General features: G+C 70.9%; 53 protein-coding genes, 1 pseudogene and 1 riboswitch (2 of these 55 running past the window's edge). Of the genes and pseudogenes, 14 read left to right on the top strand and 40 right to left on the bottom strand.

What is annotated here, in order from left to right:
- Positions 1 to 369: the 3' end of a phosphatase PAP2 family protein gene (locus CFW40_RS26120; protein WP_256331287.1), read on the top strand. It extends 399 nt beyond the left edge of the window; only the last 369 of its 768 coding nucleotides appear in the window; the start codon falls outside the window, past its left edge; its stop codon occupies positions 367 to 369.
- Between the two features lie 182 nt (positions 370 to 551).
- Here CFW40_RS26120 and CFW40_RS26115 read toward each other — a convergent pair whose 3' ends face one another.
- The 6 genes from CFW40_RS26115 to CFW40_RS26090 all read right to left on the bottom strand — a co-directional run bounded on the left by CFW40_RS26115 (position 552) and on the right by CFW40_RS26090 (position 7,854).
- A complete protein-coding gene (locus tag CFW40_RS26115; protein WP_371127259.1) occupies positions 552 to 1,970 on the bottom strand; it encodes an FAD-binding oxidoreductase in 1,419 nt (472 codons plus the stop codon).
- Between the two features lie 5 nt (positions 1,971 to 1,975).
- Positions 1,976 to 2,824, bottom strand: coding sequence for an ABC transporter permease (locus CFW40_RS26110; RefSeq protein ID WP_088800315.1), 849 nt, complete (start codon positions 2,822 to 2,824; stop codon positions 1,976 to 1,978).
- On the bottom strand, positions 2,824 to 3,762 hold the full coding sequence (locus CFW40_RS26105) for an ABC transporter permease (protein WP_088800314.1): 939 nt from the start codon (positions 3,760 to 3,762) through the stop codon (positions 2,824 to 2,826). Before CFW40_RS26105 ends, CFW40_RS26110 begins: the two co-directional genes overlap by 1 nt.
- Positions 3,759 to 4,922: an ABC transporter ATP-binding protein gene (locus CFW40_RS26100; RefSeq protein ID WP_088800313.1), complete on the bottom strand. Its 1,164-nt coding sequence runs from the start codon at positions 4,920 to 4,922 to the stop codon at positions 3,759 to 3,761. Before CFW40_RS26100 ends, CFW40_RS26105 begins: the two co-directional genes overlap by 4 nt.
- Before the next feature lie 60 nt (positions 4,923 to 4,982).
- Entirely contained in the window at positions 4,983 to 6,230 is a 1,248-nt protein-coding gene (locus tag CFW40_RS26095) for a spermidine/putrescine ABC transporter substrate-binding protein (protein ID WP_088800312.1), read from the bottom strand.
- 106 nt (positions 6,231 to 6,336) lie between these two features.
- Complete coding sequence (locus tag CFW40_RS26090) at positions 6,337 to 7,854, bottom strand: gamma-aminobutyraldehyde dehydrogenase (RefSeq protein WP_088800311.1); 1,518 nt, start codon at positions 7,852 to 7,854, stop codon at positions 6,337 to 6,339.
- Between the two features lie 201 nt (positions 7,855 to 8,055).
- Between CFW40_RS26090 and CFW40_RS26085 the strand changes: the two genes are divergently transcribed.
- Both CFW40_RS26085 and CFW40_RS26080 read left to right on the top strand, forming a co-directional pair.
- A complete protein-coding gene (locus CFW40_RS26085) occupies positions 8,056 to 8,679 on the top strand; it encodes an NADAR family protein (protein ID WP_088800310.1) in 624 nt (207 codons plus the stop codon).
- A gap of 163 nt (positions 8,680 to 8,842) precedes the next feature.
- Complete coding sequence (locus CFW40_RS26080) at positions 8,843 to 9,916, top strand: adenosine deaminase (protein ID WP_088800309.1); 1,074 nt, start codon at positions 8,843 to 8,845, stop codon at positions 9,914 to 9,916.
- Positions 9,917 to 10,009: 93 nt separating this feature from the next.
- Here the strand turns inward: CFW40_RS26080 and CFW40_RS26075 are convergent, their stop codons facing one another.
- Positions 10,010 to 11,191 (bottom strand): PotD/PotF family extracellular solute-binding protein, encoded by a 1,182-nt coding sequence (locus CFW40_RS26075; RefSeq protein ID WP_088800308.1) that lies wholly within the window; start codon positions 11,189 to 11,191, stop codon positions 10,010 to 10,012.
- 158 nt (positions 11,192 to 11,349) lie between these two features.
- On the bottom strand, positions 11,350 to 12,804 hold the full coding sequence (locus CFW40_RS26070; protein WP_088800307.1) for a gamma-aminobutyraldehyde dehydrogenase: 1,455 nt from the start codon (positions 12,802 to 12,804) through the stop codon (positions 11,350 to 11,352).
- Between the two features lie 168 nt (positions 12,805 to 12,972).
- Between CFW40_RS26070 and CFW40_RS26065 the strand changes: the two genes are divergently transcribed.
- From CFW40_RS26065 to CFW40_RS26050, 4 genes are all read left to right on the top strand, one after another.
- The gene (locus CFW40_RS26065) at positions 12,973 to 13,467 is read left to right on the top strand and encodes an Lrp/AsnC family transcriptional regulator (RefSeq protein ID WP_088800306.1); all 495 of its coding nucleotides are present in this window, start codon (positions 12,973 to 12,975) and stop codon (positions 13,465 to 13,467) included.
- A gap of 2 nt (positions 13,468 to 13,469) precedes the next feature.
- Positions 13,470 to 14,831: an aspartate aminotransferase family protein gene (locus CFW40_RS26060; protein ID WP_088800305.1), complete on the top strand. Its 1,362-nt coding sequence runs from the start codon at positions 13,470 to 13,472 to the stop codon at positions 14,829 to 14,831.
- A 214-nt stretch (positions 14,832 to 15,045) separates the two neighbouring features.
- A complete protein-coding gene (locus tag CFW40_RS26055) occupies positions 15,046 to 15,786 on the top strand; it encodes an ABC transporter ATP-binding protein (protein ID WP_088800304.1) in 741 nt (246 codons plus the stop codon).
- Entirely contained in the window at positions 15,768 to 16,934 is a 1,167-nt protein-coding gene (locus CFW40_RS26050) for a hypothetical protein (protein WP_088800303.1), read from the top strand. The genes CFW40_RS26055 and CFW40_RS26050 overlap by 19 nt, the downstream gene beginning before the upstream one ends.
- Positions 16,935 to 17,068: 134 nt before the next feature.
- Here the strand turns inward: CFW40_RS26050 and CFW40_RS26045 are convergent, their stop codons facing one another.
- Positions 17,069 to 17,509 (bottom strand): RidA family protein, encoded by a 441-nt coding sequence (locus CFW40_RS26045; RefSeq protein ID WP_256331288.1) that lies wholly within the window; start codon positions 17,507 to 17,509, stop codon positions 17,069 to 17,071.
- A 118-nt stretch (positions 17,510 to 17,627) separates the two neighbouring features.
- Between CFW40_RS26045 and CFW40_RS26040 the strand changes: the two genes are divergently transcribed.
- The 3 genes from CFW40_RS26040 (at position 17,628) to CFW40_RS26030 (ending at position 20,320) form a co-directional block, all read left to right on the top strand.
- Positions 17,628 to 18,035, top strand: a complete 408-nt coding sequence (locus CFW40_RS26040; RefSeq protein WP_088800302.1) for a MarR family winged helix-turn-helix transcriptional regulator — start codon at positions 17,628 to 17,630, stop codon at positions 18,033 to 18,035.
- Position 18,036: 1 nt separating this feature from the next.
- Complete coding sequence (locus CFW40_RS26035; RefSeq protein WP_088800301.1) at positions 18,037 to 19,200, top strand: LOG family protein; 1,164 nt, start codon at positions 18,037 to 18,039, stop codon at positions 19,198 to 19,200.
- Positions 19,201 to 19,390: 190 nt separating this feature from the next.
- A complete protein-coding gene (locus CFW40_RS26030) occupies positions 19,391 to 20,320 on the top strand; it encodes a hypothetical protein (RefSeq protein WP_088800300.1) in 930 nt (309 codons plus the stop codon).
- Between the two features lie 166 nt (positions 20,321 to 20,486).
- Here the strand turns inward: CFW40_RS26030 and CFW40_RS26025 are convergent, their stop codons facing one another.
- The 5 genes from CFW40_RS26025 to CFW40_RS26005 form a co-directional block, all read right to left on the bottom strand.
- On the bottom strand, positions 20,487 to 21,560 hold the full coding sequence (locus tag CFW40_RS26025; RefSeq protein ID WP_088800299.1) for an ABC transporter ATP-binding protein: 1,074 nt from the start codon (positions 21,558 to 21,560) through the stop codon (positions 20,487 to 20,489).
- Complete coding sequence (locus CFW40_RS26020; protein WP_176956383.1) at positions 21,561 to 23,291, bottom strand: iron ABC transporter permease; 1,731 nt, start codon at positions 23,289 to 23,291, stop codon at positions 21,561 to 21,563.
- Positions 23,267 to 24,340 carry a thiamine ABC transporter substrate binding subunit gene (locus tag CFW40_RS26015; protein ID WP_176956384.1) on the bottom strand — a complete coding sequence of 358 codons (1,074 nt, stop codon included), beginning with the start codon at positions 24,338 to 24,340 and terminating at the stop codon, positions 23,267 to 23,269. The genes CFW40_RS26020 and CFW40_RS26015 overlap by 25 nt, the downstream gene beginning before the upstream one ends.
- Positions 24,341 to 24,443: 103 nt before the next feature.
- Positions 24,444 to 24,566, bottom strand: a riboswitch (TPP riboswitch).
- 35 nt (positions 24,567 to 24,601) lie between these two features.
- Positions 24,602 to 25,708 (bottom strand): 23S rRNA (adenine(2503)-C(2))-methyltransferase RlmN, encoded by a 1,107-nt coding sequence (gene rlmN, locus CFW40_RS26010; protein ID WP_088800297.1) that lies wholly within the window; start codon positions 25,706 to 25,708, stop codon positions 24,602 to 24,604.
- 79 nt (positions 25,709 to 25,787) lie between these two features.
- Positions 25,788 to 26,066 carry a hypothetical protein gene (locus CFW40_RS26005; RefSeq protein ID WP_176956385.1) on the bottom strand — a complete coding sequence of 93 codons (279 nt, stop codon included), beginning with the start codon at positions 26,064 to 26,066 and terminating at the stop codon, positions 25,788 to 25,790.
- A 248-nt stretch (positions 26,067 to 26,314) separates the two neighbouring features.
- Between CFW40_RS26005 and CFW40_RS26000 the strand changes: the two genes are divergently transcribed.
- Positions 26,315 to 27,223, top strand: coding sequence for a DUF4231 domain-containing protein (locus CFW40_RS26000; RefSeq protein WP_088800296.1), 909 nt, complete (start codon positions 26,315 to 26,317; stop codon positions 27,221 to 27,223).
- A gap of 432 nt (positions 27,224 to 27,655) precedes the next feature.
- On the opposite strand, the gene CFW40_RS25995 is transcribed toward CFW40_RS26000, so the two are convergent.
- From CFW40_RS25995 to rpsB, 5 genes are all read right to left on the bottom strand, one after another.
- Positions 27,656 to 28,825 carry a phosphatidate cytidylyltransferase gene (locus CFW40_RS25995; protein WP_176956386.1) on the bottom strand — a complete coding sequence of 390 codons (1,170 nt, stop codon included), beginning with the start codon at positions 28,823 to 28,825 and terminating at the stop codon, positions 27,656 to 27,658.
- A complete protein-coding gene (gene frr / locus CFW40_RS25990) occupies positions 28,825 to 29,382 on the bottom strand; it encodes a ribosome recycling factor (protein WP_030087489.1) in 558 nt (185 codons plus the stop codon). Before frr ends, CFW40_RS25995 begins: the two co-directional genes overlap by 1 nt.
- Before the next feature lie 175 nt (positions 29,383 to 29,557).
- A complete protein-coding gene (gene pyrH / locus CFW40_RS25985) occupies positions 29,558 to 30,328 on the bottom strand; it encodes a UMP kinase (protein WP_088800294.1) in 771 nt (256 codons plus the stop codon).
- Positions 30,329 to 30,490: 162 nt separating this feature from the next.
- Complete coding sequence (tsf, locus tag CFW40_RS25980) at positions 30,491 to 31,327, bottom strand: translation elongation factor Ts (RefSeq protein ID WP_088800293.1); 837 nt, start codon at positions 31,325 to 31,327, stop codon at positions 30,491 to 30,493.
- Between the two features lie 108 nt (positions 31,328 to 31,435).
- Entirely contained in the window at positions 31,436 to 32,329 is an 894-nt protein-coding gene (gene rpsB / locus CFW40_RS25975) for a 30S ribosomal protein S2 (RefSeq protein WP_088800292.1), read from the bottom strand.
- 340 nt (positions 32,330 to 32,669) lie between these two features.
- Between rpsB and CFW40_RS38745 the strand changes: the two genes are divergently transcribed.
- Positions 32,670 to 34,229, top strand: coding sequence for a murein hydrolase activator EnvC (locus CFW40_RS38745; RefSeq protein WP_088800291.1), 1,560 nt, complete (start codon positions 32,670 to 32,672; stop codon positions 34,227 to 34,229).
- A 275-nt stretch (positions 34,230 to 34,504) separates the two neighbouring features.
- On the opposite strand, the gene CFW40_RS25965 is transcribed toward CFW40_RS38745, so the two are convergent.
- The 17 genes and pseudogenes from CFW40_RS25965 to CFW40_RS25885 all read right to left on the bottom strand — a co-directional run bounded on the left by CFW40_RS25965 (position 34,505) and on the right by CFW40_RS25885 (position 48,237).
- The gene (locus tag CFW40_RS25965) at positions 34,505 to 35,044 is read right to left on the bottom strand and encodes a TetR/AcrR family transcriptional regulator (RefSeq protein ID WP_088802370.1); all 540 of its coding nucleotides are present in this window, start codon (positions 35,042 to 35,044) and stop codon (positions 34,505 to 34,507) included.
- 127 nt (positions 35,045 to 35,171) lie between these two features.
- Entirely contained in the window at positions 35,172 to 36,008 is an 837-nt protein-coding gene (whiG, locus tag CFW40_RS25960; protein WP_088800290.1) for an RNA polymerase sigma factor WhiG, read from the bottom strand.
- 361 nt (positions 36,009 to 36,369) lie between these two features.
- Positions 36,370 to 37,713 (bottom strand): DNA-processing protein DprA, encoded by a 1,344-nt coding sequence (gene dprA, locus CFW40_RS25955; RefSeq protein ID WP_256331290.1) that lies wholly within the window; start codon positions 37,711 to 37,713, stop codon positions 36,370 to 36,372.
- Positions 37,710 to 39,377, bottom strand: a complete 1,668-nt coding sequence (locus tag CFW40_RS25950; RefSeq protein ID WP_088800289.1) for a YifB family Mg chelatase-like AAA ATPase — start codon at positions 39,375 to 39,377, stop codon at positions 37,710 to 37,712. The genes dprA and CFW40_RS25950 overlap by 4 nt, the downstream gene beginning before the upstream one ends.
- Positions 39,377 to 39,727: pseudogene (locus CFW40_RS25945) on the bottom strand (YraN family protein); the annotation flags it as partial. The pseudogene CFW40_RS25945 and the gene CFW40_RS25950, both read right to left, overlap by 1 nt.
- A gap of 469 nt (positions 39,728 to 40,196) precedes the next feature.
- Complete coding sequence (locus CFW40_RS25940; RefSeq protein ID WP_003980220.1) at positions 40,197 to 40,505, bottom strand: DUF2469 domain-containing protein; 309 nt, start codon at positions 40,503 to 40,505, stop codon at positions 40,197 to 40,199.
- Positions 40,506 to 40,543: 38 nt separating this feature from the next.
- A complete protein-coding gene (locus tag CFW40_RS25935; protein ID WP_088800288.1) occupies positions 40,544 to 41,080 on the bottom strand; it encodes an NUDIX hydrolase in 537 nt (178 codons plus the stop codon).
- 16 nt (positions 41,081 to 41,096) lie between these two features.
- The gene (gene lepB, locus CFW40_RS25930) at positions 41,097 to 41,825 is read right to left on the bottom strand and encodes a signal peptidase I (protein ID WP_088800287.1); all 729 of its coding nucleotides are present in this window, start codon (positions 41,823 to 41,825) and stop codon (positions 41,097 to 41,099) included.
- A gap of 54 nt (positions 41,826 to 41,879) precedes the next feature.
- Positions 41,880 to 42,860, bottom strand: coding sequence for a signal peptidase I (lepB, locus tag CFW40_RS25925; RefSeq protein ID WP_371127260.1), 981 nt, complete (start codon positions 42,858 to 42,860; stop codon positions 41,880 to 41,882).
- Entirely contained in the window at positions 42,793 to 43,935 is a 1,143-nt protein-coding gene (lepB, locus tag CFW40_RS25920) for a signal peptidase I (RefSeq protein ID WP_220457246.1), read from the bottom strand. Before lepB (CFW40_RS25920) ends, lepB (CFW40_RS25925) begins: the two co-directional genes overlap by 68 nt.
- Positions 43,928 to 44,692: a signal peptidase I gene (lepB, locus tag CFW40_RS25915; RefSeq protein WP_088800286.1), complete on the bottom strand. Its 765-nt coding sequence runs from the start codon at positions 44,690 to 44,692 to the stop codon at positions 43,928 to 43,930. Before lepB (CFW40_RS25915) ends, lepB (CFW40_RS25920) begins: the two co-directional genes overlap by 8 nt.
- A 96-nt stretch (positions 44,693 to 44,788) precedes the next feature.
- Positions 44,789 to 45,136 (bottom strand): 50S ribosomal protein L19, encoded by a 348-nt coding sequence (rplS, locus tag CFW40_RS25910; protein ID WP_018087148.1) that lies wholly within the window; start codon positions 45,134 to 45,136, stop codon positions 44,789 to 44,791.
- Positions 45,137 to 45,269: 133 nt separating this feature from the next.
- A complete protein-coding gene (gene trmD, locus CFW40_RS25905; RefSeq protein WP_088800285.1) occupies positions 45,270 to 46,079 on the bottom strand; it encodes a tRNA (guanosine(37)-N1)-methyltransferase TrmD in 810 nt (269 codons plus the stop codon).
- Positions 46,079 to 46,636, bottom strand: a complete 558-nt coding sequence (gene rimM, locus CFW40_RS25900; protein WP_088800284.1) for a ribosome maturation factor RimM — start codon at positions 46,634 to 46,636, stop codon at positions 46,079 to 46,081. The genes trmD and rimM overlap by 1 nt, the downstream gene beginning before the upstream one ends.
- A 171-nt stretch (positions 46,637 to 46,807) precedes the next feature.
- Complete coding sequence (locus CFW40_RS25895; RefSeq protein ID WP_003980229.1) at positions 46,808 to 47,047, bottom strand: RNA-binding protein; 240 nt, start codon at positions 47,045 to 47,047, stop codon at positions 46,808 to 46,810.
- A 2-nt stretch (positions 47,048 to 47,049) separates the two neighbouring features.
- Entirely contained in the window at positions 47,050 to 47,490 is a 441-nt protein-coding gene (rpsP, locus tag CFW40_RS25890) for a 30S ribosomal protein S16 (protein ID WP_030080385.1), read from the bottom strand.
- A gap of 156 nt (positions 47,491 to 47,646) precedes the next feature.
- The gene (locus tag CFW40_RS25885) at positions 47,647 to 48,237 is read right to left on the bottom strand and encodes a hypothetical protein (protein WP_088800283.1); all 591 of its coding nucleotides are present in this window, start codon (positions 48,235 to 48,237) and stop codon (positions 47,647 to 47,649) included.
- A gap of 546 nt (positions 48,238 to 48,783) precedes the next feature.
- On the opposite strand from CFW40_RS25885, the gene CFW40_RS25880 reads away from it, so the two are divergent.
- Positions 48,784 to 49,650 (top strand): methyltransferase domain-containing protein, encoded by an 867-nt coding sequence (locus CFW40_RS25880; RefSeq protein WP_088800282.1) that lies wholly within the window; start codon positions 48,784 to 48,786, stop codon positions 49,648 to 49,650.
- Between the two features lie 177 nt (positions 49,651 to 49,827).
- Positions 49,828 to 50,802, top strand: a complete 975-nt coding sequence (locus CFW40_RS25875; RefSeq protein WP_088800281.1) for a phosphotriesterase — start codon at positions 49,828 to 49,830, stop codon at positions 50,800 to 50,802.
- A 132-nt stretch (positions 50,803 to 50,934) separates the two neighbouring features.
- Here the strand turns inward: CFW40_RS25875 and ffh are convergent, their stop codons facing one another.
- The 4 genes from ffh to CFW40_RS25855 all read right to left on the bottom strand — a co-directional run.
- Complete coding sequence (gene ffh / locus CFW40_RS25870) at positions 50,935 to 52,491, bottom strand: signal recognition particle protein (protein WP_088800280.1); 1,557 nt, start codon at positions 52,489 to 52,491, stop codon at positions 50,935 to 50,937.
- Positions 52,492 to 52,587: 96 nt separating this feature from the next.
- A complete protein-coding gene (locus CFW40_RS25865; RefSeq protein WP_088800279.1) occupies positions 52,588 to 55,134 on the bottom strand; it encodes a [protein-PII] uridylyltransferase in 2,547 nt (848 codons plus the stop codon).
- A 175-nt stretch (positions 55,135 to 55,309) separates the two neighbouring features.
- On the bottom strand, positions 55,310 to 55,648 hold the full coding sequence (locus tag CFW40_RS25860; RefSeq protein WP_088800278.1) for a P-II family nitrogen regulator: 339 nt from the start codon (positions 55,646 to 55,648) through the stop codon (positions 55,310 to 55,312).
- Positions 55,645 to 56,711: the 3' portion of an ammonium transporter gene (locus CFW40_RS25855; protein WP_088800277.1), read on the bottom strand. 274 nt of this gene lie beyond the right edge of the window; only the last 1,067 of its 1,341 coding nucleotides appear in the window; the start codon falls outside the window, past its right edge; the stop codon is at positions 55,645 to 55,647. The genes CFW40_RS25860 and CFW40_RS25855 overlap by 4 nt, the downstream gene beginning before the upstream one ends.

Raw genomic sequence — 56,711 nt, 5'->3', positions numbered from 1 at the left:
TCGGGCCATGGCGCCACGGCGGCCGTGGCGTACGGCGTGGCCGGGCTGTTGCTGCTCCGCGGCCGGCGGGGGACACGGGCCGTCGAGGGCGTGGCCGCCGCCCGTCCGCGCCCTCCGGCGGCCACGTCCACGGCCACGCCCTCGGTCACGGCCACCGTCGTCACCGTGCTCGTCCCCCTGCTCAACGCGGGCGTCGGCATCGGCCTGGTGCGCCGGGGCTATCACTGGCCGCTGGACGTCCTCGGCAGCTGGTGTCTGGCCGGCGTGCTGCTCGCCGGCTGGTGTGCGGTGTGTGACCGGTGGGACGGTGGCGGGGGCCGGGCGGTGCGCCGGGAGGCGTCCGACGGGGCGGGGCCGGACGGCCCCTGACCCCGGCCGTGGCGTGCCGTCCGGCCGTCCGGCCGTCCGCACAAAGGGCGCACAACGGCCGTACAAGGGCCGTACCAAGGGCATGCGGGGGACGCGCAAGGGGCGGGCAACGCATCGTCACCCGCCCCTCGTGGGGCGTCAGCCCGGGTCCCGTCGTCGCCCGCCCGCCGCCCCGTTACCCGTCAGCTGTCGAAGCCCAGCCCCATCTTGTCCATGGCCTTCAGCCACAGGTTGCGGCGTCCGCCATGGGTGTCGGCCCGGGTCATCGACCACTGGGTGATCCCGATGCCGGCCCAGCGCAGCGGCTCGGGCGGGAACGGCAGCGGCTTGCTGCGGACCATCTCCAGCTCCGTACGCTCGGTGCGCTCGCCGGAGAGCAGGTCGAGCATCACCTCGGCACCGAAGCGGGTGGCACCCACGCCCAGGCCGGTGTAGCCGGCGGCGTAGGCGACCCGGCCGGCGTGTGCGGTGCCGAAGAAGGCCGAGAAGCGGGAGCAGGTGTCGATGGCGCCGCCCCAGCTGTGGGTGAAGCGCAGCCCCTCCAGCTGCGGGAAGCAGCGGAAGAAGTGCCGGGCGAGCTTCTCGTACGTGGCCGGGTGGTGGTCGAATTCGGCACGGACGCCGCCGCCGTAGCGGTAGACGATGTCGTAACCGCCCCACAGGATGCGGTGGTCCTCGGTGATACGGAAGTAGTGGAAGTGGTTGTTGGAGTCCGAGAGGCCCTGGCGGTTCTTCCAGCCGATGGCGGCGAGCTGTTCGTCGGTCAGCGGCTCGGTCATCAGAGCGTGGTCGTAGACCGGGACGACGTACGGGCGGACCCGCTTGACCAGCGACGGGAAGGCGTTGGTGCCCAGCGCCACATGGCGGGCGAAGACCCGGCCGTAGGGCGTACGGACGGCCATGCCCAGGCCTTCGGAGGCGAGGTCGGTGGCCCGGGTGCGCTCGTAGATGCGGACGCCGAGCCCCAGGCAGGCCTGCTTCAGGCCCCAGGCGAGGCGGGCCGGGTTGAGCATGGCGACGCCGTCGCGGTCCCACAGGCCGGCGAGGAAGGTCGGCGAGTCGACCTGGGCGCGCAGGGCGTCCTGGTCGAGGAAGGTGTGCCGGCCCGGCCCGAGCCTCGCGGCGTCCTCGGCGAACTCCTCGAGTTCGGCGATCTGGTGGGGCTCGGTGGCGATGTCGATCTCGCCGGTGCGCTCGAAGGCGCAGTCGATGTCATAGCGGGCGACGGCCTCCCCGATGGCGTCGAGGTTGCGGATGCCGAGCTCTTCGAGGGTGGCCAGTTCGTCCGGCCAGCGGGCCAGGCCGTTGCCGAGGCCGTGGGTGAGGGAGGCGGCGCAGAAGCCGCCGTTGCGCCCGGAGGCCGCCCAGCCGATCTCGGCGCCTTCGATGAGGACGACGTCGCGCTCGGGGTCGCGCTCCTTGGCGATCAGTGCGGTCCACAGCCCCGAGTAGCCGCCGCCGACGACGAGCAGATCGCAGGTCTCGTCGCCGACGAGGGCGGGCCGGGCGGCCGGGCGGTCCTTGTCGGCCAGCCAGAAGGGGGTGGGTTCGGCGTCCGCGAGCGCATGCGCGGCGGACGGGGTCATGGCAGCTCGTGCCATGGTTCTCAGCTCCTTTTGCTCCTCTTGCGGCGGGCCCCGGCCAGCTGGCCCATGACTACGCACAACACGGCGACCAGGAACATCGCGGTGCCGATGACATTGATCTGAACGGGAGTGCCCCGCTGTGCCGATCCCCAGACGAACATGGGGAAGGTCACGGTGGAGCCGGCGTTGAAGTTGGTGATGATGAAGTCGTCGAAGGACAGGGCGAAGGACAGCAGGGCACCGGCCGCGATGCCGGGTGCGGCGATCGGCAGCGTCACCCGCAGGAAGGTCTGGACGGGTGAGGCGTAGAGGTCCTGGGCGGCCTGCTCCAGGCGCGGGTCCATGCTCATCACCCGGGCCTTGACGGCGGTGACCACGAAGCTCAGGCAGAACATGATGTGCGCGATGAGGATCGTCCAGAAGCCGAACTGGATGCCCATGTTGAGGAAGAGGGTCGCCAGCGAGGCGGCCATGACGACCTCGGGCATCGCCATCGGCAGGAAGATCAGGGTGTTGACGCCGGAGCGGGCGCGGAAGCGGTAGCGGGCCAGCGCGAACGCGATCATGGTGCCGAGGACGGTCGCGCCGACGGTGGCCCAGAGCGCGATCTGCAGGCTCAGGCCGAGCGAACCGCACAGGTCGGCGACGCCGCACGGATCGCTCCAGGCGTCCGTGGAGAAGCGCTGCCACCGGTAGTTGAAGCGGCCATTGGGCTTGTTGAAGGAGAAGACCATCACCACGATGTTGGGCAGGATCAGATAGCCCAGCGTGCACAGGCCCGCGATGACGATGATGTTGCGGCGCAGCCAGCGCAGGCCCCGGTTCGGGGTGCGGGCCGCGGCGGCTCGGGGGGTCTCGTGGACGGCCATCAGACCAGGTCCTCCGTCCCGGACTTGCGGATGTAGAGGGTGACCATGGCGAGGATGGCCGCCATGAGGAGGAAGGAGAGGGCGGCGGCGGTCGGGTAGTCCAGGACCCGCAGGAACTGCGACTGGATGACGTTGCCGATCATCTTCTGGTCGGTGGACCCCAGCAGTTCGGCGTTGATGTAGTCACCGGCGGCCGGGATGAAGGTGAGCAGGGTGCCGGCGACCACACCGGGCATGGACAGCGGGAAGGTCACCCGGCGGAAGGTGGTGGACGGGCGGGCGTAGAGGTCGCCGGCGGCCTCGTGGAGGCGCGGGTCGATGCGCTCCAGTGAGCTGTAGAGCGGCAGGACCATGAACGGCAGGAAGTTGTAGGTCAGTCCGCAGACCACCGCGAGCGGGGTGGCCAGCACCCGCTGTCCTTCGGTGAGACCGAGCCAGTTGGTGACGTCCAGGACGTGCAGCGCGTTCAGGAGGCCGACGACCGGTCCGCCGTCGGCCAGGATGGTCTTCCAGGCGAGCGTACGGATCAGGAAGCTGGTGAAGAACGGGGCGATGACCAGGATCATCACCACGTTGCGCCAGCGGCCGGCCTTGAAGGCGATGAGGTAGGCCAGCGGGTAGCCCAGCAGCAGGCAGAGCGCGGTGGCCACGGCGGCGTAGCCCACCGAGCGGACGAACTGCGGCCAGTATGCGCCCAGCGCGTCCCAGTAGGTGGCGAAGTGCCAGGTGACCTTGAAGCCCTCTTCGAGGGAGCCGGTCTGGACCGAGGTCGACGCCTGGTAGACGAGCGGGGCGGCGAAGAACACGATCAGCCACAGGATGCCGGGCAGCAGCAGCCAGTAGGGGACGAGGCGCTTGCGGACGGGGGTCTTGCGCACCTCCAGGGGGGCGGCCCCGGCCTGCCCGTCCGGTGGCGCGGGCGCTTCGGTGGTGGTCACGCGGCCTCCTCGTCGAGGTCCGCGCCGGCCTGGATGTCCTGGGTGGCGTCCAGTCCGAAGGTGTGTGCCGGGCTCCAGTGCAGGACGACCTCGGCGCCGGGGACCAGGCGCCCGTCGCGCTCGATGTTCTGCTCGTAGACGGCGAGTTCGCCCACCCCCGGAGCCTCGATCACATACTGCGTGGAGACCCCGATGAAGCTGGCGTCCTTGATCCTCGCGGGCAGCCGGTTGCGGCCTTCGGCTAGGGACCCGGCGTCGTCGGCGTGCGCCAGGGTGACCTTCTCGGGCCGGAATCCGGCGAGTACCTTCTCGCCGGTGCGGGCCGTGGCGCTGCACCGCTGCGCGGGCAGCCGCAGCGTGGCGTCCCCGGCCTTGAGGAGCAGTTCCTCGCCGCCGGCCTCGACGACCTCGGCCTCGATGAGGTTGGAGGTGCCCAGGAAGTTGGCGACGAAGGTGGTGGCGGGGTTCTCGTAGAGGTCGGCGGGGGCGCCGAGCTGTTCGACCCGGCCGCCGTTCATCACGGCCACGGTGTCGGCCATCGTCATGGCCTCCTCCTGGTCGTGGGTGACGTGGACGAAGGTGATGCCCACCTCGGTCTGGATGCGCTTGAGCTCCAGCTGCATCTGGCGGCGCAGCTTGAGGTCGAGGGCGCCCAGCGGCTCGTCGAGCAGCAGCACCTGCGGGTGGTTGATCAGCGCGCGGGCGACCGCGACCCGCTGCTGCTGGCCGCCGGAGAGCTGCTGCGGCTTGCGGCGCGCCATCGGGCCGAGCTGGACGAGGTCGAGCATCTCCTCGACCTGCTTCTTGACGGACTTGATGCCGCGGCGGCGCAGGCCGAAGGCGACGTTCTCGTAGATGTCCAGGTGCGGGAAGAGGGCGTAGTTCTGGAAGACGGTGTTGACCTGGCGCTTGTAGGGCGGCAGGGCGGTGATGTCCTCGCCCGAGATCTCGACGGTCCCGGTGGTCGGCTCCTCCAGTCCGGCGATCATGCGCAGGGTGGTGGTCTTGCCGCAGCCCGAGGCGCCCAGCAGCGCGAAGAAGGAGCCCGCGGGGACGGTCAGGTCGAGGGGGTGGACGGCGGTGAAGGAGCCGTAGGTTTTGCTTATCCCGTGGAGGCGGACGTCGCCGCCGCTGCTCTGGGGGGTCGCGGTGTGGGTCATGTCGGTCGTCCCGTGGGTCGGAGGGCGAAACGGCTCGGGCGGGCCCGTCAGGTGGGGGTGTCAGGCGCCGGTGAGGTCGGAGAACTTCTGGGCGAACTCCTTGTTCTCCTTGGCGCTCAGGGCACGGAAGGAGTGGGAGCGGGCCGCCATCTCCTTGTCCGGAAGGATCAGCGGGTTGTCCGCCGCCTTCTTGTCGATCTTGGCGAGTTCGTCGCGCACACCGTCGACGGGGCAGGCGTAGTTGATGTACGCCGCGAGCCGGGCCGCCGCCTTCGGCTCGTAGAAGTAGTCGATGAGCCGTTCGGCGTTCTGCTTGTGGCGGGCCTTGTTCGGCACCATGAGGTTGTCGGTGGACACCATGTAGCCGGACTTGGGGACGGCGTAGGCGATGTCCGGGTTGTCGTTCTGGAGCTGGACGATGTCGCCCGCCCAGGCCACACAGGCGGCCAGGTCGCCCTTGTCCAGGTCGTTGGTGTAGTCGTTGCCGGTGAAGCGGCGGATCTGCTGGGAGTCGACGCCCTTCTGGAGCCGGGCGAGGGCCGCGTCGTAGTCGTCCGCGGTGACGTCCTCGGGCCGCTTGCCCATGTCCAGGAGGGTCAGGCCGATGCTGTCGCGCATCTCGGAGAGGAAGCCGACCCGCCCCTTGAGCTTCGGGTCCTCCAGCAGCTGGCTGATGGAGTCGACCTTCTTCCCGCCGGTGGCCTTCTTGTTGTACGCGATGATCGCCGGGATGCCCTGCCAGACGTAGGAGTGCGCGCGTCCCGGGTCCCAGGCGGGGTCGCGGTACTGCGCCGAGAGGTTGGCGTAGGCGTGCGGCAGGTTGGCCGGGTCGAGCTGCTGGATCCAGCCGAGGGAGATCATGCGTGCGCACATCCAGTCGGTGAGCACGATCAGATCGCGGCCGGTGTCCTGGCCGGCCGCCAGCTGGGCCTGGATCTTGCCGAAGAATTCGTCGTTGTCGTTGATGTCCTCGGTGTACTTGACGGCGATGCCGGTGCGCCGGGTGAAGCGGTCCAGCGTCGGCCGGTGCTTGCCGTCCTCGCTGACGTCCATGTACTCGGTCCAGTTGGAGAAGTTGAGCCGCTTCTCCGCCCTGGAGTGGTCCTCGGAGCGGGCGGCGTCCGTACGGCCCGCGGGCGGGATTCCGCAGGACGCCAGGGCGCCGAGACCGCCGACCGCGGCCGCCATGGCGCCGCCCGCGCGCAGCAGGGAGCGGCGGGTCATGGCGAGCCGGCCGTCGGTCGCGCTGCGGCGCATGGCGGTGAGTTCGGCCGCGGACAGGGGTTCGGGCTGCTCGTGGTGCTCCATGCGCGGTGCCCTTTCAGGGGATGAGCCCGGCACTCGGCCGGTGGTGACGAGGCCCGCGGCGCCGGCCGCAGGGAGAGGGCCCCCGGGGGCCCGGTCGGGGCGTCCCTTACGGGCGGTCCCCGAAGACCGTGCGGTGCCAGTCCTTGCGCGCCACCGCGGTGTTGTCGTACATGACGTGCTTGACCTGCGTGTACTCCTCGAAGGAGTAGGCCGACATGTCCTTGCCGAAGCCGGAGGCCTTGGCCCCGCCGTGCGGCATCTCGCTGATGATCGGGATGTGGTCGTTGACCCAGACACAGCCCGCGTTGATCTCGCGGGTGGCCCGTCCGGTGCGGTAGACGTCCCGGCTCCAGGCGGAGGCGGCCAGCCCGTAGGGGGTGTCGTTGGCCAGCGCGATGCCCTCGTCGTCGCTGTCGAAGGGCAGCACGACCAGCACCGGACCGAAGATCTCGGACTGCACGATCTCGCTGTCCTGGGCGGCCCCGGCGATCAGAGTGGGCCGGTAGTACGCGCCCTTGGCCAGCTCCCCCTGGGGCGCCTCGCCGCCGGTGACGACGGTGGCGTACCCGCGCGCCCGCTCGACGAAGCCGGCCACCCGGTCGCGCTGGGCGTGCGAGATCAGCGGGCCCAGGTCGGTGGACGGGTCGAAGGGGTCGCCGAGCCGTACGGTCGCCATCAGCTCCGCGACGCCGCTGACGAAGGCGTCGTAGAGCGGGCGCTGGACGTAGGCGCGGGTGGCGGCGGTGCAGTCCTGGCCGGTGTTGATCAGCGCGCCGGCGACCGCTCCGTGGACGGCGGCCTCCAGGTCCGCGTCGTCGAAGACGACGAAGGGGGCCTTGCCGCCGAGTTCGAGATGCAGCCGCTTGACGGTGCCGGTGGCGATCTCGGCGACCCGCTTGCCGACTCCGGTCGAGCCGGTGAAGGAGGTCATCGCCACGGAGCGGTGGCCCACCAGGTGCTCACCGGCGTCCCTGCCCGCTCCGGAGACGATGTTGATGACGCCGTCCGGCAGCCCCGCGCGCTGGGCGGCCTGGGCGAACAGCAGCGAGGTGAAGGGGGTGATCTCGGCGGGCTTGAGGACGATGGTGTTGCCCGCGGCGATGGCCGGCAGCACCTTCCAGGCGGCCATCTGCAGCGGATAGTTCCACGGGGCGATGGAGCCGACGACGCCGATGGGCTCGCGGCGGATGACGGAGGTGTGATCGGCGCTGTATTCGCCGGCCGCCTTGCCTTCCAGGTGACGGGCGGCGCCCGCGAAGAACGCGGCATTGTCGACCGAACCCGGTACGTCGAACTCCTTGCTGAGCTTGAGCGGCTTTCCGCAGTTCAGCGATTCGGCGCAGGCGAGGTCGGCGGCGTCCTCGGCGAGCGCGGCCGCGAAGCGGTGCAGCGCGTCGGAGCGCTCGCCCGGCGTGGCGCCGCCCCACTCCGCGAACGCCCGCCGCGCGGCCTGCACGGCGGCGTCGACATCCGCCGTACCCGCGAGTTCATAGGAGTACACCGTCTCGCCTGTCGCCGGGTCCACGACGGCCTGGGTAGTGCCGGAACTGCCGCTCCGGAGACTGCCTGCGATGAATTGGGCGCCCGCGGCGAACCGCTCGGTGGCATCGAATCGGTGATCCATGGTGTTCTCCTCCGCCGGGCACCGAGGCCGCTCAGCGGCACTGCCTGGCGTAGCTATTTCCGGAATCGATGGCCGATCTTGACAGAGCAGAAGGGTCTCAACAAGGGATTCCGTTGTTGCCTTTTGGTTACGCGACGAATTCTGCGATTCTCGCCGTACAAGCCCCGACACGTTGTCAGTGCCCGCTGACAGAATCCCGGCATGATGCACGACGACACGGGGATCACCACGGGGAAGGCTGCCGGGCGCGTCGCGGACGGGCCGCGCTCGGTCGAGGAACTGCGCCGCGCCACCGCCGCAGGCGAGCGCGTCAAGTACGTCCACTTCTGGGGCCACAGCCCCCGGCGCGACGGCAGCCTCGGCGCGAGCTGCTTCAGCCAGTGGTGGCCCTCCCCCTTCACCGTCGACGGGGTCCGGTACGCCACCGCCGAGCACTGGATGATGGCCGGCAAGGCCCGGCTGTTCGACGACACGGAGGCGGAGCGGCGCGTGCTCGCGGCAGGGCACCCCAAGCAGGCCAAGGACGCCGGGCGCCGGGTCCGCGGCTTCGACGAGGAGACCTGGCAGCACCACCGCTTCGGCCTGGTCGTCGAGGGCAGTGTCCATAAATTCGGCCAGGACGCCGCGCTGCGGGATTTCCTGCTGGGCACGAACTCCCGGGTGCTGGTGGAGGCCAGCCCCATGGACCGCATATGGGGCATCGGCCTCGCCGCCGACGACGAGCGGGCCGCGGACCCGGCCCGCTGGCGGGGGCTGAATCTGCTGGGCTTCGCGCTGATGGAGGCGCGGCAGACAGTGCGGGAGGGGGACGGGCCGCAGGCGTAGGCGGGCTTTCGTCCCGCAGCCGTAGGCCGGGCTTCGGGGGTCGGGGTTCGCGGGGGTCAGGGCTTCCCAGGGGCCGGTCCTCCCGGGGACAGGGCTTCCCGGCGGCCGGGCGCGGGGCCGGCCCGCAGCCCTGCACCCCGCGGCCGCCCGCTCCCCGCTTAGCATGACGGGGCCTCTCCGCGCACCGCGCGCATCCCTTGACCAGGAGGAACCGTTGTCCGATCTCGATGCCTTCATCGCGGGCCTGCCCAAGGCGGAGCTGCACGTCCACCACGTCGGATCGGCGTCACCGCGCATCGTCGCCGAGCTGGCGGCGCGGCACCCCGACTCCGCCGTCCCCACCGATCCCGAAGCGCTGGTCGACTTCTTCACCTTCCGCGACTTCGCGCACTTCATCGAGGTCTACCTCTCCGTCGTGGACCTGATCCGCGATGCCGAGGACGTCCGGCTGCTGACCTACGAGGTCGCCCGGGACATGGCCCGCCAGCACATCCGCTACGCCGAACTGACCGTCACCCCCTTCAGCTCGACCAGCCGCGGCATTCCGGACGCCGCCTTCGTCGAGGCCATCGAGGACGCCCGCAAGGCGGCGGAGGCGGAGCTGGGCGTGGTGCTGCGCTGGTGCTTCGACATCCCCGGTGAGGCAGGGCTGGAGGCCGCCGAGGAGACCGCCCGTATCGCCTGCGACCTGCAGCCCGAGGGCCTGGTGTCGTTCGGGCTCGGCGGCCCCGAGATCGGCGTCGCCCGCCCGCAGTTCAAGCCGTACTTCGACCGCGCCATCGCCGCCGGTCTGCACTCCGTGCCGCACGCCGGGGAGACCACGGGCCCCGGCACGATCTGGGACGCGCTCACCGACCTCCGCGCCGAGCGCATCGGCCACGGCACCAGCGCCCCCCAGGACCCGGCTCTGCTCGCCCATCTCGCCGAGCACCGCATCCCGCTGGAGGTCTGCCCCACCTCCAACGTCGCCACCCGCGCGGTGCGCACCCTGGAGGAGCACCCGCTCAAGGAGATGGTCGACGCGGGCGTGCTGGTCACGATCAACAGCGACGACCCGCCGATGTTCGGTACGGACCTCAACACCGAATACGGCGTCGCCGCCCGGCTGCTGGGCCTGGACGCCGAGGGCGTGGCCGGCCTCGCCCGGAACGCCGTCACCGCCTCCTTCATGGACACCGCAGCCAAGACCCGGCTGACGGCCGAGATCGACAGCTACACGGCGGCGTGGCGCGGCTAGCCACGACGGCGGCCGGCGGGACGGCGCAGAGGACACCCGGCATGGGGGCACCCGGCGCCGGGGCGCCCCTGCGCCGGGTGCCCCCGACCACGCCTACAACCCCACGATCGCGTTCCACTCCTTGGCGAAGGCGGGCCGCTCCTTGGACGTGATGTCGCGGGCGATGGCCAGCCGCCGGCGCATCGCGTCATCGGGGAAGATCAGCGGGTCCTCGGCGAGCGCGGCGCGCTCCTTGTCCTTGGACGAGGCCAGCACCTCGCGCGCGGCCGGTACGGGACAGACGTAGTTGACCCAGGCGGCGAGCTCCGCGGCGACCTCCGGCCGGTAGTAGTAGTCGATCAGCCGCTCGGCATTGCGCTTGTGCTCCGCGAGGTTGGGGATCAGCAGGCTCTCCGCCCAGAGCTCGGCGCCCTCCTGCGGCACCACGAACTCGATGTCCGGGTTGTCCGCCTGGAGCTGGATCACATCGCCCGAGTAGGCCTGCGCGGCGAGCACATCGCCGGAGTCCAGGTCCTTGATGTAGTCGTTGCCGGTGAACCGCCTGATGTGGCCCTCGCTCACCAGGCGCCGTATGCGGTCGGTCATCCGGTAGAAGTCATCGGCCTTCCAGCGGGTGATGTCCACCCCCTCGCCCTGCATCAGCAGCGCGAACGACTCGTCGAGCCCGGAGAGCAGAGTGACCCGGCCGCGCAGATCGTCCTTCCACAGGTCGGCGGTGTGCTTGATCTCCCGGCCGAGCTTCTTGCGGTTGTAGGCGATGCCGGTGATCCCGGACTGCCAGGGCACGGAGTGCGTACGGCCCGGGTCGAAGTGCGGGGTGCGCAGCAGCGGATCGAGGTGCGCGGCGACATTCGGCTGGGCCGCCCGGTCCATCTTCTGGACCCACCCCAGCCGTACGAACCGGGCGCACATCCAGTCGCTGATGACGATCAGGTCCCGGCCGGTGCTCTGGTGGTTCATCAGCGCGGGGCTGATCTTGCCGAAGAACTCGTCGTTGTCGTTGATCTCCTCGGTGTACGTCACGGAGATCCCGGTGTGCCGCTCGAAGGCGTCAAGGGTGGGCCGGCGCTGCTTGTGCCGGTCGTCGACGTCGATGTAGAGGGGCCAGTTCGCGAAGACGAGCTTGCGGTCGCGTGCCGACCGGTCCGCTCCCTGGCGGTCCGCCTCCTTGACGTATGCGGGCGGCACCCCGCAGCCCGTCATGGCGGCCAGCGCCCCCGTCACACCCGTTCCGCCCATACCCCGGAGCAGCGCACGCCGCGAAAGATCAGCCATGGCGTGCACTCTCACGTGCCGCGGGCGGAGGCGGCAAGAGACAGAGCGTCCATTGCCGGGCCTCCGCCCGCGACGGTGTGTCGAGCGTTCCGGGCCGCCCCACGGGCGGAGCCCCGGATCAGCCGGCCGGACCGGCCGGCTCAGCCGGACCTGCCGGATCAGCCGTCCAGCGAGGTCATCACGTGCTTGATGCGGGTGTAGTCGTCGAAGCCGTAGGCCGAAAGGTCCTTGCCGTAGCCGGACTTCTTGAATCCGCCGTGCGGCATCTCGGCGACGAGCGGGATGTGGGTGTTGATCCACACACAGCCGAAGTCGAGGGTCTTGGACATTCGCATGGCACGGGCGTGGTCCTTGGTCCACACCGAGGACGCGAGCGCGTACTCGACGCCGTTGGCCCACTGGACCGCCTGCTTCTCGTCGGAGAAGGACTGGACGGTGATGACCGGGCCGAAGACCTCGTGCTGGATGATCTCGTCGTCCTGCTTGAGGCCCGAGATGACGGTCGGGGCGAAGAAGTAGCCCTTGTCGCCGACCTGTTCGCCGCCCGCCTCGATCTTGGCGTGCGCGGGCAGCCGCTCGATGAAGCCCTTGACCTGCTTCAGCTGGTTGGCGTTGTTCAGCGGGCCGTAGAGCACGTCCTCGTCGTCGACCGCGCCGGTCTTGGTCTCCGCGGCGGCCTTGGCCAGCGCGGCGACGAACTCGTCGTGGATGGACTCGTGGACGAGGACACGGGTGGCGGCCGTACAGTCCTGGCCGGCGTTGAAGTAGCCGGCCACCGAGATGTCCTCGACGGCCTTGGGGATGTCGGTGTCCTCGAAGACGACGACCGGCGCCTTGCCGCCCAGCTCCAGGTGGACCCGCTTGAGGTCCTTGGAGGCGGACTCGGCGACCTGCATACCGGCGCGCACGGAGCCGGTGATCGAGGCCATCGCGGGGACCTTGTGCTCGACCATCAGGCGCCCGGTCTCGCGGTCACCGCAGATGACGTTGAACACGCCGCGGGAGTGGCCCAGTTCGTCCAGCACGCTGCCGATGATGTCGGCGATCAGCACCGTGGAGGCCGGGGTGGTGTCCGACGGCTTGATGACGACGGTGTTGCCCGCGGCCAGCGCCGGGGCGAACTTCCACACGGCCATCATCATCGGGTAGTTCCACGGCGCGACCTGGGCGCAGACGCCGACCGGCTCGCGGCGGATGATGGAGGTGAAGCCGTCCATGTACTCGCCGGACGCGCGGCCCTCCAGCATCCGGGCGGCACCCGCGAAGAAGCGGATCTGGTCCACCATCGGCGGGATTTCCTCGGACCGTACGAGCGCGATCGGCTTGCCGCAGTTCTCGGACTCGGCGGCGATCAGCTCCTCCGCCCGCTCCTCGAAGCGGTCGGCGATCTTGAGCAGGACCTTCTGGCGCTCGGCCGGGATCAGGTCGCGCCAGGCGGGGAAGGCGGCCTCGGCGGCGGCCATGGCCGCGTCCACGTCGGCGGCGGCCGAGAGAGGGGCGGTGGCGTACGCCTCACCCGTGGCGGGATTGACCACCTCCGTGGTCCGCCCGTCGGCGGCGTCCCGGAACTCCCCGTCGATGTAGTTGCGCAGACGACGCAGTGCGGTGGTCACTGTGCGCCCCCTTCAGTCAGATATCCGGTGATGTGGCTCCACCCTAGCCATGGGACCCACGTTTTCGACACACCCGCCACTCAGGAACAACGGAATCAGTGAAATTTAGCTCGCGACACGACTAATTTCATCGTCCGGGGGTTGCATGACAGACGAGGCTCGTGCACAGTGAACGGCGTGGCGGCCTCTCGAAACAGTCATGACAGAACCGGAACCCCGTCGATCGACTCCGTCTCCCTGGCGATCATCGAGCAGCTCCAGGAGGACGGGCGCCGTCCGTACGCCGCGATCGGCAAGGCCGTCGGCCTGTCCGAAGCGGCGGTACGCCAGCGCGTACAGAAACTGCTCGACCAGGGCGTGATGCAGATCGTCGCGGTCACCGACCCCCTCACGGTCGGTTTCCGTCGGCAGGCAATGGTCGGCATCAACGTCGAAGGTGACCTCGACCCCGTGGCCGACGCCCTGACGACCATGGAAGAGGTCGAGTACGTCGTCATGACGGCAGGCTCCTTCGATCTCCTCATCGAGATCGTCTGCGAGGACGACGACCACCTTCTGGAAATGATCAACAAGCGGATCCGCACGCTTCCCGGCGTCCGATCCACCGAGAGCTTCGTGTACCTCAAGCTCCGGAAGCAGACCTACACCTGGGGAACGAGATAACGATGAGCGGCGACCTCTCCAAGACGGCCTACGACCACCTGTGGATGCACTTCACCCGCATGTCGTCGTACGAGAATGCCCCCGTGCCCACGATCGTGCGCGGTGAGGGCACCAACATCTACGACGACAAGGGCAAGCGCTACATCGACGGCCTGGCCGGCCTCTTCGTGGTCAACGCCGGCCACGGCCGGGTCGAGCTCGCCGAGACCGCCTACAAGCAGGCGCAGGAGCTGGCCTTCTTCCCCGTGTGGTCCTACGCCCACCCCAAGGCCGTGGAGCTTGCCGAGCGCCTGGCCAACGAGGCCCCCGGCGACCTCAACAAGGTCTTCTTCACCACCGGCGGCGGCGAGGCCGTCGAGACCGCGTGGAAGCTGGCCAAGCAGTACTTCAAGCTCGTCGGCAAGCCGATGAAGCACAAGGTGATATCCCGCGCGGTGGCCTACCACGGCACCCCGCAGGGCGCCCTGTCCATCACCGGTCTGCCCGGCCTGAAGGCCCCCTTCGAGCCGCTGGTCCCCGGCGCGCACAAGGTGCCGAACACCAACATCTACCGCGCCCCGATCCACGGCGACGACCCCGAGGCCTTCGGCCGCTGGGCCGCCGACCAGATCGAGCAGCAGATCCTCTTCGAGGGCCCCGAGACCGTCGCCGCGGTCTTCCTGGAGCCGGTGCAGAACGCCGGCGGCTGCTTCCCGCCGCCCCCCGGCTACTTCCAGCGGGTCCGCGAGATCTGCGACCAGTACGACGTCCTGCTCGTCTCCGACGAGGTCATCTGCGCCTTCGGCCGCCTCGGCACGACGTTCGCCTGTGACAAGTTCGGCTACGTCCCGGACATGATCACCTGCGCCAAGGGCATGACCTCGGGCTACTCCCCGATCGGCGCCTGCATCATCTCCGACCGCCTGGCCGAGCCGTTCTACCAGGGCGACAACACCTTCCTGCACGGCTACACCTTCGGCGGCCACCCGGTCTCCGCGGCCGTCGGCGTCGCCAACCTCGACATCTTCGAGCGCGAGGGCCTCAACCAGCACGTCCTCGACAACGAGGGCAACTTCCTGAGCACCCTGCAGAAGCTGCACGACCTGCCGATCGTCGGCGACGTCCGCGGCAACGGCTTCTTCTACGGCATCGAACTCGTCAAGGACAAGGCCACCAAGGAGTCCTTCAACGAGGAGGAGACCGAGCGCGTCCTGTACGGCTTCCTCTCCAAGGCGCTGTACGACAACGGTCTCTACTGCCGCGCCGACGACCGAGGCGACCCGGTCATCCAGCTCGCCCCGCCGCTGATCGCGGACCAGCCGGTCTTCGACGAGATCGAGCAGATCCTGCGCACCGTGCTCACCGAGGCCTGGGCCAAGCTCTGACCCTCGCGTCACCTCCTGGTGCACTCATCCACAACTGAACATCCAGCGGCTCAGATTCACTCACTTCAAGCCATACGAGTGAATCTGGGCCGTTGTGCTGCCAAGCCACGAATACCGGGGGTCACCAGTCTTTACCGTGCTAGTGACCGATACCCTCCATGGTCGTTCACCCGGCCGGGGGAACGATTCGACGCCTACAACAAGAGGTGCGCAGATGGTGGCCCCGCCTGACAACGACGTTCTCTGGGCCCGCGGCCTGCACCACGCGCACGGCGGCACCTCGGCCCTCGCCGGAGTCTCCGTCGGGGTCCGCGAAGGCGAGATCCTCGCCGTCACCGGCCCGCGCGGGAGTGGCAAGACCACCCTTCTGAAATGTCTCTCCGGTCAACTCGTCCCGTCCGAGGGCGAGGTCTGGTTCAACAGCGCCCCCGTGCACACCCTCTCCTCCCCCAGCCGCGAACGGCTGCGTCTGGACCGGTTCGGCTGGATCGACACCGAACCGCATCTCGTCCCCGAACTCACCGCCTGGGAGAACGCCGCCCTCCCCCTCCTTCTCCGGGGCACCGGCACTCGCTCCGCCAAGCACACCGCCGTCGAATGGCTGGACCGCCTCGATGTCGGCATGTGCGCGAACCGCCGTCCCGCGCGGCTCGACCAGTCCCAGCGCCAGCGCATCGCCATCGCCCGGGCACTCGCCACCACCCCCCAGGTGCTGTTCGCCGACGAGCCGACCGCCCCCCTGCACCGCTCCGACGGCACCCAGGTGCTGCGCACCCTGACCACCGCGGCCCGCTCGCACCAGATCACCGTCGTCCTGGCGACCCACGACCCCGAGGTCGCCACGCTCGCCGACCGGTCGCTGGCGCTCCTCGACGGCCGCCAGTCCGGCGCCGCGGCCGAGGCCGCCGGTTCCTCCGATGAGGAAAGCAGGGCAGCGTGCTCGCTCTCCGTCTAGCCCGCGGCTCTCACCCCCTCGTCCTGCTGCGCCGCCTCTGCGTCGCCGCCGCGGCGGCCGGCACCGGCTTCCTGCTGCTCTCCACCGTCGGCCACGCCGCCGGCCACCCGTCCGCGGCCGACGAGTCACTGGTACGCCTGCTGTGGTGCACGGCCCCGCTCGCCGCCACCGCCCAGTTCGCGGTGTCCACGGCCCGCACGGATCCCGCCGCCCGCCTCCAGCGCGGTATGACCGCCGCCGGCCTGGGCCCGCTCCGCCTCACCCTGCTCGCCACGGTCTCCACCGCGCTGACCTGTGTGCTCGGTGTCGTCGCCGCCCTGCTCGTCTTCCTCCGTCTCCGCGGCGACCTCGGTGGCCCGGCCGCCGTCCCTCTCTTCGACGCCGACCTGCTCGGCGCCGGCCATCCGGTACCGCTCGTCGGCGCCCTCATCCTGCTGGCCACCGTTCCGCTGACCGCCGCGGCGGCCACGGCCGTCGCCCTGCGCCCCCGCCACGAGGCCGGCGCCTGCGGGGACGAGAGCCGCCCCACGATCGCCCCGCCCTCCGGTCTCCCGTGGGGCATCGCCCTGGCCGCGGCCGGCCTGGCGATCGAGGCGTACACCAGCCGCGCCCCCGGCGCCCACAGCGGGCTGTTGCCCCTCCCCGGCCGGCTGATCGGCAGCCCGCCGGGCGTCCTGGCCGGCTGGGCGCTGTCGGCCTTCGGCCTGGTGCTGGCCGGACCCGGGCTGGTGCATCTGTGCGGCCGGCTCCTCTGCGCCGGCCGGCCCGGCGCCCTGCGCCTGCTGTCCGGGCGGGTCCTGCAGGAGGAGTCGCACCGCCTCGGGCGCCCGCTCGGCGTCCTGTGCGCGGTCGGCTCCGCCGCGTACGCCGCGGTGAAGGTGTACGAAGCCTCGTCCTCCCATCCTTTCGGGCCGCTCACCGCCGTCGGCGCAGCGGTCGTGCTCGCCTGTGTCACCGCCAGCGCGCTCACCGCCGCGGTGGAATCCCGCTCGGCCCGCGCCCACACCACGGCAGCCCTCCGCCGCCTGGGTGCCTCCGCCTCCGTCCTCTACCGGGCAGCGGCCCTGCGCGCCCTGGCACTGGTGATCGTCCTGGCTCCGCTGACCTGGACCGTCGCAGAGATGGCCACGCTTCCGCTCGTGCACTGAGGGGGCGGGCGGACCGGGGGAGGCCGGCGCGCCGAGGGTGCGACGGCTCCCGCCCCGCCTCCGCCCGCGCCCCCCTCTCACCCGGCCCGGCCGGCCGTGCCACTGCCCCCGCCCGGAAGGTGGCGCTCGCCCCCTCAGCGGGCAAGGGCCGTGGCCTCGACCTCTATCCGCCAGTCCGGCCGGGCCAGGGACGACACTTCCAGGAGGGTGTCCGCGGGGTAGGGCTCGGACAGGAACTCCTGGCGCAGGGCGATGACATGGCCGAGGTCGGCAGCCATGTCCGTCACGAAGATGCCCACTTTCACCACGTCCGCGAGCGAGGAGCCCGCCGCCGCGAGCACGCGCTCGACGTTCGCGAACGCCTGCCGTCCCTGGGCCAGGAAATCCTCGGACACCGCCCTCCCCTGCTCGTCGATGCCGGCCTGCCCCGACACATGGATCAGTCCGCCCGCCCTGATGGCCTGTGAGATGCGGTACGGCGCGTACCAGTCCGGTGTCGTGGCGATCCGTTCGATCTCCGGCCGCTCCGGTGTCCCGGCCGTACCCTCCGCCGGCGCCGGCATCGTCGTCGTCATGGCTCTCCCCCTCAGTTCCATGCACCTGCATCACTTGCATGCGCATGCATTAGTTTCCGCTGCATGTACCCTTGCTGTCAAGGGCCCGTCGGCACACGGCAGAAGAAGGCGGAGAACGATGGACGCGGAGCACTGGGACCGGCTCGGAGCACTGCACACACGCGTCGAGCAGGAGTTGGCGAAGGCCCTGCAGCAGCACCACGGCATCGGACTGTCCGAATACCGCGCCCTCGCCAGGCTGGCCCACGCGGACGACGGCGAGCTGCGTATGCAGGAGCTCGCCGACCTCATCGGCCTCAACCAGAGCTCCGTGAGCCGCCTGGCCTCCCGCCTGGAGTCGTCCGGCCTGACCCGCCGCGACCTGTGCCCCGACGACCGGCGCGGGGTGTACAGCGTGATCACGGATCAGGGCCGGCACGTCCACGCACAGGCGCGCCCGACCTACGACGGCGCACTGCGCGCCGCGCTCGACGCCGCGGCCGCGGACGGGCACCTCGGTCCTCTGGTGGCGTCGCTGCGGTCCTAACATGACGGGCGTGTCGAATGCAGAGTCTTCAACGTCCCGCCGCTTCCCGGCCCACGACGACAACCGCGACCACGAAATCGAATCCCTCGCCGAGTTCGACCGGGTGGTCACCGCCGGCAGTCTCGCCGGACACCGCGTCCAGTCGGTCGACCTGACGGACCGTACGTTCGCGCTGCTCAGCACGGACACCACGGAGTCGGTGTTCCTCGGCTGCGTCATGGAGCCGGACGCCGCCGCCAAGATACGGGCCGGGGGCTCCCTGGTCTTCCCGCCCGTACCGGACCTGCCGTTCGACCCCTACCGTGGCAGCCTGTACGGCCCGGACGAACTCTTCGCGCAGCTGGCCGAGGCCGGCTACGACGCCACCCCGGACGCCCGCGCGTACCACTGGTACCAGGAGACCAAGTCGGACGGCGACATCTTCGCCTCGATGCTGCGCAGCATCCATGACGACGCCGTCTCGGACGCCCTCGACGAACACCTCGCCGGCGCACAGGTGGTGGGCATCATGGGCGGCCACGCCCTGCGGCGCGATGGAGCGGACTACGCGGGCGCGGCCCGGCTCGGCCGCCGGCTCACCCGGGACGGCCTGACCGTCGCGACGGGCGGCGGTCCCGGCGCGATGGAGGCGGCGAACCTCGGGGCGTACACCGCGCCCTTCGAGGACGGCATGCTCGACGCGGCGCTGGAACGTCTCGCCAAGGCACCGCACTTCACCGAGTCGATCACCGAGTGGGCGCGGGCCGCCTTCGGCATCCGGCACGACCGGCCGGGCGGCGGGGCCTCGGTCGGCATCCCCACCTGGTTCTACGGCCATGAGCCGCCGAACGTCTTCGCGACCCACATAGCGAAGTACTTCGTCAACGCGGTACGCGAGGACGGCCTGCTGGCGCGCTCCAATGCGGGCGTCGTCTTCCTCCCGGGCGCGGCCGGGACCGTGCAGGAGATCTTCGACAACGCGACACCCAACTACTACGGGTCGCGGGGCGAGCCGACCCCGATGGTGCTGGTGAACCGCGAGCACTGGACCGAGACGCTTCCCACCTGGCCACTGCTCCGCGCACTCGCGGCGGACCGCCCCATGGCGGCCAGGATCGCCCTGGTCGACTCGGTGGACGAAGCTCCCGAGGCGCTGTCCCGCCTCCGGTCCGAGGTCGCTTCCTGACCCACCGGCGGTCCCTCGCCCGCGCCGTGCCGTACCAGGGGATCGCGCCCCGGCACGGCTCCCCCGGCCGGGCCGGCGGGTTCGACCGGCGAGGCAACTCCCGTACCTAAATGCGCGTCTGCCAGGCCGGGCACGTAACAGATGGTGCACGTAACAGATGGTTTGAGACAGCGGGCGAACGGAGCTCTTGGTGATCATCGGTCTTCTGACGGCCGTGGCGGCGTCGGCCTGCTACGGCACGGGATCGGTCCTGCAGGCGGTGGGCTCCCGCAAATCCGCCCGCCGGGAGGCGGCCAAGGCCTCCACCACCGGTGTCACCCAGCACGGCGGCCCCAGCCTGTCGTCGACCGCGAAGGCGGCCGTGACCTGGGAGTTCATGGTCGGCACGGTGCTGGATTTCCTGGGGTTCGGGCTCGGTGCGCTGGCCGCCAGGCTGCTGCCGCTGTTCCTCTCCCAGACCGTGATCAGCGCCAACCTCGTGATCACGGCGGTGCTGAGCATCAAGCTCCTCGGGATCCGGCTCTCCCGGGCCGAGTGGAGCTCCATCGGCGTGGTGTGCGGGGCGTTGGTGCTGCTGGCCACGGCCGCCGGGCCGGAAGGCAGCGGCCACACCCCGATCGCCGCCCACTGGTGGCTGCTCGCCGTTTCCGTCGTGCTCATGCTCGGCGGCACGCTGATCGTGCGGCTGCTCGGGGGACGGGCCGCCATCCTCGCAGGCCTGCTCTCCGGCCTGGGCTTCGGTGCGCTCGGGGTCGGCGTACGCGTGCTGAACGGCGTGGGCCCCTTCCACCTGCCGTCGCTGCTCGGCGACCCCGCCCTGTACGCCATTCTGGTGGCCGGAATCGGGGGCATGTACCTGCACACCGTCGCCCTGCAGATCGGCTCGGTGAACGGCGCCACGGCCGCGCTGGTGGTGGGCGAGACGGTGGTCCCGGGCATTCTCGGGGTGCTGTGGCTGGGCGACTCCTCACGCCCCGGCTTCGCCTGGGTCGCCGCCCTCGGATTCGTGGTGGCCGTGGCGGGCGCCGTCGCCGTCGCCTGGTTCGGTGAGCCGGAGCCGGGGGACGGGCCCGGCGCGCCGACGGCGGATGAGGCGCAGACGGAGATGGCGGCACGCTGACCCCCGGTGTCTCACGCCCCCTGCCCCGTGCCCCGTGCCCGGGGAGCCCAGGGGCCCGCTCCGTGTAACCGGTTCGCGGCATCCGGCGTGATCAGCCCGCCGGCGCCGGCGTGATCAGCCCATCGGCTCCGGCGTGATCACGGTCAGCCCGTCGTATCCGAGGCGATCAGCCCGCCGCATCCGGCGCGCCCAGCACCACCACGTCCTGTGCCGCGAACGAGATGCCCACCCGCTCCCCCACCTCCGGCGCGTCCCGCAGGGCGCAGGCCGCCTCCACCTGGGGTCCTGCGGCCGGCTGGAGCAGCAGCGCGACATGGGTGCCACGGAAGGTACGGGCCGTGACCGTACAGGGCAGGCCCTCGGGGGCGGCGGTCAGCCGTACCCCGGCCGGGCGGACGAGCAGGCGGCACGGCCCGTCCGCCGTACCGTCCGCGACCGGCACCTTGCCCCAGGGGGTGGCAGCGGCCTCGCCCTGCACCGTCGCCGCGACCACGTTGTCGAAGCCGAGGAAGCGGGCGACGAATTCGGTGGCGGGCCGCTGCCAGACCTCCAGCGGGGTACCGGTCTGTGCGATCCGGCCGTCCTGCATCACCACGACCCGGTCGGCGAGCGCAAAGGCCTCCCCCTGGTCGTGGGTGACCGCCAATACGGTGGTGCCCAATTCACGAAAGAGGCGGCGGAGTTCGACGACCAGCCGTTCGCGCAGCCCGCGGTCGAGCTGGCCGAGGGGTTCGTCCAGCATCAGCAGGCGGGGGCGGGGGGCCAGCGCGCGGGCCAGCGCGACCCGCTGCTGTTCGCCACCGGAAAGGGAGGCCACGGCGCGCCGCTGGGCGCCCGGCAGGCCGACGAGGTCCAGCAGTCCGGCGACCGTGCGCTCCCGCTCGGCGCGTGCGGAACGCCGCATCCGCAGCCCGAAAGCGACGTTGCCCTCGACGTCGTGCTGCGGGAAGAGCTGGTGGTCCTGGAACATCAGGCCGACCCCGCGCCGGTGGGCCGGGACCCCGGACTGCTCCCGCCCCTCCAGCAACACCGCTCCCGCGTCGGCCTGTTGGAGCCCGGCGACCACCCTCAGCAGGGTGGACTTGCCGCTGCCGCTCGGCCCCAGGACGCACACGATTTCGTGCGCGGCGACGTCCAGATCCACCGCGTCCAGCGCGGGGCGTCCCGCCGTGCCGAAGCGGACGGTCACCCCGCCCAGCCGCAGCAGTTCCTGCGCCGTGGCCTTGGCCCGTGCCGTCATCTAGAACTCCCCGGAGTGGTCGAGGGGGCGCAGGCGTTCCAGTACCAGCAGGGCACCGGCGCATACCACCATCAAGAGGGTCGACAGGGCCATCGCCTGCCCGTAGTTGAGCTCTCCCGCACGTCCCAGCAGACGTGCCACCGCGACCGGCAGCGTCGGCTGGTCCGGCCGAGCGATGAAGACCGTCGCGCCGAACTCACCGAGGGAGACGGCGAAGGCGAAGCCCGCGGCGATCAGCAGGGCGCGCCGCACCATCGGCAGGTCGACCTCGCGCCACACCCGCCACGGCGAGGCGCCGAGCACGGCGGCCGCCTCCCGCAGCCGTCCGTCGACCGCCCGCAGGACCGGCAGCATCGTCCGGACCACGAACGGCACCCCCACCAGCGCCTGGGCGAGCGGCACCAGCCACCACGAGGCACGCAGATCGAGCGGCGGCGTGTCAAGACTGATCAGGAATCCGAACCCGACGGTCACCGCGGACACCCCCAGGGGCAGCATCAGCAGAGCGTCGAAGCCCCGGACGAACCGGCTGACCAGGGCCGTCCGCCCGGACGGGCCCCTGCCCAGCCGGGGGAGGGTCAGCGCGGCGGCCGCCAGTCCGCCCACCACCAGCGCGATCGCCGTGGCGGCCGCCCCGTAGGCGAGGGAGTTCCACAGGGCGTCCAGGGGCGCGACGGCGAAGGTGCTGTCGGCGTTCGCGGCCGACCGCAGCGAGGTGTAGAACACCGCTCCGTAGCCGTCCGGCCCGGCGAACGACCGCTCCACGAGGACGAGGAGCGGCACGATGAGCAGGACGGTGATGACGGTGAGCGTCCCCCACAGCAGCGTCCACTGGCCGCGGCCGCGCGGCCGGTGGGCGGTCTGCGAGGCCGGCACGAGCCGCAGGGCGGTTTCCCGGCGGCGCACCGTCCAGGCATGCAGCGCCAGCACGCCCAGCACCGCCGCGAACTGGACCATGGTGAGGACGGCGGCCGTCGGCAGGTCCAGGAACTCCGCGGTCTGCCGGTAGATCTCCACCTCCAGCGTCGCGAAGGTGGGCCCGCCGAGAATCTGCACCACCCCGAAGGAGGTGAAGGTGAAGAGGAAGACCATGAGCGCGGCGGCCGCGACGGCGGGCCCCAGGGCGGGCAGGGTCACCCTCCGCCAGGCCGCCAGCCGTCCGGCCCCCAGCATCCGCGCCGCCTCTTCCTGACGCGGGTCGAGCTGGGCCCAGAGCCCGCCGACGGTCCGGACGACCACGGCGTAGTTGAAGAACACATGCGCGAGCAGGATCGCCCACACCGAGGTGTCCAGGCGCAGGCCCCAGAGCTGGTCCAGCAGTCCGCCCCGCCCGGCCAGCGCCAGGAAGGCCGAGCCGACGACGACGGTCGGCAGCACGAACGGCACCGCCACCACGGCCCGCAGCAATTGCTTGCCGGGGAAGTCGAACCGCGCGAAGACATAGGCACCCGGCAGCGCGATCAGCAGGGTCAGCCCCGTGGAGGCCGCCGCCTGCCAGACGGTGAACCACAGCACATGCACGATGTCCGGGTCACTCAGCACGGCACCGAACCGGCCGAGCTGCCACTGCCCGCCGTCCTTGAGCCCGCGTCCGACGATCGCCACCACCGGATAGGCGAAGAACAGCGCGAAGAAGGCCAGCGGCACCGCCATCAGGCCGAGCCGCGCCGCCGTTCCCCGTACGGGCCGCGGGCGCCGGCCGCGGGCTACTTCAGAACGAGCGAGGACCACTGCTTGATCCACTGTTCGCGGTTCTTGGTGATCGTCTCGGGCGGCAGCGTCGTGGGCTTGTCGATCTTCGTGCCGTACTTGGTGAACAGCTCCGGCACCGTGGCGTCCTCACGTGCCGGGTTGACGAACATCTGCAGCGGTACGTCCTCCTGGAACTTCTTGCTCAGCAAGAAGTCCAGCAGCGCCTTACCCCCCTTCTCGTTCTTCGCCCCCTTGAGCAGGGCGCCGAATTCGATCTGGCGGAAGCAGGTGCCCGTCGCGACGCCGGTCGGCGCCTCCTTGGGCGCGGGCTTCTTGCCCAGCACCTCGGCCGGCGGGCTGGAGGCGTAGGAGACCACCAGCGGCTTGTCGCCCTTGCGCTTGCCGGCCGCGGATCCCGTGAACCGCTCGTAGTAGGCCTGTTCCCAGCCGTCGACGACCTCGACGCCATTGGCCTTGAGCTTCTTCCAGTAGTTCTGCCAGCCGGCCGGCCCGTACTTCGCGATGGTGCCGAGCTGGAAGGCGAGCCCCGGGGAGGAGGTGGCGGAGTTCTCCGTCACGAGCATCCCCTTGTACCGGGGCTTGAGCAGATCCTCGAGGGTCTTGGGCGGCGGGGTCTTGTGTCGGGCGAAGTAGCCGCGGTCGTAGTTGACGCAGATGTCGCCGTAGTCGAGCGGGGTGACGCGGTGCTCGCCCTTGTCGAGCTGCAGCCCGGCCGGCACGTCCGCCAGCCCCTTGGCCCGGTACGGGCTGAAGAGCCCTTCGTGCAGCCCGCGCGAGAGCAGCGTGTTGTCGATACCGAAGAACACATCGCCCTGCGGATTGCCCTTGGAAAGGATCGCCTGGTTGACGGCCTTCCCGGCATCCCCGCCCTTGAGGATCCTGACCTTGTAGCCGCTCTCCTTCTCGAAGGCGCTCAGGACCGACTTGGAGACGTTGAACGAGTCATGGCTGACGAGCGTGACGGTCTTGGCGTCCGCGCCCCCGCCCGGGGCACCGCAGGCGGCCAGCGCCGACATGCCGACCGCGGCGGCGACCGCCGTGGCGGTGATTCTGCTCGTGGTGCTCACTGATTTCCTCCTGGCTGGCCAGGAAGAGACGCGGCCCCGCCCGGTGTCCACGGCCCTCGGCGTCCGAGGACGCAGGGAGCGGGCCCCGGGCGGGGCGCAACAGCATGAGTGACGACCGAACTTCCTACCCGGAATGACCCGGGCGAGGTTCAAGGGTCTGCGGGCACCGTAGAGGTCTACGACGCTTCCGCACTCTCAGCGCTGTGGCGCTCCCCTGTCGGATGTGGTGCATTTGTTCGATCACACAGTACCAGCGGGCGGTCAGCGTTCCGAGGCCGCGAGCTGGCCGCAGGCGCCGTCGATCTCCTGGCCGCGGGTGTCGCGGACGGTCACCGGTACGCCGTGCGCCTCGATGGCCTGGACGAACGCCCGCTCGTCCTCGGGGCGCGAGGCGGTCCACTTCGATCCGGGCGTCGGATTCAGCGGAATGAGGTTCACATGGACGCGCTTGCCCTTCAGCAGCCGTCCCAGCAGGTCACCGCGCCACGCCTGGTCGTTGATGTCCCGGATCAGCGCATACTCGATCGAGATCCGCCGCCCGGACTTCTCCGCGTACTCCCAGGCCGCGTCCAGCACCTCACGCACCTTCCAGCGCGTGTTGACGGGCACCAGGGTGTCGCGCAGCTCGTCATCGGGCGCATGCAGCGACACCGCCAGCCGGCACTTGAATCCTTCATCGGCGAACCGCAACATCGCCGGCACCAGCCCGACCGTCGAGACGGTGATACCCCGCTGGGACAGCCCCAGCCCATCGGGTTCGGGGTCGGTCAGCCGCCGGATCGCCCCGACCACCCGCTTGTAGTTGGCGAGCGGCTCGCCCATCCCCATGAAGACGATGTTCGACAGCCGCGCGGGCCCGCCCGGCACCTCGCCGTCGCGCAGCGCACGCATCCCGTCGACGATCTGGTGCACGATCTCGGCGGTCGACAGGTTACGGTCCAGGCCCGCCTGCCCCGTCGCGCAGAACGGGCAGTTCATTCCGCACCCGGCCTGCGAGGAGATGCACATGGTGACCCGGTCCGGGTAGCGCATCAGCACGGACTCGACGAGCGTGCCGTCGTGCATCTTCCACAGCGTCTTGCGCGTGGTGTCGTCGTCACACGAGATGTGCCGGACGACCTTCATCAGGTCCGGCAGCAGCTCGGCCGCCAGCTTCTCGCGCGCCGCCGCCGGGATGTCGGTCCACTGCGCCGGGTCGTGCGCATAGCGGGCGAAATAGTGCTGCGACAGCTGCTTGGCGCGAAACGGCTTCTCCCCGATCGCGGCCACCGCTTCGCGACGCTCGACGGGACTGAGATCGGCAAGGTGCCGCGGAGGCTTCTTGGCCCCGCGCGGCGCGACGAAAGTAAGTTCTCCGGGTACAGGCATGGTGCGTCCAGTGTGGCAGATCGTTTACGGGTGCCCAGGTCGGAGCGGTGAGCGGGCGGTCACCCGCTGTGGTCCTCTGTCATGGGTGGCCGGCCGCGTCATCGATCCGGACGGCAAGAGCCCCCAGGAAACCACCAAGATCGGCGTTGTCCCACGCGGCGGCATTGGCGACATGGTCACGGCGCAGGGAGCGAACACATGACGCCGGCGCTTCTTTGCTGTCACGCGCTTTTCTGCTGCCGTTCGCAGCCGTTTCCTGCCATTCGCAGCCGTTGATATCAGTAGTGGATGTCAGCGGCCCGAGGGAGTCGCGTTCCGTCTCGGCGTTACCGCCGTAGAAGATCAACTGATCAGCCACGTCGCCGACTTTCGGCACGGAGACGACCCGGGGACAGCTTCCCGGGTGCCGGCGTTCCTGAGACTCCGGGGCTGCCGACCAGTTAGAGGCGGCACACCCTGACGGCCTGGCCCATCCTGTACGCGCCACTCCTGGAACGAGACGGGCGGGCCGACCTCCCACGAGGGCGAGCAGGATTTCTGCCGCGGCAGCATCAACTGGTCGGCTAGCATGGCACGTTGACTGTCCTACCTACTCAAGGAAGCCTGATGACCGGTCCCGGCAGCGACAGCTTCACCTGGCATCAGCTTCCGCCCTTTTTCCGAGATGCCGACACAGGCTCCATTCGTTCGAAGCGCCGCTATTTCGGCCAACTCCGCCTGACGCTCCTTCTGTTATTCCTGGCGGCAGCCGTCGGCACCACAACGCTCAAATTCAGCAGTAACGGGACCGACTGGGCGGGACTTGCCGCCTCCTTGGCTTTCATTTCCTCCATCTTGGTTCGGCTCTACATCGTGGAGCAACGAGATGAGCGGCGCTGGTACGAGTGCCGGGCCGCCGCCGAATCATGCAAGACGCTTGCTTGGCGCTACGCGGTGTGCGGAGAGCCCTTCCCTGAATCCATGCCGGCAGTCGAGGCCCGGCGCCTCTTCATCAACAGACTCCGAGAGATCAGCCTCGGCCTCGATATCGTCGATGTGTCTGCCGGACTCGACGTCAACGAGGCGATGGAACGCTGCCGTGCCGCCGGCAGAGACGAGCGGATCGCGACCTACAAAAGCAATCGCCTGATGGAACAAGTCGAGTGGTACGCACGGATGGCCAAACTGCGAGACAAGCAGTCCCGTACCTGGCGGAGTGTTGCTCTTGCTGGGGAAATGATCGGCGTCGTCGCCGGTGCGGTGAAGGCATACGGCGTGGTTTCCATCGATTTGCTCGGTGTGGTCAGTGCGGGAGTTGCCGGCATCACCGCATGGTTCCAGGCACAGCGACTGGAGACAGAAGCCTCTGCATACAGCCTGACCGCGCGGGAGATCAGGCACATCCTCTCTCTCACGGATGAATCTGCGGACGCGGAGTCCTGGGGAAAATTCGTCGACCAGGCGGAAGCCGCAATCTCGCGAGAGCACACCATGTGGGCATCGGGTCGCACGGGCAACGTGGGGCTGACAGGCTGAAGAGCGAGGGTCCGCAGACGCTGGCTCCGTTCGCGTTGTTTGTATGTTGGTGATTTCGGAAATCATGCAGCTCCGGGTCACCAGACGACTGTCCGGAGGCGCGGACAAGGCGACGCCGCCCAGGAATCTTCAGCTGCAGCCGATCGACTCGGCCGCCACCACGTTCGTCCCTACGAACCGACCGACGCGGTTGGGCGCACAGTGGGGTGAGGCGGGTGTGGAAGCCAAGTACACGCCAGGAGCCGCGGGCGCCGGGCCAGGACGCTCCAGCACCTCATGCGAAAGGGGCCCGATGCGAAAGGGGCCCGCCGCTTGGTGCGGCAGGCCCCTCGCAGGCGTCGGGAGACCGTCCCGTGCAGGGAAGCGGGGAGAGGACGAAACCGGAGGACTCGCTTCCTCCCACGGTCCCTCTTCCCCCTGCGGTCCCTGGGCTCAGCCGGACCCCACGAAGATCACGAACAGCAGCCAGACGACCGGCGCCGTCGGCAGCAGGGAGTCGAGGCGGTCCATGATTCCGCCGTGGCCGGGGAGCAGGGTGCCCATGTCCTTGATGCCGAGATCGCGCTTGATCATGGATTCGCCGAGGTCGCCGAGGGTGGCGCTGGCCGCGACCGCGAGACCGAGCAGCAGGCCCTGCCACCAGGCGCCGTGCACGATCAGGAATTCCATGCACAGGGCGCCGGCCACCATCGCGAAGAGCACCGCGCCGACGAGGCCTTCGCGGGTCTTTCCGGGGCTGATGCGCGGTGCGAGCTTGTGCCTGCCGAACCGCCAGCCGACCGCGTACGCGCCGGTGTCGCTGACGACCGTGAGCATCAGGAAGGTCAGCACCCGTTCCGGCCCGTCGGGCTCCGCCGCGAGCATCAGCGCCACGAACGTCGCGAGGAAAGGCACGTAGAACGCCGCGAAGACACCGGCGGTGACGTCCCGCAGATAGTTCTCGGGTGCCTCGGTCATCCGCCAGACGAGGACGGCCAGCGCGGTGAGCGCCATCGCCACCCAGGCGCCCTCGGCACCGCGGACATATCCGGCGGCCACCATGGCGGTCCCACCGACCGCCAGCGGCACCAGCGGCACCTTGATGTCCTTGCGCTCCGCCAGCCGCGAGGTCAGCTCCCACAGGCCCACTACGACGGCGATCGCTATCACGCCGATGAAGACAGGCTTGTAGACGAAGAGCGACGCAACGATGATCGCGCCGAGGCCGATACCGACCCCTATCGCGGCGCGCAGATTGCGGCCCGCGCTCTTCTTCTTCGGCTTCTCTGAGTCCGGCGAGCTGTCGGACCCGGAAAGAGAGGTGGGCATGGGCTCCTGCGGCTTTTCGTCGCGGAACAGGGGGCCGCTCGGTCGAGCAGCCCCCCGGTCGTCCAGGTGATCCCGGCTATCCCGGATGTTCCGATATTCCCGGTCGTCGTCCTGGTGTCCGCCCGGCCCGGGCACGAAGGGCAGCGGCCGAGTCCGGTCCGGGTCGCCCCAGTCATGCCCGGGACCCGCCGGGACGGGGGGCGCCACCCCGCGAAGCGAGGAGGCCGGCCCGTGATCGGACGGTGCCCGGTGTCCCGCGCCGGGCGGGGCGGCCCCCCAGGAAGACTCGTTCATCAGACCTCGAGGAGCTCGGATTCCTTGTGCTTGAGGAGCTCGTCCACCTGCGCGACGTACTTCGCGGTGGTGTCGTCGAGCTCCTTCTCGGCGCGGCGGACCTCGTCCTCGCCGGTTTCCTTGTCCTTGACGAGCTTGTCGAGGGTTTCCTTGGCCTTGCGGCGGACGCTGCGGATCGAGATCTTGGCGTCCTCGCCCTTGTTCTTCGCGACCTTGATGAACTCCTTGCGGCGCTCCTCGGTCAGCTCGGGGAACGTCACCCGGATGATGTTGCCGTCGTTGCTCGGGTTGACGCCGAGGTCGGAGTCGCGGATGGCCTGCTCGATGTTGCGCAGCGCGCTCTTGTCGAACGGGGTCACCACGGCCATCCGCGGTTCGGGAACCGAGAACGACGCCAGCTGGTTGATCGGCGTCATCGCACCGTAGTAGTCCGCCACGATCTTGTTGAACATCGCCGGGTGCGCACGCCCGGTGCGAATCGCGGCGAAGTCCTCCTTGGCGACCACGACGGCCTTCTCCATCTTCTCCTCGGCCTCGAGGAGGATCTCTTCGATCACCACTTGCTCCTGGTCTTTTCGGTAAGAAGCAGAGCCTCGCCCCTGCCGCGCGTCTTCTCCTGCACGGTGTCCGACCGGCAGGCCGTTGTCCATCCCCGTACCGGGGTCTTCCCCCGGCCGGGAGCTGCCGCCCGTACCGGCCGATGCCCGTACGGAACCACGGCAGTTGGGGCCGTCAGGCCCGGGTGCCCTGATCGCTGACGAGCGTGCCGATCTTCTCACCCTTCACCGCGCGCGCGATGTTGCCCTCGGCGAGCAGCTCGAAGACGAGGATCGGGAGCTTGTTGTCCCGGCAGAGCGTGATGGCGGTGGCATCGGCGACCTTCAGGTCCCGGGTGATGACCTCGCCGTATTCGAGGGCGTCGAACTTCACCGCGTCGGGGTTCTTCTTGGGGTCGGAGTCGTAGACCCCGTCCACCCCGTTCTTGCCCATCAGCATGGCCTCGGCGTCGATCTCCAGGGCGCGCTGTGCGGCGGTGGTGTCGGTGGAGAAGTACGGCATGCCCATGCCTGCGCCGAAGATCACGACCCGGCCCTTCTCCAGATGGCGCACCGCACGCAGCGGAATGTACGGCTCCGCGACCTGGCCCATGGTGATCGCCGTCTGGACGCGGGAGTCGATGCCCTCCTTCTCCAGGAAGTCCTGGAGGGCCAGACAGTTCATGACCGTGCCCAGCATGCCCATGTAGTCGGAGCGGGCGCGGTCCATGCCGCGCTGCTGGAGTTCGGCGCCGCGGAAGAAGTTGCCGCCGCCGATCACGATGGCGATCTCATAGCCGTCGCGCACCACGGCGGCGATTTCGCGGGCCATCGCGTGCACGACGTCGGGGTCGACGCCCAGTCCGCCGCCACCGGCGAATGCTTCGCCCGACAGCTTCAGCAGGAAGCGTCGCCTGCCGCCGTGGCCGGCATGGTCTGCGTGCGCGCCGTCGGCACCGTGAATCATTGAGCTCTCCTCGTGCACATACGAAGAAGGCCATTGCCGTGGGTCTGGTTCAGATCCCTGTGCGGCAATGGCCTCCTCGTCACATCTGCGGCCGGCCGTTGAGCGGCCGACTGCCTACGACCCTAGCGGGGTCGTAGGTCATTCGCTGCCTTCGCGACAGGCTCAGATGCCGACCTTGATGCGCGCGAAGCGCTTCAGGGTGACACCGGCCTCCTGCAGGACCTTCTCGACGGACTTCTTGTTGTCGAGCGCGTACGGCTGGCCGAGCAGCGTCGCGTCCTTGAAGAAGCCGTTGAGGCGACCCTCCACGATCTTCGGCAGGGCAGCCTCGGGCTTGCCCTCCGCACGCGTGGTCTCCTCGGCGACGCGGCGCTCGGCCTCGACGACCTCGGCCGGCACGTCGTCCTTGGAGAGGTACTTCGGGGCGAACGCGGCGATGTGCTGCGCAATGCCCTTGGCGACCTCGGCGTTCTCCTTGTCGAGCTCGACAAGGACACCGATCTGTGGCGGCAGGTCGGGCATGGTGCGGTGCATGTAGACCGACACGTAGCCGTCGGAGAACTGCGCGAAGCGGTCCAGGACGATCTTCTCGCCCAGGGTGGCGTTGGCCTCGTCGACGAACGCCTGGACGGTCTTGCCGGCCTCGATCTCGGAGGCGAGCAGGGCCTCGATGTCGGCCGGCGAGGTCTTCGCGATGTGCGCGGCAATCTCGTTGGCGACGGCCTGGAACTTCTCACCCTTGGCGACGAAGTCCGTCTCGCACTTCAGCTCGACGATGACACCGGAGGCGTTGTCGTCGGCGACCAGGGAGACCACGGCGCCGTTCTCGGCGGAGCGGCCCTCGCGCTTGGCGACGCCCTTCTGGCCCTTGATACGCAGCGCCTCGACGGCCTTGTCGACGTTGCCCTCGGCCTCGTCCAGGGCCTTCTTGCAGTCCATCATGCCGGCGCCGGTGAGCTCGCGGAGCTTCTTGACGTCAGCGGCGGTGTAGTTCGCCATGGTCTGTGAATCTCTTCTCGAAATCTCGAAGTCGAAAGATCTACGGGTGGACGGCGGGGGCGGCGCTTGTGGCGCCCTCCCCCGCCGTCATCAGCCGGATGCTGCGGGTCAGGCCTGCTCGGCGTCCGCGGCCGGCTTCTCGGCCTCGGCGGCGGGGGCCTCGGCGGCAGGGGCCTCGGCGAGCTTCTCCTCAGCCTTGGGGGCCTCGTCGTCAGCCTTCTTCTCGCCCTCGAGCAGGTCGCGCTCCCACTCGGCCAGCGGCTCGGCGGCAGCAGCCTTCTCGCCGGGCTTCTGGTCGCCGGTGGCGGCACCGGAGCGGGCGATGAGGCCCTCGGCGACGGCGTCGGCGATCACGCGGGTGAGCAGGGTGACGGAGCGGATCGCGTCGTCGTTGCCCGGGATCTTGTAGTCGACCTCGTCCGGGTCGCAGTTGGTGTCGAGGATCGCGACGACCGGGATGTTGAGCTTGCGCGCCTCACCGACGGCAATGTGCTCCTTCTTGGTGTCCACGATCCAGACGGCGCTGGGCACCTTCTGCATCTCGCGGATACCGCCGAGGGTCTTCTCCAGCTTGGCCTTCTCGCGGGAGAGGACCAGGAGCTCCTTCTTGGTGAGGCCGGAGGCGGCCACATCCTCGAAGTCGATCTGCTCGAGCTCCTTCAGGCGCTGCAGGCGCTTGTAGACGGTCGAGAAGTTGGTCAGCATGCCGCCGAGCCAGCGCTGGTTCACGTAGGGCATGCCCACGCGGGTGGCCTGCTCGGCGATGGCCTCCTGGGCCTGCTTCTTCGTGCCGACGAACATGACCGAGCCGCCGTGGGCGACGGTCTCCTTGACGAACTCGTAGGCGCGGTCGATGTACGACAGCGACTGGAGCAGGTCGATGATGTAGATGCCGTTGCGCTCGGTGAAGATGAAGCGCTTCATCTTCGGGTTCCAGCGGCGGGTCTGGTGCCCGAAGTGGACGCCGCTCTCCAGCAGCTCCCGCATCGTGACGACGGCCATGGCCGTACTCCTTGTTGTACTCGGTTCCACTGCGGCCGGTCGGCCGCGGTGCCTGACGCCCCGACGCGCCTGCCGGGGAAAGCACCTTGCGGGGCCGTCCGAGGACCGAGGAGCGCGGCCGTCGTGCTGCCCGAAAGGGACTGGTGCACTGACGGCGGGGCGTGCGAAGTCGACCCGGTGACCCGGATCGCCATCAGAAGTGTACGGGACGGCCGACGCACCGGGCGACACACACCATTTCGATCCCCGCGCGGGTGACACCGTTGTCCACAACCACGCGCCCATCCACAGCTTCAGACCAAGATCCCCACGCCGCCGCGGACTGCGCCACCGTCGGGACATGCGACGGAACACACCACCGAACCGGCAACGCACCCCACGACCGGACACTCGGCGAAGCCCTGGACCACACTCCGGCTCGACCTCGATCCGGCACGCCGTCAGCCGCTTCCGCAGGCATCGGCCCGGACCGGCATGCGGCCGGCGGCGCGGCACGGCCCGCGGCGACTGGCTCGGGCAGGCCCGCAACGGGCGGCACGAGCCGGGCCGCGGCAGATGGCATGAGCCGGGCCGCAGCAGGCGGCACGAGCGGGACCGCGGCAGGCGGCATGAGCCGGGCCGCGGCCGACTGCAACGCCGGGCGGGCCGCGTCCCGTGCCCACCATCCCCATCCCCATCCGCATCCCCATCCCCGTTCCAGTCCCAGTCCCTGTCGGTCTCCCCGCCCCTGTCTCCTCCCTCTCCCCTTGCTCCTTCTCCGCCGCGCTCTCCTCTCCCTCCCCCGGCTCTCCCTCCCCGGCCGCGCTTCCGGCCGTCGACGCCCTTACCGCCGACGCCGCGCGCAGAACCGGCTGGATACGGGCCGAGCTGCTTCTTTCCGGCCCGTGCTCTGGGTGCGCTCCTGGCCCCCGCCGCGGCTGCGGTGCTCACCGCTCTGTCGCCCGCACCGGCGAGCGCTGCCGCCGCTCCGTCCTCGGTGGTGAGGGCGGAGCGCGGGATGGAGCACAGGGTGGAGAGGGGGACGGATGGGCCTGCGGGCGCTGCGGCACGTGGCAACAGGGCGAGGCCTCCGGAGAGCGGATCACGCGCCCGGGAAGCGCAGGAAATGCCCCGTGACGTGCCGGCGGGACGCCCCGGAGCAGCGGCACGCCGCGAGGCAGTGGCGCGGGCCGACCCCTCTGCTGGGGACAGAGCGTGGCCGGTGGGAGAGACCGGAGGAGGCGTAGGGCCCACGGTGGTACACGGATGGGAGCCGCCTCCTTCCCCCTGGGCGGCCGGGCACCGGGGAGTGGACCTGGCCGCGCCCGCCGGCGCACCGGTACGGGCAGCGGCACCCGGCCGGGTTGCCTATGCCGGAACCGTCGCAGGCCGCGGCGTCCTGACGATCGAGGTATCCCGCTCGGGCCATCCCCCGCTACGCACCACCTACGAGCCCGTGCGGCCCACGGTCCACAAGGGGCAACGCGTCACCGCAGGTCAGCCGGTCGCCGTCCTGCAACACGGCCCATTCCACTGTCGGGCACCATGCCTCCACTGGGGCCTGCGCCGCGGCAAGAGCTACCTGGATCCGTTGTCCCTGCTGCCCGACAGCATGCTCCGCGGCGGCCCCTCGCGACTGCTTCCGGTCTTCGGGATTCCGGTACCCGCGGGTGACCGCACGGCCCCCCGGCATTCGGGAACGGTAGGACCGGCGCGTTCAGCAGTACCGGCGAAACCAGCAGCTCAGCAGCGAAAGCCGGTGCCGACAGGAGCTGCCCTCATGGAAGCAGCCGGGCTCGTGGCAGCGGCCGTCTGGGCTCTGGGCCGGCTCCATCGGGGGGCTGGGCCGGCTGAGGCCGAGAAGGCTATGCCGGGGCAGCCGGATGGCGAGTGGCACGGCCTTCGGCGGGACGGTGGGTGATCACGGGGCCTCCCTGACAACCGGGAGCGGGAGCCGAAGAAGCAGAGATCGGGAGCGGTGACGCTTCGGTCGTAGCGCCGGTCTGCCGCAGAGGCCCCCGTAGAGCGGGGCGTCCGTCGCTGCACGTCGAGGCCGACGACCGACCGTCCGCTGCGGGCTGCGGGCTGCGGGCTGCGGGCTGCGGGCTGCGGGCTGCGGTGCCAACGAGCGTGGAGGTGGTGGTGGAGGTGGGTGGGTGGGCCGGGGGCCCGGGGGGAAGGAGAGAAGCCCCCAAGTCAGCCGCGAACCCCCCGGAGCGCCATCCCCACCGCCGCCTCCGTGATCTCATCCGGGTCTTCTGCGGCACCGAGTTCGATGCGGCGGACCGCGGCGTCGACGACTCCTTGGAGGAGCATGGCCGCGAGTCGGGGCTGTGCATGGCCGAGGGCGGCCAGCGCCTCGACGATCATGGCGATCAGGCCGCCGTGGGCCGCGCGGATCTTCTCCCGTGCGCCGGCGTCCAGCTCACCGGCCGAAATGGCGACGACGGCACGGTGGCGCCGGTCACCGACCAGGGCGAGCTGCCGTCGCACATATGCCTCGATCTTCCCCTCGGGTGTGTCGACGCGCTCCATCGCCGCTTCCACCTCAGCGGCCCAGACGGGGAAGTCGACGGCGCACAGCTCTTCCACGACAGCGGCGCGCGAGCGGAAGTACTCATACACGGAAGAGCGCGCGAGGCCCGTGCGCTCGGCGAGGGCGGGGAAGGTCAGTGCTTCCGTTCCGCCTTCGGACAGCAGGGTGCGGGCAGCGTCCAAGAGGGCGCCGCGCTGCATCGTCCGGTGCTCGGCCACAGAGGCCGCTCGAATCCTGGGCACGTCACCACTCTACGGATGGCATGCCCCGCGTGGCACTCCGCATGGCGACACGGCGCGCGGAAAACCCGGGCGCCCGGAGGGTGACTCAGCGTCCGACGTCAGCGAGCTTCGCTCTGAGCTGGAGTACGGACTTGGTGTGGATCTGGCTGACCCTGCTCTCCGTGACGCCGAGGACGTTGCCGATCTCGGCGAGCGTGAGCCCTTCGTAGTAGTAGAGCGTGACCACGGTCTTCTCGCGCTCGGGGAGCGTGTTGATGGCGCGCGCGAGCAGCCGCCGCAGCTCGCGGTCCTCGGCGATCTCGACGGGGTTCTCGGCGGCCGTGTCCTCCAGGGTGTCCATCAGGCTCAGCCGTTCGCCCCCTTCGCCGCCGACGTGCAGGAGTTCTTCCAGGGCGACGACGTTCGCCAGGGACAGCTGGCTGAACACACCGTGGAGTTCCTCCAGCGCAATGCCCATCTCCTCGGCGACCTCCGCCTCGGACGGGGTGCGGCGCAGTTGCGCTTCGAGGGTGGCGTAGGCCCGTTCGACGGCACGGGCTTTCTGCCGCACGGAGCGCGGAATCCAGTCCAGAGCACGCAGCTCGTCGATCATTGCGCCGCGGATGCGGGTGATGGCGTAGGTCTCGAACTTGATGGCGCGTTCGGGTTCGAACTTCTCGATGGCGTCGATTAGTCCGAAGACTCCGGAGGAGACGAAGTCGGCCTGCTCGACGTTGGGGGGCAGGCCGACGCTGACGCGGCCGGCGACGTACTTGACCAGCGGCGAATAGTGAAGGATCAGCTGCTCTCGCAGCCGTCCGTCGCCCGATGCCTTGTAGGAGCGCCACAGCTCGTCGAGCGAGGTGGGCGGGGCGGGGCGCACGCTGCCGCGCGCGGCGGGTGGTACAGCCGCACGATCAGACCCGGAGGTGTGCTGGGGCATTCGTCGCCTTGAGCCGTTCTGCCGAGACGCGGGTGGATGGATGTATGAGGGTTGAATTGCCTGTGAGCGTAGCGTGACCGAAGCGTCGCGGTGCGCGAGGGCGGCAGGTTCGGGCGTGCGCAGATACGTTCCGCTGCCCGCACCTCAGGGTTACCTCGTACGGCGTGGCGACACCCGGACAGGGGGCCGGACGCGGACCTCCGGAGGGCCGTGCGGGCGGACGTGGTGACACGGTGTACGGGACCCCGTCCATCCCCTGCGCCACATCGCCGTCTCCCCATGGATCGGACCCGCGCCCCGAAGCACGGCAAACCTGGATTCTGCGGTCATTCCCCTCACCCTTTCACCCGTTCGCCCCAGGTCAAGTACCGCCTCGCCGGGAACCCTCAGTCCTCTCGGCGCGTCGCGCCAACGCCCAGCGATCACCGCACCTTTGCACGAATCCGAGGGACAACAGCTCGAAGAGTTTGCGCTGCGTGACCTCTCGGGGCGTGGCGGCTTCCTCCGCCAGACGGCCGGTGTCCGTGCCGCCGCGCGCGGGCAGCGCCTCCAGTACGCGGGCCGCTACGGGATCGAGGAGGTCGCGGATGCGGGTCGGGCCCTGTTGCTCGGGAGCGAGGTCGCCGATGCTGCCGACGAGTTCGATGACCTCGTCGGCGCCCGTGACCACCGTGGCCTCGCCGCGCAGGAGTTGGTGCACCCCGGCGGACAGACTGCTGGTGACCGGGCCCGGCACGCCCATCGTGAAGCGGCCGAGGGCCAGCGCTTGCCGGGCGGTGACCAGTGAGCCGCTGCGCAGCTCGGCCTCCACGACGACGGTGCCTCTGGTGAGTGCGGCGATGACGCGGTTGCGCTGGATGAAGCGACTGCGGGTGGGGTGGTCGCCGGGCGGTAACTCGGCCACCACCAAGCCCTGTTCGGCGATCCGGCCGATCAACTCGGTGTGGCCCCGGGGGTAGGCGTGGTCGACACCGCAGGCCATGACGGCGATGGTCGCGCCGTCCGCGGCCAGCGCGCCGCGGTGAACCGCGCCGTCGACCCCGTATGCGGCTCCGGAGACCACGGTCCAGCCGCGGTCGGCGAGTCCGGCGCTGAGTGTGGTGGCGAGGTGCGCGCCGTAGTCGGTACAGGCCCGGGCGCCGACGACGGCGACGGAGCGCAGCGCCCACAGCCTGAGGTTGGCCGCCCCGCGCACCCATAGGCCGATGGGGCGGGCGTCTCCGAGGTCGTCGAGCTGGCCGGGCCATTCGTCGTCCCCGGGGCAGAGGAACCGGCCGCCGAGCGCGGTGATGGCATCGAGGTCCGCGGTGGGGCGGGCCCGGGCGGCGCGTAACCGCAGGCCCGCGATCTTGGCCGGGGTGGTGCCCGTGGGCGGGTCCGCAGCGTCGTCGGCGAGGGCGTGCCAGAGGGCCACCGGGCCCATCTCGCGCAACCAGCGGCCGGCGGTTTCGTCGCCCGGTTCGAGGATGCGGGTGAGGGCTGCGCGGGCGGTGCGCTGCGGTTCGTTTCCCTCGCGGCGGGCGGAGCGCCGGCCGGCGGCCACCGGACGTGCAGGAGGCGGCTCGGTCGTCGTGTGCGGGGCGGGGTCCGGCTCGGCGGCCGGAGCGGGGCCCGGCTCAGCGGTCGGCGCGGGCACCTGGCTCCGGCCCGGTGGGGTCGTGACGGGTTCGCCGGTGGCGAAGCCCCATGCGTCGGTGCTGGTCATCGCTCACACCTGTCCTGCGGCTGCGCGGCGGTCGTCGTGGTCGTGCGCTTGCCCCCGCGCCCGCTCGCCGCTGTCGGCGCGCCGCGGCGTACCCCCGTGCGGAGTTCCAGGGCCCAGTTGACGTCTTCGCCGGTAGGGCGGTCGCGGCCGGACAGGTCGGCGGCGGTCCAGGCGACGCGGAGGACTCGGTCAAGACCGCGGGCCGTGAGCAGACCGCATTCGAGGTCACGTTCGGCCGGGGCCAGGGCGCCCGGTCCGACCTGCCAGCGGGTGCGCAGTTCATGGCCTGGTACCTCGCTGTTGGTCCGCCACGGAGTGCCGGCGAGACGGGCCGCGGCGCGCTCGCGGGCGACTCGGACGCGTTCGGCCACGGTCGCGGTGGGCTCGGCACCGTGTCCGAGGGCGACCAGTTCGGAGCGGGCGACCGGTTGAACGGCGATCCGGAGGTCCACCCGGTCCATCAGGGGCCCGGAGAGCCTGGCTCGGTAGCGGCGGATGGATGACGGCCGGCATTCGCAGCCGCCTCCGGGGGTGCCGTGCCGTCCGCACGGGCAGGGGTTGGCGGCCAGCGCGAGGAGGAAGCGCGCGGGCATGCGCATCATGCCTGCCGCTCGGGCGACGACGACGTGGCCGGATTCCAGTGGCTGGCGCAGCGCGTCCAGGACGCGTGGGCTGCATTCGGCGGCCTCGTCCACGAACAGCACGCCGTGATGGGCCAGGGATACGGCTCCGGGGCGCGGCAGTCCGGTGCCGCCGCCCACGAGGGAGGCCATCGTCGCGGAGTGGTGCGGGGCGCAGTAGGGCGGCCGGTGGAGGAGCGGCTGTCCCGGCGGGAGGGTGCCGGCCACCGAGTGGACGGCGGTGACCTCCAGGGATTCCTTGGGGGACAGTTCTGGCAGCAGCCCGGGGAGGCGTTCGGCGAGCATGGTTTTCCCGGCGCCGGGCGGGCCTTTGAAGAAGATGTGGTGGCGGCCGGCGGCGGCCACTTCCAGGGCACGGCGGGCGCTGTGCTGGCCGGCGACGTCCGCGAGATCGGGTGCGTGGTCGCCGGCCGGCAGGCCCGCGCCGACGCCGGTGCCGGGCATCACCAGCCCGGCGAGCAGCGGGTCGGGGCGGCCTTCGTCGCGGGGGTCCTCCTCGTCGGGTACCGGTTCGTCGGCGAGGACGGCGATGAGCTGGCGCAGGCTGCGGACGCCGAGGACGGAGATGCCGGGGACCAGCGAGGCCTCGGCCGCGGTCTGTTCCGGGACGACGACCTGACGGTATCCGGCGTCGGCGGCTGCCAATACGGCGGGCAGCACTCCGCGTACGGGCCGGACCCGGCCGTCGAGGCCCAGTTCGCCGATCATCATCAGGTCGGTGAGTTCGCGGGGGTCGAGGCGTTCGGCGGCGCCGAGGACCGCGCAGGCCACTGCCAGGTCGAAGCCGCTGCCGCCTTTGGGTACGGAGGCCGGGCTGAGGCCGACGGTGAGCTTCTTCTGCGGCCATTCGGTGCCGGAGTTCACGACCGCCGCCCGCACTCGCTCGCGGGACTCGATGAGGCTCTTGTCGGGCAGGCCGACGAGGGTGAAGGCCGCGACGCCGGGTTCCAGGTCGGCCTGGACCTCGACGACGACCCCTTCCACGCCCACCAGCGCGACGGAGCAGGTCCGGGCGAATCCCATCAGACCACCCCACGGGCGTGCTGGACGACCGGGGCACCGCGGGCCGGCAGGAGGACGCCGATCACATCGATGCGTACGCCTCCGGGTGGCGGGCCGCCGTGCCGCTCCAGCCAGCGTTCCGCCAGCAGCCGCAGGCGGGCGGTCTTCTCGGGGCGTACGGCCGCCATGGGGTGTTCGTACCAGCCGGCACGGCGGGTCTTGACCTCGCAGACCACCAGGGCGTCGCCGTCGGCGGCCACGATGTCGATCTCTCCGTCGCGGCAGCGCCAGTTGCGGTCCAGGATGCGCATGCCGGCTTCGACGAGCCGCCGGGCGGCCAGGTCCTCGCCGTAGCGGCCGAGGGCGCGCCGCCGGGTGTCGGCCGGCTTGGCCGCCGTCGGGCCGGGCTTCGTCGAGGTGGCCGTCCCCGGACCGGGCGCCGGCGGCGTGGCGGCTCCCCGGTCGGCCGCCGGCGGCGTGGCGACTCCCCGTTCGGCCGCCGGTGGCATGGCTGCTGCCCGTTCGGCGACCGGTGGCCCGGGAGCGGGCGGTTCGGTGGCCGACTGCCTGCTCGCGGGTGGCTTGTGTTGCGTGGGCGGTGCTTCTGCGTGTGCGCTCCGCGCGGGCTCCGCGGTCCGTGCGTCGTCCTCGGCCCTGCGGCCGGCCTGCATGGCGTTCATTCGGTACCACCTCCGGCACCGACTGTGACGCTCCCGCCCCGATCTGTTGGATCTTGGTGGACAGTGAGCCGGTTGTGGATAACCTGCTCACCCGTCCGGGTGGCGCCGGGCGGGTCCGGGGCGCGCCCGGGACCCGCTCCCTCCGCCGCTTCCGGCCGCCTCAGCTCCCCGGAAGGTCCAGGTCGCTCTTGTTGAGCTCTTCGATGTTCACGTCCTTGAATGTGAGGACGCGCACCTGCTTGACGAAGCGGGCCGGGCGGTACATGTCCCAGACCCAGGCGTCGGCCATCGACACCTCGAAGAACACCTCTCCCTGAACCGAATGCACCTGCATCTCGTAATCATTGGTGAGGTAGAAACGCCGCTCGGTCTCGATCACATATTTGAACAGCCCGACGACGTCGCGGTACTCCCGGTAGAGCTTCAGCTCCATCTCGGTCTCGTACTTCTCGAGGTCCTCGGCGCTCATGGCAGATCCCCTTCAGCCGTGCGTCCCCCCATTGTGCGTCAGACCCGCTCGGTCTCCAGGAGCACCGGCGCCTCGGGGGGCCCTTCGTCGAGCAGCGTGCGCAGCAGCTCGGCGAGTCTGGTTGGATACACCGTCTCATGCGAGGCGGACAGTTCCTCCGAAGTCCACCACCTCAGTCCCGAGACGCTGCGTCGTTCCAGGTCAGTCTGCCCGCCGGTGTCGGTGGCAGTCCGATCGGTCCTTCCCAGGTAATACCACTCGTCCTGCTCCCAGCGCCGCCCGTCGAACGGGAAGGCACAGCGGCGCTTCCACAGGACGGGGCCGAGAACGGCGTCGGTGATGCCGGTCTCCTCGGCGAGCTCGCGGCGGGCCGCCTCTTCACGGGTCTCCGTGCCTTCCAGGCCGCCACCGGGGGTGAACCACCACTTCTCGGCGGGGCGGGCCGGTTCGAAGCCGTGGAGCAGCAGGATCCGGTCGTCGGGGTCGAGCAGCACGATGCGGGAGACCTGGCGCACCGGGGGCGCGCCCGGTGTCTCACCGGCCGCCGTCCCCTGGGCCGCGGCCGGTCCCTCCACGCCCCGTCGTGGTCCCTCAGGCACCCTTGCGCGCCTTGCGCCGGGCCAGGGGCCCGTAGGCCGCACCGACGAGGATGAGGACCGCGCCGGCGACCACCGCGAGGGTGATGGGCCGCACCGGGCCGGGCTGCGAGGTGCCGCCGGGCAAGGCGGAGAAGGCCGCCGGGCGCTGCATCACGCCGACGCTGCCGAGCGGCCAGGCGCGCGCGTCGACCCGGGCATTGACGGCGCTGCGCGGTACGGAGCCGTGGTCGCCGTCGGTGAGGTGGACGCGGGAGTCCAGGGAATCGCTGCGGTGGTCACCGAGCAGGAAGAGCTGGCCGGTGGGGACCTTTGCCTTGAAGCCGATGGGTGAGGCGGGCCCGCTTCCCTGCAGATACGGTTCCTCGACGGGGGTTCCGTTGATGGTCAGCCGGCCCTGCTTCGTACAGCAGGCGATCTTGTCACCGCCGACGCCGACGACGCGCTTGACCATCGGCAGGTCGCCCCAGGTGGAGTCCTGGAAGACGACGATGTCGCCGCGGCGTATCTCGGAGCCGTCGACCTTCTCCGCCAGGACCCGCGCCCCGACCGCGATCGTCGGTGTCATCGAGTCGGTCGGCACCGTATAGGGGCGGTAGATCAGCGCTGCCCATACGAAGCCGCCCAGGAACAGCACACAGCCGAGGGCCACGGCCAGACCGGACAGCACACTGCCCGTCGTCCGGCCGTGGCCGTCAGTCCTGCGTTCCGTACTGCTGCTCATCCCAGCGCTCCCACCCCGCGGACCGCGCCCGCGTCGAAGATCCGGGACGGCACCTTACCTGGGGTTACGTGTTCCGGTCAGCCTTCGGCGACGCCAGATCACGATCGGCACGGCACCGGCGAGGCCGAGGGCCGCCGGCGTGGCCGCCATGGCCTTGTTGATACCGGGCTGATCGAAGGTGTCCGGCACGGGCAGCGTCGCCCAGCGGTTGATGGGCCAGGCAATGGTGAACGCCCGGCCGACGACCTCGTTCTCCGAGACCGTGCCGTTGCCCTTGAGGTTCTGGTGGTAGCGGGAGTCGAGGGAGTCGTCGCGGTGGTCGCCCATCACCCAGATCCGGCCCTTGGGGACGTGGATCGGACCGAACGCCCGGTCGCCGCAGGGCGTGGCCCCGGGGAAGACGTAGGAGGCTTCGTCGAGCGCCTTGCCGTTGACCTTGACGGGGCCGGTGCCATGGCACTCGACGGTGTCACCGCCGACCGCGATCACCCGCTTGATCAGGTCCTTCTCCTCGGCCGAGGGCATCAGGCCGATGAAGCTGAGGACCTTCTGGACGGGGTTGGGCTCAGGAGTCGGCGTCTCGTTCAGCCAGCCGCCCGGGTCGTGGAAGACGACGACCTCGCCGCGCTGCGGCTTGGAGCCGAACCACGGCGTCAGCTTGTCGACCAGGACCCGGTCCCCGCGCTGCAGGGTGTCCTGCATCGAATCGGACGGGATCGAGAACGCCTGCACCAGGAACGTCTTGATCAGCAGCGCGAGGAGCAGCGCGATCCCGATGAGGATCGGCAGCTCCTTCCAGAAGGCACGCGGCTTCTTGGCCTTCTTCATGCCACCGCTCACCTCCTTGCCCGCCGACATGTCCAACGTATCGGACCTGTCCGACGAGTCCGCCGAAGGTGAACTCTGGGCCTGCGCCCCTGACCGAGCTGGTGACTGATGCACGGAACTCGCCGCCGGCCGCGTGGGCTCACCACGTCCTGCCGGCTCTTCGGGCTCTTCGGTTCCGGACCGCGCGCCGACCGCCAAGTCCCCCACATCTGCTCCTCACTCCACGCACTCGCCTGCCCGTCAACCGGCGCAGGCCCACCACTCCCATAACGAGCGGGAGTTCCGCAGGGGTCGGGAGTACGGTCAAACTGTCGGGGGACAGCCTATGCGGAGCGCCTGCCGCCGACGCCTTGGCGCCCGGCGCGTCGTGCACGGTCGTGAAGGTGTCCGGCTCTTCCAGGCGCCGCCAGTGGCTGAACGGCCAGCCGATCACCACCGCCCGGCCCACGACGCCATCCTCCGAGACCGTGCCACGGTACGGCTCGTCCAGGTGGAAGCGCGAATCCGCGGAGTTGGAACGGTGGTCGCCCATCACGAAGATCCGTCCGGTGGGGACGGTCACCGTGAATTTCAGCGTGGAGGGCGGGTTGCCCGGATGGATGTACGGCTCGGTCAGCGGGGTGCCGTTGACCGTGACCTTGCCCTGTTCGTCGCAGCATTTGACGGTGTCGCCGCCGACCGCCACGACGCGCTTGATCAGGTCCTGCTCGTCGGCCGACGGCAGCAGCCCGATGAAGGTCATGGCGTCCTTGACCGGCTGGAAGGCGCCGCCGTCGGCGGGGGGCTTGTTCTGTTCGCCCTTGAGCCAGCCTCCGGGGTCCTTGAAGACCACCACATCGCCGCGCGCCGGCTTGGAGCCGAACCACGGCGTCAGCTTGTCGACCAGCACCCGGTCGCCGATCTTGATCGTCTGCTCCATGGAGCCGGACGGGATGACGAAGGCCTGGACGAGGAAGGTCTTCAGGACGAGGGCGATGGCCAGCGCCACACCGACGAGGATGGGGATTTCCTTGAGGTAGGAGCGTTGTCTGCGGCGTTTGATGCGCCGTGCCATGCGCCGCCGCTCGGCCCGGCCACCGGTCCCGGTCCGCCCCGCCCGCCTGCCGCTCGCGGCCCCGCCCGCCCCGGAGCCGTCGTTCCCACCGGTCTCCTGGGGGTCGCCGTACGCGCCGCTGCCGCTGTACGGGGCGTCGGCGCCGCGGCCGCGCCGGGGCCTGTCGGCGCCCCTTCCGGGCCGAGGGGTGCCCTTGCCCCCGTGGCGGGGGCGTCCGCGGTTACCCATGGGGGCCTGCCGCTGCGGGTATCCGGTCGAAGGACCGTGGGTGCTCGAAGGTGCGCCAGCGGCTCGCCGGCCAGGTGATCAGGTCCGCGCGGCCAATGACCTTCTCCAGCGGGACCGTGCCGCCTCCGGGGTCACCGAGGTGGTCGCGGGAGTCGCTTGATCTGGCGCGGTGGTCCCCCATGACCCACAACCTGCCCTCCGGCACCACGATGTCGAAATCCACCGAGGACGGCGCGTCCCCAGGGTGGAGATACGCCTCATCCACGGGCTCACCGTTCACTTCGATCCGCCCCCGTTTGTCGCAGCAGGTCACGTGGTCACCGCCGATGCCGATCACGCGCTTGACGTAATCGCTCTCGGCGGGAGGGGCCAGGCCCAGCGCCGCGCCGGCTCCGCGCAGCAGCCCCGTGACGGGATTCTCCTCCTGCTCCCTGTGAACGAAGGAACCGGTGCCGTCGAACACCACCACATCGCCCCGCGCCGGCTCGCTGCCGAAACGGTACGCCAGCTTGTTGACCAGCACCCGGTCCCCGATCTGCAGGGTGTTCTCCATGGAGGAACTGGGAATCAGAAAAGGCTGCGCCACACATGCGCTGAGCAGCAGGACGAAGGCCAGGCAGAGCGCGAGCAGGGTGGCCGGCCGGTGGCGCAGACCGGCCGCACGGGCGAGCAAACGCGCGGAGCGCGACCCCTGCTCCGGCCCCTGTTCGGGGGTGGGAGAGGGGTCGCGCTCCGTGAGCTGTGCGTCGGTGTCCATCGGGCCCTGAGCCTATCCGGCCGGATCCGGACCCCGTACGCGAGCGTGGGTTTGCGTTGCCCCGGCGCAAAAAATCGTGCTCCGGGACGGCCCGGCTCAGTTGTCGCGCTTCTCCTTGATCTTCGCGGCCTTGCCGCGGAGCTCGCGCAGGAAGTACAGCTTGGCGCGACGGACGTCACCGCGGGTCACGACCTCGATCTTCTCGACGATCGGGGTGTGCACCGGGAAGGTGCGCTCGACGCCGACGGAGAAGCTGACCTTGCGGACCGTGAAGGTCTCGCGCACGCCGGCGCCCTGACGGCGGATGACAACGCCCTTGAACTGCTGCACACGGGAGCGGTTGCCCTCGATGACGCGGACGTGGACGTTGACGGTGTCACCCGGGCGGAAGGCCGGGATGTCGCTGCGCTTCGACGCGGCGTCGACGGAGTCGAGAAGGTGCATGACCTACTGCTTTCTTCGCTGATGCCACAGGTCATCAACGGGATATCGGAAATGATGTGTCGGATGCCGCTGTGTCGGACGGGCGTCGTTCCCCCTGTGGCAGGGGCGCGCGGCGGACGCACACGGCAGCGGCCTATTCTTCCACGGCCCCGCTCGTCCGCCCAAATCGGCCGTCCTCGCCCGCTGACCAGCCCAGAGCGGCCAGGGTCGCGCGGTCGTGTTTGTCGAACGCGGCGGGGTCGGCGCGCTCGATGAGATCGGGGCGGTTGAGGTCGGTGCGGCGGAAGGCCTCGTCACGGCGCCAGCGGGCGATCTTGCCGTGGTGGCCGCTGAGCAGCACCTCGGGGATTCCGCGGCCGCGCCACTCGGGAGGCTTGGTGTAGACGGGGCCCTCCAGGAGGTCGGCCATCGCGCCGGGGGCGAAGGAGTCGTCCTGGTGGGAGGCGGCATTGCCGAGGACGCCGGGCAGCAGCCGGGCCACCGCCTCGACCATGACCAGCACCGGTGCCTCGCCGCCTGCCAGGACGTAGTCGCCGATGGACACCTCGCGGACCTCGACTCGCTCGCCGTACTCCTCGATGACGCGGCGGTCGATGCCTTCGTAGCGGGCCGGGGTGAACACCAGCCAGGGCTTGGCCGAGAGCTCGACGGCGAGCTGCTGGGTGAAGGGGGCGCCGCTCGGGGTGGGGACGACGATCACCGGTTCGCCTTCACCGGACGCGAGGATCTCATCCAGCGCCTCGCCCCACGGCTCGGGCTTCATGACCATGCCGGGGCCGCCGCCGTAGGGGGTGTCGTCGACGGTGTTGTGCTTGTCGTGGGCCCATGCGCGCAGGTCGTGGATGCGCACGTCGAGCTGTCCGCGGGCGCGGGCCTTGCCGACGAGGGAGACGTTCAGCGGCTCGAGGTACTCCGGGAAGATCGTGACGACGTCGACCCGCATCAGCGGTCCTCGTCGGTGGTGGCGCGGCCGGTGGCGATCTCCGCCTGGCTGTCGTCGAGGAGGCCGGGCGGCGGGTCGATGACCGCGCGCTGCTCCTCCAGGTCGATCTCCGGCACGATCTCGGAGACGAACGGGATCAGCACCTCACTGCCGTCGGGCCGCTGGACGACCAGCAGGTCCTGGTAGGGCAGATGGGAGATCTCGGAGATCCGGCCGACGACGGTGCCGTCGCGGGTGACGACATCGAGGTCCATCAGCTGGTGGTCGTAGAACTCCTCGGGGTCCTCGGGGACTTCCTCGGGGTCGACCTCCGCGATCAGCAGGGTGTTGCGCAGCGCCTCGGCGGCCGTGCGGTCCGCGACGCCCTCGAAGCGCAGCAGCAGCCGGCCGCTGTGCACCCGGCCGGCCGTGATCGTCAGCGGTCCGACAAAGGACGGTTCGGTGGCGAGGACGGCGCCCGGGGCGAGCCGCAGTTCGGGCTCGTCGGTGCGCACCTCTACCGTGACCTCGCCCTTGATGCCGTGGGCGCGGCCGATCCGTGCCACTACCAACTGCACGCTGTTCTCTCCCGTTTTTCTTGCGGCTGAGCCGCCGCCGCTCTCGCGGAGGCGGCCGAGGACCGTCGCGGTTCTCCATGGGGTGCGGTGCGGGTGAATGCACCCTCACCAACGAACTCGGGCCGGGGACGGCCCGAGGGCCCTCCCCGGCCCGAGCCGGTGTTCAACTTGTCAGCGGACCTGGTCCACGTCGACGAGGTCGACGCGGATGCCACGGCCGCCGATGGCGCCCACGACGGTCCGCAGAGCGCGGGCGGTACGGCCGTTGCGGCCGATCACCTTGCCGAGGTCGTCGGGGTGGACCCGGACCTCCAGCACGCGCCCCCGGCGCAGGGTGCGCGAGGCTACCTGCACGTCATCGGGGTTGTCGACGATGCCCTTGACGAGGTGCTCGAGGGCTTCCTCGAGCATGCTCAGGCCTCGGTCGACTCGGAGGTGGACTCGGCCGCAGCCTCGTCCGCCTTCTTGTCAGCCTTCTTCGCCTTCGGGGTGATGGCCTCACCCTTGGGCTCGTTGCCGGAGTCCTTGGCCGCAGCCTCGAAGAGGGCGCGCTTGTCGGCCTTCGGCTCGGCGACCTTCATCGGCGCCGGGGCCGGCAGGCCCTTGAACTTCTGCCAGTCGCCGGTGACCTTGAGGATGGCCATGACGGGCTCGGTCGGCTGCGCGCCGACACCCAGCCAGTACTGGACACGCTCGGAGTCGACCTCGATGCGCGAGGGGTTCTGCACCGGGTGGTACAGACCGATCTCCTCGATGGCCCGGCCGTCACGGCGGGTACGGGAGTCGGCGATGACGATGCGGTAGTGAGGCGCGCGGATCTTGCCCAGACGCTTCAGCTTGATCTTGACTGCCACGGGAGTGGTGTCTCCTGGTCTTGACGTGGTGGGGCACAACGGGATGCCACGTGGGGTTGCGGTACTCGGGGTGCCCGATGGACGCGTCAGCCGGAGGAGAGAGGGGTCCTGTGCGACTGTCGAGTACAGCTAGCCATTGTGCCACACGCCCGTGGGTCAGCCGACCGCGGCCACCTCGGGGATCCGGAAGGGCTTGCCGCAGCCGCCGCAGACGATCGGCGCCTGGGCCAGTACGGAGGGCACCACGCGGACGTTGCGCCCGCAGTCACAGACGGCCTTGACGCGGACGCCCCCTCCGGAGGAGCCGTGCCGGGCGGCCGGCCCCCGGAAGCTGCGGGAGGTGTCGGTGGCGGTGGCGGCGGTGTGCGCCTTGAGGGCTCTGGCCAGTCGTTCGATGGTGGAGCGGTAGCGCCTTCTGGCCTCGGGGTTGAGCGTGACCAGGGAGAAGCCGCTGCTGGGGTGCGGCTCGTCGGCATGGTCCAGGCCCAGCTCCTCGGCGATCGCCAGGAAGCGGCGGTTGTGGTAGCGGCCTGCGCGGGAGGTGTCGCGGATGCCGCGGGTTGCGGCGATGCCGTGGACTGCCTCATGGAGCAGCCGTTCGAAAGAGAGTTCGGCGCCGCAGGCGGACGAGGACTCTCCGATCAGGGACTCGGGCGCGGCCAGGTCCGGCAGCTCGGGGTGGTGCCGTTGAATATCGGCCCAGGCGAGCGCCAGTTCGGCGGCGAGGACAGGCGGTGTCGTGCTCACGTCGTGACAACGAGCCGGGGTCGCCCGGTGTTCCGATTCCGGGGCATCCCAAATAATTTGCACGTACCAGTCAGTTTACGGTCATGAGGCGTGCCGAGGGCGGGGTGCGCAGATCTGCGCAGAAGACGCCCAGGGGACCTCAAGCCGGTACGTATCCCCGCGTACGCCGCATGGCGTAGCCGGTCGTATCCCGGGGCAACGATCATCGCGGCGATGGTACGGCGGTCACCTGCACCCGGTCGGTACCGGCTCGCACCCCACCCTAGGGGCCGGTGGGGCGGGTGGCCGGACGGCACCCCGGGGCGCGGGGAGCGTCCGGGCGGCGGGTGCTGCCGTGGCGGAACGGCGCCGGCCGGGGCACCCTGGAACGGCGCTCCAGGGAGCGGACCCGGCGCACACGGGGGCGCGCGGGAGACAACCCCGGCGCACCCCCTGGACGCCCGGACGAATGCGCAGTTGTCTGGATCGCGGGGGCGCACGACGCGCGAACACGGGGGCGATCGGTACGGAACAGCTTCGGGTTCTCGGCGAATAGGGGCGCTATCGATGTCACCGACGCTCGTGCGGCACCAGCTTCCGCACTCCGGATCCATGCGCTGCGACGGCCCTCCCGTTCCGGCCGGGTCACGGGCGCGCAGCCGTGACTGGGCCGAGATCCAGGAGCGGATGCTGGTACCGCTCTACGAGGCCGCGTACGACCGTCTGGGGGTCGGGCCCGGTACCCGGCTGCTGGGGCTGGGGTGTGGCTCCGGGCTGGCGCTGCTGCTGGCGGCGGCGCGGGGTGCGCAGGTCAGCGGGGTGGATGCGGACGAGTCCCGGCTGGAGCTGGCGCGTGAACGGCTCACGCCGGACGGTATGCCGGAGCACACCCGGCTGGTCAGCGGCGGCCTGGAGGACGCGGCGCCCGGGGACGCCGCCTTCAACGTGGTCACGGCGTTCCATCCGGTGGGCTGTGTGAGCACGGTCGAGGGGCTGACGGCGTCGCTCACCGCGGCGGCGGGGCTGGCGGAACGCGGCAGTGCGGTGGTGCTGGGCGGCTGGGGCCCGGTGGAGCGGTGTGCCACGGCCGGGGTGCTGCGGGTGGCGCAGCGGCCGGCCGGTCCGGCGGGTGCGGACGCCACCGGCTCGGCCGGATGGTGGCCCAGCGGCCGGGACGATCTGGAGGAGCTGGCGGAGCGGGCCGGGCTGCGGCCCGACGGTTCGGGCCGGGTGGCCTGCCCGTTCGGGTACGCGGATCTGGCGAGTGCGGTGCGGGGGCTGCTGTCGACGGGGCTGTTCGACACGGCGCTGGAGGCGGCCGAGCAGCGTCAGGTGGAGAAGGAGCTGGCGGAGGCGTTGCATCCGCATCAGCGGGCCGACGGGACGGTGTGGATGCCGAATGTCTTCCGCTATCTGATCGCGCGGACGAGGTAGCGCGGGGTCGGCGGCAGTGCCGGGGGCGGGCGTGACGACGGGCTCTCGGCGGGCGGTTGGCGGCGGTTGGCGGTATCCAGGTTTCCGGACGGGGTCCGTTCCCGGGCGGGGTCCGTTCCCGGGCGGGGTCCGTTTCCGGACGGGTTTCGGCCGCACCGGGCGGCCGGGAAGGCGCTGATGAGCGATCTGCTGCAAACCGTCTCGGGCCCCCTGCCCGCTTCCGCCGTGCGCGGGCCGGTGCTCGCCCATGAGCATCTGGCGCTCGATCTGACCCGCGCCGACAGTGCGGCGGCCCTGACCCCCGGGCACCGTGCCGCGATCACCGAGGAACTGGCGTCGCTGCGCACCGAGTTCGGGCTCGGTCTGCTCGTCGAGCTCACCTGCCGGGGCATGGGGCGCGATGTGACCTCGATGGCCCGGATCGCCGCGGATTCGGGGGTGGCGGTCATCGCGGCGACCGGCTGGTACTACGAGCCGTTCCATCCCGGAGAGCTGAGCCGCACCAGTGCCGAGCGGCTGGCCGGCACGCTGATCGGGGAGATCGAGCGCGGCTGCGGTGGCTCCGGGATCCGTCCGGGGGTGATCGGCGAGGTCGGCAGCCACGGCGATGCGCCGAGCGAGCCGGAGGCGCGGACGCTGACCGCGGCGGCGCTCGCCGCCGCGGCGACCGGGCTGTCGGTGGCCACCCATGCCCGGTTCGGCCGGGGCGGCCTCGCCCAGCTGGAGCTGCTGACGGCGGCCGGGCTGCCGCCGCACCGGGTCAGCATCGGCCATCAGGACCTGCTCGACGAGCCGGCGGTGCACCGGGAGCTGGCGGCGGCCGGTGCGTACCTCGCGTTCGACACCGTCGGCAAGGAGAGCTACCGGAGCGACGGGGTGCGGCTGCGCCTGCTGCTGGCTCTCCTGGAGTCCGGATACGCCGACCGGGCGCTGCTGAGCTGCGATGTCTCCCGCCACGGCTACCTGCTCAGCGAGGGCGGGACGGGCTACGGGCACCTGTTCCGGTCCTTCCTGCCGCGGCTGCGGGCGGCGGGCGTGGACGAGGAGCTGGTCGACCGGCTGACGCGGCGCAATCCGCTGCGATTTCTCACGGGGCAAGACGGGGCGGACGAGGGCCCGGCGGACGGCGGCGGGCCGGTCCGGGGGCGATGAGGCGGGGGCGGGCGCCCACCCCGTGCCCCGTGCCGCGTTCCCGCCCCGTATCCGCCCGGCACGGCAGAGCCCCCGACCACCCATGGGGGCCGGGGGCTCGTCAGCCGAAGCTGCGGGAGGGCGCGGGAGGGCTCAGCCCATGAACTTCTTGAACTCCTCGGGGAGTTCGAAGTTCTGCGGGTCCTGGCCGCCCTGCGGCAGGCCCAGCGGGTTGCCGGCCTGGGCGGCCTCCCGGCGTGCCGCCGCGGCCTCTTCCTCGGCCTTGCGCTTCATCGGGTTACCGCTCTTGCGCTTGCCCTTGGCCTGCTTGACCTGCTTCTTCTTGCGGGCTCCACCGCCCATGCCAGGCATCCCCGGCATGCCGGGCATCCCGGGCATGCCGCCGCCCTGGGCCATCTTGGACATCATCTTGCGGGCGTCGAAGAACCGCTCGACCAGGCCCTTGACCGCGCTGACGTCGACACCGGAACCCTTGGCGATACGGGCCCGGCGCGAGCCGTTGATGATCGTCGGCTCCTGGCGCTCGGCCGGGGTCATCGACTTGATGATGGCGGCCGTGCGGTCGACCTCGCGCTCGTCGAGGTTGTTGATCTGGTCCTTCATCTGCCCCATGCCGGGCAGCATGCCGAGCAGCTTGGAGATGGAGCCCATCTTGCGGACCTGCTCCATCTGGGCCAGGAAGTCGTCGAGGGTGAACTCCTTGGGGCCCTTCGCCAGCTTGGCCGCCATCTTCTCGGCCTCGGCCTGGCTGAAGGTCTGCTCGGCCTTCTCGATCAGGCTGAGCATGTCGCCCATGCCGAGGATGCGGGACGCCATGCGGTCCGGGTGGAACGCGTCGAAGTCGTCCAGCTTCTCGCCGTTGGAGGCGAACATGATCTGCTTGCCGGTGACGTGCGCGACGGACAGCGCGGCACCACCGCGGGCGTCACCGTCGAGCTTGGAGAGCACCACGCCGTCGAAGCCGACGCCGTCGCGGAACGCCTCGGCGGTGTTGACCGCGTCCTGACCGATCATCGCGTCGACGACGAACAGGACCTCGTCGGGGCTGACCGCGTCGCGGATGTCCGCGGCCTGCTGCATCAGCTCCTGGTCGATGCCCAGACGGCCGGCGGTGTCGACGATGACGACGTCGTGCTGCTTGGTGCGCGCGTACTCGATCGAGTCCTTGGCCACCTGGACCGGGTCGCCGACGCCGTTGCCCGGCTGGGGGCCGTAGAAGGCGACCTCCGCGCGCTCCGAGACGACCTGGAGCTGGTTGACGGCGTTGGGGCGCTGGAGGTCACAGGCGACCAGCAGCGGGGCGTGGCCCTGCGCCTTGAGCCAGCGGCCGAGCTTTCCGGCGAGGGTGGTCTTACCGGCACCCTGCAGACCGGCCAGCATGATCACGGTCGGGGGCGTCTTGGCGAGCCGCAGCCGGCGGGTCTCGCCGCCGAGGATGCCGATGAGCTCCTCGTTGACGATCTTGATGACCTGCTGGGCGGGGTTCAGCGCCTGGGAGACCTCGGAGCCGGTGGCACGCTCCTTGACCTGCTTGATGAAGGCGCGGACGACCGGGAGGGCGACATCGGCTTCGAGCAGCGCGATACGGATCTCGCGCGCCGTGGCGTCGATGTCCGCCTCGCTCAGGCGGCCCTTGCCCCGGAGGTTTTTGAAAGTACTCGCCAAGCGGTCGGAAAGCGTATCGAACACGGCGGTCGTCGATCCTCGGGGTCGGGGGCGGGGTGCAGTCGGGTTCCAGGGTATCGGGCCGCGCAAGCGAACCGGTCCGGCCCCGCGCCCCGGCCACTACTGCAGAGCGCGCTCCACGGCCGCCGCCACCTCATGGGCCGCACCGTCGGACAGCGGCTCCCCGTCCGCCCCCGTGACATAGAACGCATCCACCGCGTTCGCGCCCAGGGTGCTGATGTGGGCGCTGCGGACGGCGACGCCGGCCTTCTCCAGGGCGCGGCCGATGCGGTGCAGCAGGCCGTGTGCGTCCTGGGCGCGGACCTCGATGACGGTCGCGGTGCGGGAGCTGCCGGAGACCACCGTGACCCGGGGCGGCGGAGCGAGCACGGCACGGGCCCGGCGGGCGTAGGCGCGTTCGCGCTCGGCGAGGCGGGCGGGGATGTCGAGCGAGCCGTCCAGGGCGCGGGCCAGGTCGGCGCGCAGCCGGTCGGCGCGCGGCAGCGAACCGTATTCGGCGGCCACCCGCCAGCGCAGCAGCAGGACCGGGCCGTCGTCGACGGGGTCGAGCAGCAGCAGGTCGGCGGCGCGGACGGTGAGCCGGTGCAGGGCCAGCACGCCTGCGGCGGCGGCCAGGACGCCCGGTGTGCCGGCCGGGCTCGTCGAGGGGCGGCGGCCGGGTGACCGGTGGGCGGGTACGGCGATGAGCAGTTCCACACCGACCGGCTCGCGGTCGGGCGGCGCGGACCCGTCCCCGGTTCCGGCGGCGGGTTCGGAGCGGGCGTGCAGCGCCAGGGCCGGGCCGCCGGTGCGCCGGGCCTCGGTCGCCAGCCGCTCCTGCTCCGCGGTCGGCCCGTCGGCGTCGCGTACCTCCGTACGGCGCTCCCCCGCGAGCCGCGCGGTGACCCGTTTGACCAGGTCGGCGACGAGTCCACCGCGCCAGGCGCTCCAGGCGGCGGGCCCGGTGGCCAGGGCGTCGGCCTCGGTCAGGGCGTGCAGCAGCTCCAGGGTGCCGGTGCCGCCGACCGCCTCGGCGACCGCGCCCACGGTCGCCGGATCGTCCAGATCGCGCCGGGTGGCGGTCTCGACGAGCAGCAGATGGTGCCGTACGAGGGTGGCGATCACCTCGGTGTCGCGGGCACCGAAGCCGAGCCGGGCCGCCACGTCGCGGGCGATGGTCTCACCGGCCACCGAGTGGTCACCGGGCCAGCCCTTGCCGATGTCGTGCAGCAGGGCGGCGATCAGCAGCAGGTCGGGGCGGTGCACCCGGCGGGTCAGGGCGGAGGCGCGTACCGCGGTCTCGATGAGGTGGCGGTCCACGGTCCAGGTGTGGACGGGGTTGCGCTGGGGGCGGCAGCGGACGCGTTCCCAGTCGGGCAGCAGCCGGGTGATGATGCCCTCGGCCTCCAGTGCCTCCCATACGGGGACGGTGTGGCTGCCGGCGCCCAGCAGCGTCACCAGTTGTTCGCGGGCCTCGGCGGGCCAGGGCACGGGCAGCGGCCGGGTGGCGGTGGCCGCGCTGCACCGGCGGATGGAGTGGGTGGCCAGCGGCAGCCCGGCCTGGGCGGCGGCGGCCGCGGCTCGCAGGACCAGCACCGGGTCCCGCTCGGGGCGTGCGGTACGGGCCAGCACCGCCTCGCCGTCGAGTTCGACGACGCCTTCGGCGAGCGGTGAGCGCTCGCCCTTGCCCGCGGTACGGCCGTGCAGCAGGCCACGCAGCATGGGCTTGACGGAGCGGGCGCGCAGCACCCGGCCGACCTCGCGCCAGGTGACATCGGCGGCGTAGGAGATGGTGCGGGCGGATTCGTAGGTCTGCCGCAGCAGGGCGTCCGCGTCGAGCATGCCGAGGGCGCCGGCGACCTGGTCCTGCTCCTGGAGCGAGAGCCGGTCGGTGGCGCGGCCGGTCGTCAGGTGGAGCGCGTCGCGGGTGTCCAGCAGGCGGGTGCGGGCGGCTTCCAGACCGCCGCGCGGGGCGTCGGCGAGCCAGGAGGCGGCGACCGCACGCAGCGCGGTGGCGTCCCGCAGCCCGCCCCTGGCCTCCTTGAGGTCGGGTTCGAGCAGATACTGCAGTTCGCCCTGCCGCTCGGCGCGCTCCTGGCACAGGTCGTGGAGTTCCGGCAGCCGCTTGGGGGCGCTCTCGCGCCAGTCGGCGTAGGCGGTGGCGCGCAGCGCGCCGGTCAGTTCCGCGTCGCCGGCCAGATGGCGGGCGTCGAGCAGGCCCAGCTGCACCTTCAGGTCGTCGCGGGCCGCTTTACGGGCCTCGGCGGGGGTGCGTACGGAGTGGTCGAGGGCCAGGCCGAGGTCCCAGACGGGGTACCAGAGGCGGTCGGCGAGCGCGGCGAGGTCGCCGCGGTCGGCGCGGCCGTCGTGCAGCAGGAGCAGGTCGAGATCGCTGCGCGGGGAGAGTTCGCCGCGGCCGTAGCCGCCGACGGCGACCAGGGCGGTCCCGGACAGGCCGGCTTCGGTGGCGTGCCGGTGCAGCAGGCCGGCCAGCCAGTCGTCGGTCAGATGGGCCAGGGCGGCGCGGCGGTCGGGTCCGATGGCCGCCTCGTCCTGGAGGAGCCGCAGCCGGGCCGCCGGGTAGCCGCCGTCCGGGGCGGGCGCGGGCTCGCGCGCGGGTCCCGGTGTTCCGTCCGGTCCTGCCGTCTCCTCGATGCTCTCCGTCACCTCGCGCGCTCCTCGGTCGTCCGGTCCCCCGCGGTCACGTCTTCCCCGTACGGCCCCGGGGCACCTTCAGTCTGGGGCGCCGCGGGGCGGGCTGCCATCCGCCGCCCCGGCGTCCGCTCCGGTACGGCGGCGGGTGCCGCCGGTGCCGGAGCCGCGCCACGGCGGCGGAGGCGCGTCACAGCGCGTCCGGCCCCCGCTCCCCGGTCCGCACCCGTACCGCGTCGTCCACCGGGATGCTCCAGACCTTCCCGTCGCCGATCTTGCCGGTGCGCGCCGCCTTGACGACGACGTCCATCAGCTCCTCGGCGTCGGCGTCCTCGACCAGCACCTCGACGCGGATCTTGGGCACCAGGTCCACGGTGTACTCGGCGCCGCGGTACACCTCCGTGTGCCCGCGCTGCCTGCCGTAGCCGCTGGCCTCGGTGAGCGTCAGACCGTGCACGCCGAAGGCCTGCAGGGCGTCCTTCACCTCGTCCAGCCGGTGCGGCTTGATTACTGCCGTGATGAGCTTCACGCGTCCACCTTCTTCGTCAGAGCCTCGCCGAGTGCCGGTCCCTTGCGGCCGACCGTGCCGCCGCCCGCGCCGGCGAAGTCGTACGCGGTTTCCGCGTGTGCGGCCTGGTCGATGCCGGCGACCTCCTCGTCCTCGCCGACCCGGAAGCCCATCACCAGGTCGATGGCCTTGGCAAGGACGTAGGAGACGACCAGGGAGTACAGCAGGACGCAGACCACACCGACGGCCTGCCGGCCGAGTTGGTCGAGGCCGCCGCCGTAGAAGAGGCCCTTGGCCTTGCTCTGCACCCCGCCGGTGGCGAAGAAGCCGATCAGCAGCGAGCCGACGACACCGCCGACGAGGTGGACGCCGATGACGTCCAGGGAGTCGTCGTAGCCGAACTTGTACTTGAGGTTGACGGCCATGGCGCACAGCACGCCGGCGATCGCACCGACCGCGATGGCGCCCAGCGGGCTGACCGCGCCGCAGGCCGGGGTGATCGCGACGAGTCCGGCGACCGCGCCGGAGGCCGCGCCGAGCGTGGTGAACGAGCCGTGCCGGAGCTTTTCGTACGCCAGCCAGCCGAGCATCGCGGCGGCGGTGGCGACCTGGGTGTTGACGAAGGCGACCGCGCCGATGCCGTCGTCGTTGCCGAGCCAGGAGCCGGCGTTGAAGCCGAACCAGCCGAACCACAGCAGTCCGGCGCCGAGCATCACCAGGGGCAGGCTGTGCGGCCGCATCGGGTCCTTCTTGAAGCCGATGCGCTTGCCGACGACGAGGAGCACGCCGAGCGCCGCGGCGCCGGCGTTGATGTGCACCGCGGTGCCGCCCGCGAAGTCGATGACCTTCAGCTCGAAGAGCCAGCCGCCCTCGCCCCAGACCCAGTGGGCGACGGGGAAGTAGACCACGGTGACCCACAGGGCGATGAACAGCGCCCAGGCGGTGAACTTCACCCGGTCGGCGAGCGCACCGCTGATCAGCGCGGGCGTGATGACCGCGAACATCAGCTGGAAGACCGCGAAGACATAGACCGGGATGGTGCTGGTGCCCCACAGCTCGGTCAGGCCGATGTGGGCGAGGCCGG

This window comes from Streptomyces sp. 2114.4 (assembly GCF_900187385.1).
In the GTDB taxonomy this organism is placed as follows: domain Bacteria; phylum Actinomycetota; class Actinomycetes; order Streptomycetales; family Streptomycetaceae; genus Streptomyces; species Streptomyces mooreae.
This window is presented reverse-complemented; position numbering and strand designations above follow the sequence as displayed.

Coding starts and splice junctions, on each gene's coding strand:
- CFW40_RS26115 (WP_371127259.1), bottom strand. CDS start 1,970: ATGGCACGAGCTGCCATGACCCCGTCCGCCGCGCATGCGCTCGCGGAC.
- CFW40_RS26110 (WP_088800315.1), bottom strand. CDS start 2,824: ATGGCCGTCCACGAGACCCCCCGAGCCGCCGCGGCCCGCACCCCGAAC.
- CFW40_RS26100 (WP_088800313.1), bottom strand. CDS start 4,922: ATGACCCACACCGCGACCCCCCAGAGCAGCGGCGGCGACGTCCGCCTC.
- CFW40_RS26095 (WP_088800312.1), bottom strand. CDS start 6,230: ATGGAGCACCACGAGCAGCCCGAACCCCTGTCCGCGGCCGAACTCACC.
- CFW40_RS26090 (WP_088800311.1), bottom strand. CDS start 7,854: ATGGATCACCGATTCGATGCCACCGAGCGGTTCGCCGCGGGCGCCCAA.
- CFW40_RS26085 (WP_088800310.1), top strand. CDS start 8,056: ATGATGCACGACGACACGGGGATCACCACGGGGAAGGCTGCCGGGCGC.
- CFW40_RS26080 (WP_088800309.1), top strand. CDS start 8,843: ATGACGGGGCCTCTCCGCGCACCGCGCGCATCCCTTGACCAGGAGGAA.
- CFW40_RS26075 (WP_088800308.1), bottom strand. CDS start 11,191: ATGGCTGATCTTTCGCGGCGTGCGCTGCTCCGGGGTATGGGCGGAACG.
- CFW40_RS26060 (WP_088800305.1), top strand. CDS start 13,470: ATGAGCGGCGACCTCTCCAAGACGGCCTACGACCACCTGTGGATGCAC.
- CFW40_RS26055 (WP_088800304.1), top strand. CDS start 15,046: ATGGTGGCCCCGCCTGACAACGACGTTCTCTGGGCCCGCGGCCTGCAC.
- CFW40_RS26045 (WP_256331288.1), bottom strand. CDS start 17,509: ATGACGACGACGATGCCGGCGCCGGCGGAGGGTACGGCCGGGACACCG.
- CFW40_RS26040 (WP_088800302.1), top strand. CDS start 17,628: ATGGACGCGGAGCACTGGGACCGGCTCGGAGCACTGCACACACGCGTC.
- CFW40_RS26035 (WP_088800301.1), top strand. CDS start 18,037: ATGACGGGCGTGTCGAATGCAGAGTCTTCAACGTCCCGCCGCTTCCCG.
- CFW40_RS26025 (WP_088800299.1), bottom strand. CDS start 21,560: ATGACGGCACGGGCCAAGGCCACGGCGCAGGAACTGCTGCGGCTGGGC.
- rlmN (WP_088800297.1), bottom strand. CDS start 25,708: ATGCCTGTACCCGGAGAACTTACTTTCGTCGCGCCGCGCGGGGCCAAG.
- CFW40_RS26000 (WP_088800296.1), top strand. CDS start 26,315: ATGACCGGTCCCGGCAGCGACAGCTTCACCTGGCATCAGCTTCCGCCC.
- CFW40_RS25995 (WP_176956386.1), bottom strand. CDS start 28,825: ATGAACGAGTCTTCCTGGGGGGCCGCCCCGCCCGGCGCGGGACACCGG.
- pyrH (WP_088800294.1), bottom strand. CDS start 30,328: ATGATTCACGGTGCCGACGGCGCGCACGCAGACCATGCCGGCCACGGC.
- tsf (WP_088800293.1), bottom strand. CDS start 31,327: ATGGCGAACTACACCGCCGCTGACGTCAAGAAGCTCCGCGAGCTCACC.
- rpsB (WP_088800292.1), bottom strand. CDS start 32,329: ATGGCCGTCGTCACGATGCGGGAGCTGCTGGAGAGCGGCGTCCACTTC.
- CFW40_RS38745 (WP_088800291.1), top strand. CDS start 32,670: ATGCGACGGAACACACCACCGAACCGGCAACGCACCCCACGACCGGAC.
- CFW40_RS25965 (WP_088802370.1), bottom strand. CDS start 35,044: ATGCAGCGCGGCGCCCTCTTGGACGCTGCCCGCACCCTGCTGTCCGAA.
- whiG (WP_088800290.1), bottom strand. CDS start 36,008: ATGCCCCAGCACACCTCCGGGTCTGATCGTGCGGCTGTACCACCCGCC.
- dprA (WP_256331290.1), bottom strand. CDS start 37,713: ATGACCAGCACCGACGCATGGGGCTTCGCCACCGGCGAACCCGTCACG.
- CFW40_RS25950 (WP_088800289.1), bottom strand. CDS start 39,377: ATGGGATTCGCCCGGACCTGCTCCGTCGCGCTGGTGGGCGTGGAAGGG.
- CFW40_RS25940 (WP_003980220.1), bottom strand. CDS start 40,505: ATGAGCGCCGAGGACCTCGAGAAGTACGAGACCGAGATGGAGCTGAAG.
- lepB (WP_088800287.1), bottom strand. CDS start 41,825: ATGAGCAGCAGTACGGAACGCAGGACTGACGGCCACGGCCGGACGACG.
- lepB (WP_220457246.1), bottom strand. CDS start 43,935: ATGGGTAACCGCGGACGCCCCCGCCACGGGGGCAAGGGCACCCCTCGG.
- lepB (WP_088800286.1), bottom strand. CDS start 44,692: ATGGACACCGACGCACAGCTCACGGAGCGCGACCCCTCTCCCACCCCC.
- rplS (WP_018087148.1), bottom strand. CDS start 45,136: ATGCACCTTCTCGACTCCGTCGACGCCGCGTCGAAGCGCAGCGACATC.
- trmD (WP_088800285.1), bottom strand. CDS start 46,079: ATGCGGGTCGACGTCGTCACGATCTTCCCGGAGTACCTCGAGCCGCTG.
- CFW40_RS25895 (WP_003980229.1), bottom strand. CDS start 47,047: ATGCTCGAGGAAGCCCTCGAGCACCTCGTCAAGGGCATCGTCGACAAC.
- CFW40_RS25880 (WP_088800282.1), top strand. CDS start 48,784: ATGTCACCGACGCTCGTGCGGCACCAGCTTCCGCACTCCGGATCCATG.
- CFW40_RS25875 (WP_088800281.1), top strand. CDS start 49,828: ATGAGCGATCTGCTGCAAACCGTCTCGGGCCCCCTGCCCGCTTCCGCC.